The organism is Cedecea sp. NFIX57 (genome assembly GCF_900177785.1).
In the GTDB taxonomy this organism is placed as follows: Bacteria; Pseudomonadota; Gammaproteobacteria; order Enterobacterales; family Enterobacteriaceae; genus Cedecea; species Cedecea neteri_C.
This window is the reverse complement of sequence record NZ_FXAS01000001.1, coordinates 228,695-286,365: the sequence shown is the minus strand read 5'-3', so window position 1 is coordinate 286,365 and position 57,671 is coordinate 228,695. Positions and strand designations below refer to the sequence as shown.

50 protein-coding genes and 1 riboswitch (2 of these 51 running past the window's edge) are annotated in these 57,671 nt (G+C 55.9%); of the genes, 23 read left to right on the top strand and 27 right to left on the bottom strand.

Going from position 1 to position 57,671, the window contains the following annotated elements; all coding sequences use genetic code 11:
* The 3 genes from gsiA to B9Y90_RS01320 all read right to left on the bottom strand — a co-directional run.
* Nucleotides 1-1,087, bottom strand: partial view of a glutathione ABC transporter ATP-binding protein GsiA gene (gene gsiA, locus B9Y90_RS01330; RefSeq protein WP_085539974.1) — the 5' portion only. Its footprint begins 788 nt before the window's first position; 1,087 of the gene's 1,875 nt are visible here — the first part of the coding sequence; the start codon lies at nt 1,085-1,087; the stop codon falls past the left edge of the window.
* The gene (iaaA, locus tag B9Y90_RS01325) at nt 1,087-2,040 is read right to left on the bottom strand and encodes a beta-aspartyl-peptidase (protein WP_085539973.1); all 954 of its coding nucleotides are present in this window, start codon (nt 2,038-2,040) and stop codon (nt 1,087-1,089) included. The genes gsiA and iaaA overlap by 1 nt, the downstream gene beginning before the upstream one ends.
* Before the next feature lie 214 nt (nt 2,041-2,254).
* A complete protein-coding gene (locus tag B9Y90_RS01320; protein WP_441302643.1) occupies nt 2,255-4,198 on the bottom strand; it encodes an autotransporter outer membrane beta-barrel domain-containing protein in 1,944 nt (647 codons plus the stop codon).
* A 243-nt stretch (nt 4,199-4,441) separates the two neighbouring features.
* Here B9Y90_RS01320 and moeA point away from each other — a divergent pair, with 243 nt between their 5' ends.
* Nucleotides 4,442-5,674: a molybdopterin molybdotransferase MoeA gene (gene moeA / locus B9Y90_RS01315; protein ID WP_085539971.1), complete on the top strand. Its 1,233-nt coding sequence runs from the start codon at nt 4,442-4,444 to the stop codon at nt 5,672-5,674.
* A gap of 1 nt (nt 5,675) precedes the next feature.
* Entirely contained in the window at nt 5,676-6,422 is a 747-nt protein-coding gene (gene moeB / locus B9Y90_RS01310; RefSeq protein ID WP_085539970.1) for a molybdopterin-synthase adenylyltransferase MoeB, read from the top strand.
* 35 nt (nt 6,423-6,457) lie between these two features.
* Here moeB and B9Y90_RS01305 read toward each other — a convergent pair whose 3' ends face one another.
* Nucleotides 6,458-7,504, bottom strand: a complete 1,047-nt coding sequence (locus B9Y90_RS01305) for a magnesium transporter (protein ID WP_085539969.1) — start codon at nt 7,502-7,504, stop codon at nt 6,458-6,460.
* Between the two features lie 72 nt (nt 7,505-7,576).
* Nucleotides 7,577-7,749, bottom strand: a riboswitch (M-box (ykoK) riboswitch).
* 91 nt (nt 7,750-7,840) lie between these two features.
* Complete coding sequence (locus B9Y90_RS01300; protein ID WP_254902580.1) at nt 7,841-8,911, bottom strand: LacI family DNA-binding transcriptional regulator; 1,071 nt, start codon at nt 8,909-8,911, stop codon at nt 7,841-7,843.
* Between the two features lie 299 nt (nt 8,912-9,210).
* On the opposite strand from B9Y90_RS01300, the gene B9Y90_RS01295 reads away from it, so the two are divergent.
* Both B9Y90_RS01295 and B9Y90_RS01290 read left to right on the top strand, forming a co-directional pair.
* Nucleotides 9,211-10,512, top strand: coding sequence for an MFS transporter (locus tag B9Y90_RS01295; RefSeq protein ID WP_085539967.1), 1,302 nt, complete (start codon nt 9,211-9,213; stop codon nt 10,510-10,512).
* A 14-nt stretch (nt 10,513-10,526) separates the two neighbouring features.
* Complete coding sequence (locus tag B9Y90_RS01290; protein ID WP_085539966.1) at nt 10,527-12,890, top strand: glycoside hydrolase family 31 protein; 2,364 nt, start codon at nt 10,527-10,529, stop codon at nt 12,888-12,890.
* Nucleotides 12,891-13,051: 161 nt separating this feature from the next.
* On the opposite strand, the gene B9Y90_RS01285 is transcribed toward B9Y90_RS01290, so the two are convergent.
* Entirely contained in the window at nt 13,052-14,647 is a 1,596-nt protein-coding gene (locus tag B9Y90_RS01285) for an ABC-F family ATPase (RefSeq protein ID WP_008455235.1), read from the bottom strand.
* Nucleotides 14,648-14,885: 238 nt separating this feature from the next.
* On the opposite strand from B9Y90_RS01285, the gene ldtB reads away from it, so the two are divergent.
* From ldtB to sanA, 5 genes are all read left to right on the top strand, one after another.
* On the top strand, nt 14,886-15,800 hold the full coding sequence (ldtB, locus tag B9Y90_RS01280) for a L,D-transpeptidase (protein WP_039295378.1): 915 nt from the start codon (nt 14,886-14,888) through the stop codon (nt 15,798-15,800).
* Nucleotides 15,801-15,971: 171 nt separating this feature from the next.
* Nucleotides 15,972-16,373 (top strand): CidA/LrgA family protein, encoded by a 402-nt coding sequence (locus tag B9Y90_RS01275; RefSeq protein WP_039295384.1) that lies wholly within the window; start codon nt 15,972-15,974, stop codon nt 16,371-16,373.
* Nucleotides 16,370-17,065, top strand: coding sequence for a CidB/LrgB family autolysis modulator (locus tag B9Y90_RS01270; RefSeq protein WP_085539965.1), 696 nt, complete (start codon nt 16,370-16,372; stop codon nt 17,063-17,065). The genes B9Y90_RS01275 and B9Y90_RS01270 overlap by 4 nt, the downstream gene beginning before the upstream one ends.
* Before the next feature lie 128 nt (nt 17,066-17,193).
* A complete protein-coding gene (gene cdd / locus B9Y90_RS01265; RefSeq protein WP_039295388.1) occupies nt 17,194-18,081 on the top strand; it encodes a cytidine deaminase in 888 nt (295 codons plus the stop codon).
* A gap of 131 nt (nt 18,082-18,212) precedes the next feature.
* Nucleotides 18,213-18,932, top strand: a complete 720-nt coding sequence (gene sanA / locus B9Y90_RS01260) for an outer membrane permeability protein SanA (protein ID WP_039295390.1) — start codon at nt 18,213-18,215, stop codon at nt 18,930-18,932.
* 69 nt (nt 18,933-19,001) lie between these two features.
* On the opposite strand, the gene mglC is transcribed toward sanA, so the two are convergent.
* The 6 genes from mglC to folE all read right to left on the bottom strand — a co-directional run bounded on the left by mglC (nt 19,002) and on the right by folE (nt 26,053).
* A complete protein-coding gene (gene mglC, locus B9Y90_RS01255; protein WP_039295392.1) occupies nt 19,002-20,012 on the bottom strand; it encodes a galactose/methyl galactoside ABC transporter permease MglC in 1,011 nt (336 codons plus the stop codon).
* A gap of 20 nt (nt 20,013-20,032) precedes the next feature.
* Nucleotides 20,033-21,553, bottom strand: a complete 1,521-nt coding sequence (gene mglA, locus B9Y90_RS01250) for a galactose/methyl galactoside ABC transporter ATP-binding protein MglA (protein WP_039295397.1) — start codon at nt 21,551-21,553, stop codon at nt 20,033-20,035.
* 201 nt (nt 21,554-21,754) lie between these two features.
* Nucleotides 21,755-22,750: a galactose/glucose ABC transporter substrate-binding protein MglB gene (gene mglB / locus B9Y90_RS01245; RefSeq protein ID WP_039295399.1), complete on the bottom strand. Its 996-nt coding sequence runs from the start codon at nt 22,748-22,750 to the stop codon at nt 21,755-21,757.
* Between the two features lie 283 nt (nt 22,751-23,033).
* Complete coding sequence (galS, locus tag B9Y90_RS01240) at nt 23,034-24,089, bottom strand: HTH-type transcriptional regulator GalS (RefSeq protein ID WP_085539964.1); 1,056 nt, start codon at nt 24,087-24,089, stop codon at nt 23,034-23,036.
* A gap of 122 nt (nt 24,090-24,211) precedes the next feature.
* Nucleotides 24,212-25,369, bottom strand: coding sequence for a DUF418 domain-containing protein YeiB (gene yeiB / locus B9Y90_RS01235; protein WP_085539963.1), 1,158 nt, complete (start codon nt 25,367-25,369; stop codon nt 24,212-24,214).
* Nucleotides 25,370-25,387: 18 nt separating this feature from the next.
* Nucleotides 25,388-26,053 (bottom strand): GTP cyclohydrolase I FolE, encoded by a 666-nt coding sequence (folE, locus tag B9Y90_RS01230; RefSeq protein WP_085539962.1) that lies wholly within the window; start codon nt 26,051-26,053, stop codon nt 25,388-25,390.
* A 237-nt stretch (nt 26,054-26,290) separates the two neighbouring features.
* Between folE and fghA the strand changes: the two genes are divergently transcribed.
* Nucleotides 26,291-27,127: an S-formylglutathione hydrolase gene (fghA, locus tag B9Y90_RS01225; RefSeq protein ID WP_085539961.1), complete on the top strand. Its 837-nt coding sequence runs from the start codon at nt 26,291-26,293 to the stop codon at nt 27,125-27,127.
* A gap of 663 nt (nt 27,128-27,790) precedes the next feature.
* Here the strand turns inward: fghA and cirA are convergent.
* The 10 genes from cirA to yieE form a co-directional block, all read right to left on the bottom strand.
* Nucleotides 27,791-29,761 carry a catecholate siderophore receptor CirA gene (gene cirA / locus B9Y90_RS01220; protein ID WP_085539960.1) on the bottom strand — a complete coding sequence of 657 codons (1,971 nt, stop codon included), beginning with the start codon at nt 29,759-29,761 and terminating at the stop codon, nt 27,791-27,793.
* Between the two features lie 126 nt (nt 29,762-29,887).
* Nucleotides 29,888-30,676: an ABC transporter ATP-binding protein gene (locus B9Y90_RS01215; protein WP_139827323.1), complete on the bottom strand. Its 789-nt coding sequence runs from the start codon at nt 30,674-30,676 to the stop codon at nt 29,888-29,890.
* Nucleotides 30,673-31,749 (bottom strand): FecCD family ABC transporter permease, encoded by a 1,077-nt coding sequence (locus B9Y90_RS01210; protein ID WP_008459946.1) that lies wholly within the window; start codon nt 31,747-31,749, stop codon nt 30,673-30,675. The genes B9Y90_RS01215 and B9Y90_RS01210 overlap by 4 nt, the downstream gene beginning before the upstream one ends.
* Before the next feature lie 15 nt (nt 31,750-31,764).
* The gene (locus B9Y90_RS01205; RefSeq protein ID WP_034809653.1) at nt 31,765-32,880 is read right to left on the bottom strand and encodes an ABC transporter substrate-binding protein; all 1,116 of its coding nucleotides are present in this window, start codon (nt 32,878-32,880) and stop codon (nt 31,765-31,767) included.
* Nucleotides 32,881-33,060: 180 nt separating this feature from the next.
* Entirely contained in the window at nt 33,061-34,530 is a 1,470-nt protein-coding gene (locus tag B9Y90_RS01200; RefSeq protein WP_008459942.1) for an amino acid permease, read from the bottom strand.
* 189 nt (nt 34,531-34,719) lie between these two features.
* Nucleotides 34,720-35,457: an amino acid ABC transporter ATP-binding protein gene (locus B9Y90_RS01195; protein ID WP_039295413.1), complete on the bottom strand. Its 738-nt coding sequence runs from the start codon at nt 35,455-35,457 to the stop codon at nt 34,720-34,722.
* Nucleotides 35,438-36,094: an amino acid ABC transporter permease gene (locus B9Y90_RS01190; protein WP_085539958.1), complete on the bottom strand. Its 657-nt coding sequence runs from the start codon at nt 36,092-36,094 to the stop codon at nt 35,438-35,440. The genes B9Y90_RS01195 and B9Y90_RS01190 overlap by 20 nt, the downstream gene beginning before the upstream one ends.
* Nucleotides 36,091-36,759, bottom strand: a complete 669-nt coding sequence (locus B9Y90_RS01185) for an amino acid ABC transporter permease (protein ID WP_008459934.1) — start codon at nt 36,757-36,759, stop codon at nt 36,091-36,093. The genes B9Y90_RS01190 and B9Y90_RS01185 overlap by 4 nt, the downstream gene beginning before the upstream one ends.
* Before the next feature lie 10 nt (nt 36,760-36,769).
* On the bottom strand, nt 36,770-37,555 hold the full coding sequence (locus B9Y90_RS01180) for a transporter substrate-binding domain-containing protein (RefSeq protein WP_176227831.1): 786 nt from the start codon (nt 37,553-37,555) through the stop codon (nt 36,770-36,772).
* A 184-nt stretch (nt 37,556-37,739) separates the two neighbouring features.
* On the bottom strand, nt 37,740-38,606 hold the full coding sequence (yieE, locus tag B9Y90_RS01175; protein WP_039295423.1) for a DNA-binding transcriptional regulator YeiE: 867 nt from the start codon (nt 38,604-38,606) through the stop codon (nt 37,740-37,742).
* Between the two features lie 125 nt (nt 38,607-38,731).
* Between yieE and B9Y90_RS01170 the strand changes: the two genes are divergently transcribed.
* On the top strand, nt 38,732-39,781 hold the full coding sequence (locus tag B9Y90_RS01170; protein WP_039295425.1) for a YeiH family protein: 1,050 nt from the start codon (nt 38,732-38,734) through the stop codon (nt 39,779-39,781).
* A gap of 86 nt (nt 39,782-39,867) precedes the next feature.
* Complete coding sequence (nfo, locus tag B9Y90_RS01165; protein WP_085539956.1) at nt 39,868-40,725, top strand: deoxyribonuclease IV; 858 nt, start codon at nt 39,868-39,870, stop codon at nt 40,723-40,725.
* Between the two features lie 48 nt (nt 40,726-40,773).
* On the opposite strand, the gene fruA is transcribed toward nfo, so the two are convergent.
* The 4 genes from fruA to B9Y90_RS01140 form a co-directional block, all read right to left on the bottom strand.
* Nucleotides 40,774-42,462: a PTS fructose transporter subunit IIBC gene (gene fruA, locus B9Y90_RS01160; RefSeq protein ID WP_085539955.1), complete on the bottom strand. Its 1,689-nt coding sequence runs from the start codon at nt 42,460-42,462 to the stop codon at nt 40,774-40,776.
* Between the two features lie 16 nt (nt 42,463-42,478).
* On the bottom strand, nt 42,479-43,417 hold the full coding sequence (fruK, locus tag B9Y90_RS01155; protein WP_008459923.1) for a 1-phosphofructokinase: 939 nt from the start codon (nt 43,415-43,417) through the stop codon (nt 42,479-42,481).
* Nucleotides 43,417-44,547, bottom strand: coding sequence for a fused PTS fructose transporter subunit IIA/HPr protein (gene fruB / locus B9Y90_RS01150; protein WP_085539954.1), 1,131 nt, complete (start codon nt 44,545-44,547; stop codon nt 43,417-43,419). Before fruB ends, fruK begins: the two co-directional genes overlap by 1 nt.
* Nucleotides 44,548-44,898: 351 nt before the next feature.
* Nucleotides 44,899-45,507: an SDR family oxidoreductase gene (locus B9Y90_RS01140; protein WP_085539952.1), complete on the bottom strand. Its 609-nt coding sequence runs from the start codon at nt 45,505-45,507 to the stop codon at nt 44,899-44,901.
* A 72-nt stretch (nt 45,508-45,579) separates the two neighbouring features.
* Between B9Y90_RS01140 and setB the strand changes: the two genes are divergently transcribed.
* A complete protein-coding gene (gene setB, locus B9Y90_RS01135; protein WP_085539951.1) occupies nt 45,580-46,764 on the top strand; it encodes a sugar efflux transporter SetB in 1,185 nt (394 codons plus the stop codon).
* On the opposite strand, the gene B9Y90_RS01130 is transcribed toward setB, so the two are convergent.
* The gene (locus tag B9Y90_RS01130; RefSeq protein WP_085539950.1) at nt 46,761-47,015 is read right to left on the bottom strand and encodes a YkgJ family cysteine cluster protein; all 255 of its coding nucleotides are present in this window, start codon (nt 47,013-47,015) and stop codon (nt 46,761-46,763) included. The two genes, setB and B9Y90_RS01130, sit on opposite strands and share 4 nt — an antisense overlap.
* Before the next feature lie 133 nt (nt 47,016-47,148).
* Between B9Y90_RS01130 and B9Y90_RS01125 the strand changes: the two genes are divergently transcribed.
* From B9Y90_RS01125 to B9Y90_RS01080, 10 genes are all read left to right on the top strand, one after another.
* Nucleotides 47,149-47,589: a DUF2946 domain-containing protein gene (locus B9Y90_RS01125; protein ID WP_039295443.1), complete on the top strand. Its 441-nt coding sequence runs from the start codon at nt 47,149-47,151 to the stop codon at nt 47,587-47,589.
* Between the two features lie 106 nt (nt 47,590-47,695).
* Nucleotides 47,696-49,765: a TonB-dependent receptor domain-containing protein gene (locus tag B9Y90_RS01120; RefSeq protein ID WP_085539949.1), complete on the top strand. Its 2,070-nt coding sequence runs from the start codon at nt 47,696-47,698 to the stop codon at nt 49,763-49,765.
* A gap of 60 nt (nt 49,766-49,825) precedes the next feature.
* On the top strand, nt 49,826-50,086 hold the full coding sequence (locus B9Y90_RS01115; RefSeq protein WP_008459914.1) for a DUF2534 family protein: 261 nt from the start codon (nt 49,826-49,828) through the stop codon (nt 50,084-50,086).
* A gap of 164 nt (nt 50,087-50,250) precedes the next feature.
* Nucleotides 50,251-50,823: an elongation factor P-like protein YeiP gene (yeiP, locus tag B9Y90_RS01110; RefSeq protein WP_008459912.1), complete on the top strand. Its 573-nt coding sequence runs from the start codon at nt 50,251-50,253 to the stop codon at nt 50,821-50,823.
* A 191-nt stretch (nt 50,824-51,014) separates the two neighbouring features.
* Nucleotides 51,015-52,481: a mannitol dehydrogenase family protein gene (locus B9Y90_RS01105; protein WP_085539948.1), complete on the top strand. Its 1,467-nt coding sequence runs from the start codon at nt 51,015-51,017 to the stop codon at nt 52,479-52,481.
* Between the two features lie 150 nt (nt 52,482-52,631).
* Entirely contained in the window at nt 52,632-53,609 is a 978-nt protein-coding gene (locus B9Y90_RS01100; RefSeq protein WP_085539947.1) for a CobW family GTP-binding protein, read from the top strand.
* Between the two features lie 45 nt (nt 53,610-53,654).
* Nucleotides 53,655-54,359 carry a phosphatase PAP2 family protein gene (locus B9Y90_RS01095; protein WP_085539946.1) on the top strand — a complete coding sequence of 235 codons (705 nt, stop codon included), beginning with the start codon at nt 53,655-53,657 and terminating at the stop codon, nt 54,357-54,359.
* Between the two features lie 420 nt (nt 54,360-54,779).
* Complete coding sequence (mepS, locus tag B9Y90_RS01090) at nt 54,780-55,346, top strand: bifunctional murein DD-endopeptidase/murein LD-carboxypeptidase (protein ID WP_085539945.1); 567 nt, start codon at nt 54,780-54,782, stop codon at nt 55,344-55,346.
* Nucleotides 55,347-55,597: 251 nt separating this feature from the next.
* Nucleotides 55,598-57,178 (top strand): cyclic di-GMP phosphodiesterase, encoded by a 1,581-nt coding sequence (locus B9Y90_RS01085; RefSeq protein WP_085539944.1) that lies wholly within the window; start codon nt 55,598-55,600, stop codon nt 57,176-57,178.
* A 108-nt stretch (nt 57,179-57,286) separates the two neighbouring features.
* A protein-coding gene (locus B9Y90_RS01080) for an extracellular solute-binding protein (RefSeq protein WP_085539943.1) crosses the window boundary here: on the top strand, nt 57,287-57,671 show its 5' end (the start). 1,439 nt of this gene lie beyond the right edge of the window; only the first 385 of its 1,824 coding nucleotides appear in the window; the start codon lies at nt 57,287-57,289; its stop codon lies off the right edge, out of view.

The window sequence follows — 57,671 nt, the reverse complement described above, 5'->3', positions numbered from 1 at the left end:
CACAGCCGGACTCGCCCACCAGCGCCAGCGTTTCGCCGGGCAGTAAATCAAAACTCACCTTTTCAACGGCATGTACCTGCCGCGTCACCCGGTTGAAAATTCCGCTACGCAGCGGGAACCGGGTCACCAGATCGCGAACTTCCAGCACCGGCTTCGCGCCGGGGGGAATGGTGTCCTGCTCGATTTCGGGCTCTTGCTGATTCGGTTGGCCTTGGACTATCAGCGGGAATTTGCGCGGTAAATCGCTGCCGTTCATGGTGCCCAGGCGCGGAACGGCGGCCAGCAAAGCCTGAGTGTAGGCATGCTGCGGGTTCTGGAATATTTGCTCCACGGTGCCGGTTTCGACCGCTTCTCCCCGGTACATCACCAACACCCGGTCGGCGATGTCGGCCACCACGCCCATATCGTGAGTAATGAAAATGACGCCCATCTGCATTTCATCCTGCAGAACGCGAATAAGCTGCAGGATTTGTGCCTGAATAGTCACATCGAGGGCGGTCGTTGGCTCATCGGCGATCAATACCGCCGGGCGACAGGAAAGCGCCATGGCAATCATCACTCGCTGGCGCATACCGCCGGAGAGTTGGTGCGGATAGCGGTTCAGGATGGCCTGTGCTTCAGGAATTCGCACGCGCTCCAGCATACGCTTCGCTTCCGCCAGCGCCGCCCTGCTATCCAGCTTTTGGTGTAAACGAATGGATTCCGCGATTTGTTCGCCCACGGTGAACACCGGATTAAGCGAGGTCATCGGCTCCTGAAAAATCATTGCCACATCCGCCCCACGCACGCGACGCATCTGGGCGTTACTCAGATCGGGCAGGTTCAGCACCTCTTTATTACGCCGACGAAGTAGCAGCTTATCGCAGCTAACCTGCCCGCCGCCCTGCTCCAGCAGGCGCATCAGGGCCATCGCCGTGACCGACTTCCCGGAACCCGACTCGCCCACGATAGCCAGCGTTTCACCCCGGTTAAGGGTCAACGACAGGTGACGCACCGCGTCGGTGACCTGCTGCTGTTGGCGAAAGCGAATATTGAGATCGCTAACGGCAAGCACCTGCTCGTCCGGTAGCTCATGACTGTGCGGCATTAACTCTCCTGGTCACGATAGATTCCTACGTTCGGGGCATCGCCGACAAAGCCAAAGCCACGGTACATTCCTTCGCTGTTAAACGGCAGCGCGACGTTCCCCTGATTGTCGATGGCAATCATGCCGCCGCTGCCACCGAGCGCGGGCAGTTTCTCCATCACCACGCGGTCAACGGCCTGCTGCAGGCTTAGCCCGGCATACTCCATCAGGGCCGCAATATCGTAGGCCGCCAGCGTGCGGATAAAAACTTCGCCCGTGCCGGTGCAGGACACGGCCACATTGGCGTTATTGGCATAGCAGCCCGCGCCGACTAAGGGCGAATCCCCTACCCGGCCCGGCAGTTTATTGGTCATACCGCCGGTGGACGTTGCCGCCGCCAGATTCCCCAGTTTATCCAGCGCCACGGCGCCTACCGTGCCAAATTTTTTATCGGCATCAATCGGCTCAGCTCCGTCATGATCCAGCAGCGTCTGTTGGCTTTCACGGGCGCGCAGCAGTTGCTGATAGCGTTCTTCGGTCGAAAAAAGCGTGGTTTCTACCGGCTCAAGCCCATGCTGCACGGCAAAACGCTCCGCCCCTTCGCCAATCATCAGCACGTGCGGGCTGTTTTCCAGCACTAATCTTGCCGCCAGGATCGGGTTGCGAATATGGCTCACACCCGCCACCGCCCCGGCATTCAGGCTGTTGCCGTCCATCACGCAGGCGTCCAGCTCGTGTGTACCTGCGCTTGTGAACACCGATCCTATCCCGGCGTTAAACAGCGGGCACTCCTCCAGCAGGCGCACCGCCTCGGTCACCGCGTCCAGCGCGCTGCCGCCGCGTTCAAGGATCTGCTGTCCGGCTTCAACAATGCCCGAGAGCGCGCTAATAAACTGCAGCTCTTTTTCCGGCGTCAGATGGGCGCGGGTCAGGGCTCCGGCCCCGCCATGAATAGCGATAACGGCTTTGGTCATTCGGCATTGCCTGTAGAAAGTGGTATCCGGCAGCGTTTTTTCTATAAATATCAGAATCGTTGCCAAACATTGATACGATTTTTGAATATAGAAAGACGTAAAAGTGTTGTAAAGAAAATTGACTTTATTCAGTGAATCCCGGGCCGCCCCGGAAGAGAGAGAAAATGGCGACTTATGAAACTAAAGTCGCCATTTTTAGGGTAATAACAAAATCTTAGAACTTCGCGCTGATCCCCACGTTGTAGCTCGTCTGGTTCCCGTCGCTTAAGCCTGCCGTTTGTGCCACCGCCGCGAATGCGGACACGGTATTCGAAAGCGGCATATCTGCCCCGATGGCGATATCGGCCCAGTTTTTATCCAGCTGTTCGCCGCTGCGGCTGAAGGTCAGCGCCGTGGATTTTAGGCCGCCGCTCGCCCGGTAACTGTCATCACCAAACTGATGGCGATAGCTTGCCTGCACCCAGGGATTAATCACGCCCAGCTTCGTGTCCACACGCCAGCCCGCGCTGCCGATTTGCGAATGGCCGTTCTGGTCGCCGAAGCGCATAGCGGTGCTACTGCTGCCGTTTTCGCTGTAGCCGTTCACGTGGCTGTAATCCCAGGCGTACTGCAGCACCGGGCCCGTGGTCAGCCAGGTCGTGACGGGGATATCGTAGCCAGCCGTCAATCTCGCGCCATACAGCCTGCCGTCGGTGTCGCCTTTTTCCGTGCGGGTAAGCTGCCCCAGCGTGATATCGCGCTGAATATTGGTGAAGTCGGCAGAGAGATAATGCACATCTCCGTTCAGCCAGGCCTGGCCCGCGCGAAGCTGGCCAAAAAGCGCAGCCTGAAAACCTCGAGTGTCATAGCGGTAGCTGTCATCCGGGCGCTGATTATCCAGCGAACCGGCGATCAACCCACCCAGCACTACGTTTTCGTTCAGCTGATAGTCGAGACCCACGGTCAGGTTATTGGTGTTTCCTTTGCCGTCACCCGTTTCACTACTGCCGCTGTACCGCTGATACGCACCGCTGTAGCCGCCAAACACGCCCAGTGAACCCGCAGCGTTGTCGCCCTGCCGCAGCTGCTGATAGCGGCTATCAAGAGTTGCCCGGCTACCGCGCACCATCGCCTGCGTGCCCTGATTCAGGCGAGTGACCTGCACGGGCGCGACGATAATCGACTCAATGTACTGGGCTATGATGCTGTGAACCTGCGGGCTCGGGTGGAAATGATCGGCAAACAGATAATCCTGAGCGGCGTTAAATCCAGGCGTGGAGCTGGTGCAATCGGTCGCCGCCACGCCCGGCGGACAGGCCATCCCGGCGGTGTTTGTCAGGCCGAAAGCCTGAGGATTGGCCAGAATTTCCTGGAAGACGCCGTTGATATCCGCCCGGGCGATATTTCCTCCGTGCTGCAGCAAGGCCTGATCTTCGGCGCTGTTGTAGAACGTGGTGAGTAAAGTAGCTTGCTGCACGGCCTGATCGTAGGCGGCTATCAACTGGGCAGCCACGCCCTGTTGCACGAGTGGATTAGTGCTGACGACGGAAGCCGCCGCCTGCAGCGCCTGATGAATCGCCTGCTGACGGCTCGCCAGATCAGGCGTTTGTGCCGCATCCAGAGAAGCATAGGCGGCCTGAATAGCAGGCGTAGCTGCCGCGCCCAGCCCGGCGCTGAGTACCAGTTCCATTAGCGTTGGCGTCGCGCCGATATTCGGGACGTTCGGCACCACCACCAGCCCGGCACCCGCATCAAGCAAAGCCCCCACCTGCGCGGCGGCGTTGGCGGCGCTGTTGGCGGCTATTCCCTGTGCCAGCGCGGGCTGAGTGGCCGCGGCGGCAAGATCGTTGCCACCGATCCAGTGAATGTATAAGCCGTTGCCGTCCGCCCGCCCACCGGTCTGGTTAAGGTAGCGCTGAACCTGGCTTTGCGTATTATCGGCCGGGTTAAGCGCTGGCACTGCGGTGCCCCCACCTGCGGCATAGTTGCTCCCACCTTCGCGGGAAGGCGTCAGCGTCAGGCCATAATGTGTGGCCAGCTGTTCGTCGTAGAGCTTGTTCTGGCTACTGTTCCAGGTCCAGCGTCCGTTGTTGCCGGTATCGCTGAGGCTGTCGCCAAAAACGGTGAGGGAATCAAAGGCAAATGCGGAGGAGGTGAAGCCCACAGCGGCGGCCAGCATACTGAATTTGAATGCTTTTTGTTTGCTTATCATCAGTTCTTCCTTGCAAGGTTTTTTATTAGCCACAATGACTATAGCCAATGGCGATTGACGCGCAGGCCGAGCGTAAAGAAGAAACGTGACAACGTGATGTAACGCATGTCCGACCACTGGTGAAAGGTTTTTGCTGATCCCAGACATGCCGTCAGGCGGCGTTTTCTGCCATACTAAGCCCTTATTTTGCCCCTGCCCCAGGAGTCATGAATGGAATTTACCGCCGGGCTGATCCCGCTTGAAACCGCACTTGAACAGATGCTGTCCCGTATTCATCCGTTGTCCGAAACAGAAACCCTGCCGCTGCTGCAGGCGGCGGGCCGTATTACCGCGGCCCCTGTTACCTCCCCGCTTGATGTCCCGGGTTTCGACAACTCAGCGATGGACGGATATGCGGTACGGCTGGCGGATCTTAAAGCCGGAGGCGCACTGCCTGTCGCAGGTAAAGCGTTTGCCGGGCAGCCGTTCAACGGCGAATGGCCTGTGGGCACCTGCGTGCGCATCATGACCGGTGCGCCGATCCCTGCCGGAGCCGAAGCCGTAGTAATGCAGGAAGAGACGGAAGTGACCGAAAGCGGCGTGCGTTTTAACGCTCCCGTGAAGAACGGCCAGAATATTCGCCGTCGCGGCGAGGATATCCATCAGGGTGCCAGCGTACTCGCCACAGGCGTGAAATTAACCGCCGCTGAACTGCCGCTGATAGCCTCTCTGGGCATCCCGGAAGTGAAGGTCTATCGCAAAGTGCGTGCGGCAGTCTTCTCCACCGGGGACGAGCTCCAGCTTCCGGGTCAGCCGCTGGCCGAAGGCCAAATCTACGATACCAACCGCCTGGCGGTGCATATCATGCTGGAGCAGTTGGGCTGTGAAGTGATCGACCTCGGCATCGTGCGCGATGACCAGGCCGCCCTTCGCGCGGTGTTTAACGAAGCGGACAACCGGGCGGATGTGGTCATCAGCAGCGGCGGTGTTTCCGTTGGCGAAGCCGATTACACCAAACAAATCCTCGAAGAGTTGGGCGAAGTGGGCTTCTGGAAACTGGCGATTAAACCCGGTAAGCCGTTTGCCTTTGGACGCCTGAAAAACAGCTGGTTCTGCGGCCTGCCGGGCAACCCGGTTTCCGCCGCCCTGACGTTCTACCAGTTAGTGCAGCCGCTGCTGGCGAAGCTAAGTGGGCAAATCGCCGGTCCTCTGCCGCCGCGCATGCGCGTCCGTACCGTCGGCAAGCTGAAGAAATCCCCGGGCCGCCTCGACTTCCAGCGCGGCATTCTGCGCCGCAATGAGCAAGGCGATCTTGAGGTATTAAGTACCGGGCATCAGGGATCGCATATTTTCAGTTCCTTCAGCCAGGCCAACTGTTTTGTGGTGCTGGAGCGAGAGCGTGGCAACGTCGAGGCCGGGGAATGGGTTGAGGTCGAACCGTTTAATCCGCTGTTCGGAGGCTGAAATGGTCGAGCTTAGCGATGAAGAAATGCTGCGCTACAACCGCCAGATTGTGCTGCGCGGCTTTGACTTTGACGGCCAGGAAAAGCTTAAGGCTTCGCGAGTGCTCATCGTCGGGCTGGGCGGGCTGGGCTGCGCGGCGGCACAGTATCTGGCGGCCGCGGGCGTGGGCCAGCTCACGCTGCTCGATTTTGACACCGTATCGCTCTCAAACCTCCAGCGGCAAACGCTGCACAGCGATGCTACGATTGGTAAACCGAAGGTGGATTCCGCGCGGGATTCACTGGCGGCGATTAATCCGCATATCCAACTCGATACCGTCAATGCGCTGCTCGAATACCCTCAGCTTTCCGGCTTGATTGCCCGCCACGATGTCGTGCTGGACTGTACCGATAACGTGACCATTCGCAACCAGCTCAACCGCGGCTGCCATCAGCATAAGATCCCGCTGGTGTCCGGGGCGGCTATTCGCATGGAAGGCCAGGTCAGCGTCTTCACGTATCAGGAAAACGAGCCTTGCTACCGCTGCCTGAGCCGCCTGTTTGGCGAAAGTACGCTGAGCTGCGTGGAGGCGGGCGTTATGGCGCCGCTGGTGGGGATTATCGGCTCGTTAGAGGCCATGGAAGCCATCAAGCTGCTGGCAAACTACGGCACCCCAGCGCGTGGGAAAATCGTGCTTTACGATGCAATGACCTGTCAGTTCAGGGAGATGAAGCTGGCGCGGAACCCGCAGTGCGAAGTGTGCGGGTAGAAACGAAAACGGGGATAGCATTATCCCCGTTATTTTTAGACCGCCAGATCGGTGAGCATCACTTTGGCGATTTCGAAGTAAATCAGCAGTCCGGTTCCGTCGATTAAGGTCGTGATAAACGGCGCGGACACCACGGCCGGATCGATATTCACTTTCCGCAGCAGCATTGGAATAATCGAAGAGACAATCGCGCTCCAGACGGTGATGGCGATGAGCGTCAGGCTGACCACCATCATCACTTCCATACCCACGCCCAGCATCCAGGCCCGAATAAACCCGGCGGTGCCAATCGTTAAGGCAATGAGCACCGAGGCCGAGATCTCCTTGCGCAAAATAGCGCCCAAATCCTTGAGCCCCACTTCGCCGAGCGCCATCGCCCTGACCCGCGTCGAGGTAATTTGTGTGCCGGTGTTCCCGCCGGTGCCAATCAGCAACGGGATAAAGAACGCCAGCGCAATCGCCGCTTCAAGCTGATCTTCAAACGATTTAATCACCGAGCTGGTGTAAGCCTCGGCCACAAACAGCAGCAGCAGCCAGACCGATCTTTTGCGCCACAGCGTAAAGACGCTGCTTTGCAGATAAGGCGTTTCCAGCGGTGACGATGCGCCCTGCAGCTGGCTGTCGAGCGTGTTTTCGTCCTCAAGCAACTGAGCGATTTCCTGCGGGCCCAACACGCCTTTCAGCTTGCCGTAGCTCAATACAGGGATGTAGTTAGCGCCCGCCTTTTTAATGTCAACGCAGGCTTCATGCCGCGTTTTTTCCGGCGTTAATGAGAACGCCACGGGCCGCATCAGGTCACTGAGTAGCGCCTCTTTGTCCGCCTGCAGCAGCGATTTTACCGGCACGAGGCCAAACAGATGTGCATCGTCGTCCACCACAAATATCTGCGACGGGATCTGCTCATTTTTAATGCCCGAACAGAACAACGCCTGCGCATCCTGCACCGAAGTGCCCGGCGATAAAGCGATGTAATCCTGGCTCAGGTAAGCCAGTACGGTATTTTGTGCGTCTGAGGATGGCAGTTTGACGGACACGGCCAGTGAAGCGCGGGTGTGCGCTGAGGTATTAGTTGAAAAGGTCATGATTTTTCCCCGGTTACTGTTTTAAAAATAAACAGTCCTCATCCTGGGGCGAAGCAAGATATGAGAGTGCTGACGCTATCTCCATGTCTCGGTTTTAGCACTGTACAACGTATCCCCAAAAGCGGGGGAAGTTACCTGGGGTTATACCTTCGCTCGATATAACCTGTCCTAATCTTGGGCGTCTCTCGACGTCGTCAGATCAGCAACCTATGTTTGTACAGGAGCCTCGCCTAACGAGATACTGCAAGTCTTCCGCGGCCTATAGTAGGGATTTAAACTCAGGGCGCAAGGCAAAGAGCTTGCGCTGTTTAGGGTTTATTTATGCTTTTATTCTGCTCAATCGTAGAGTTTATCGCTGGCCATCGCCGGTCCGCCTTTCCCCGCTCCCACTCGCCGCACTGACGCCTGCACCTTCAGCGTGCCGCCCAACAGGATATTCACCACCGGCGCTTCCGGGCGCATCAGGCGCTGCTGCAGCAGTTGAACCGCCTCCTCACCCAGCTCGTCCCTGGGCACATGAACGGAGGTGAGAGGCACGTCATGAATTTCGGCCAGGTTGAAGCCGTCGATGCTCATCACCGACATATCCTGCGGCACGCGCAGCCCGGCTTTTTGCAGAGCGCTGACGGCACCTGCCGCCATAAAGTCGCCGCCGACTAACAGCGCGCTCGGCCAGGCAGGTCGCGGCGTGGCGGCCAGATAGTCACTGATTAGGGCTTCGCTCTCTTTGGCCCCGAAGCTTTGGGCGACTAACAAATGCCGGGTCTCATCAAACGACAGATTCCGGCTGTCCCACGCATCCCGAATCCCGGCCAGGCGCTGTTCCATGGTGTAGCGACGCAGGCACATTAACGTCAGCACGCCTTTGTGTCCCATGTCGAACAGATAGTTCGCGGCAAAGCGGCCGATCATAAGGTGATCCGGCGCCACGCCAGAAAGACGCATTTTGCGATCCTGGCAGTTGATCAGCACGCAGGGTTTGCCCAGATCCGCCGCCAGATCGTGGATACGCGTATCATCGATTCCCAGCAAAATAGCAGCTTCGGTTTCCGGCTCATTCATCTTGCTGAGAAACAGTCCGGTATCGCTGTCATTCTCTTCCAGCGCGCAGAAGCGCAGTCTGGCGTCGTGGGGCAGCAGCGCCTTGCCGATACCCTGCATCACCCGGTAGTAGAAGACGTCCAGCCGCTCATCAAACGCCCGACGGGGCGCAAAAACCACCAGGCTGTTGACCAGCAATCTGCCCACCGCAATCCCTTGTAATACGCCCTTCTCTTTGGCGCAGGCCAGTACCCGCTGGCGGGCCAACTCGCTGGTATTACCCTTGCCCGCCAGCACCCGGGAAACGGTGCTTATCGACAGCCCCGTTTGCGCGGCAATTTCGGTGATTTTTAGCGTTTTACTCATTTTGTGATCGACGCCCATTTGTGAAATGAAAAAATTTTCATGCCCATAGATACGCCATAGTGCCGGGAAAATAGCGTCATTTCTTCGCGCCGGATCGAGATAGTGAAAATGTTTGCAAAAATTGCGCTATTGGTTGGCTGATAACTCAATTACGCTCCGTTTTGTTGACAAATAAAGTTATCACCCAAAAAACAAAACAAATTAAATACATATAAATCAATAAATTAAATTACATCCATCGCCAAAAATAGTGGCATACCAATTCTACTTATTAATTACCCTACAAGGTGGAGTGAACTATGAGTCATGGCATCGACCAACCGATAACCGCCGTTAAGGCAGGACGCGTTTTCCGGCACTTGCGCTGGTGGGTTCTGGTTCTGTTCTTACTTGGCGTTACCGTGAACTACATTACGCGTAATGCGCTGGGGATCCTGGCGCCTGAACTGAAAACCTCCCTCGGCATCACCACCGAACAATACTCCTGGATAGTCGGCGCGTTTCAATTGGCCTATACCCTGTTTCAGCCCATCTGCGGCTGGCTGATAGACGTGATTGGCCTGAAGATTGGGTTCCTGATCTGCGCCAGCATCTGGGCGGTGATGTGTATGCTGCATGCCGGAGCCGGGAGTTGGTTACAGCTGGCTATTTTGCGCTTCATGATGGGCGGCGCGGAGGCCGCAGCCACGCCCGCCAACGCCAAAACGCTGGGTGAATGGTTCCCGAAAAAAGAACGCCCGATTGCCGCAGGCTGGGCCGGGGTGGGCTTTTCCATCGGCGCGATGCTGGCTCCGCCGATTATCTACTTCGCCCACAGCTTTTTTGGCTGGCAGGGTGCGTTTATGTTCAGCGGCGCGCTGGCGCTGGGGTGGGTCGTACTGTGGTGGCTGTTTTACCACAACCCGGAGCAGCACCCGAACCTGAGCAAGGAAGAGCTGGCGTTTATCAAACAGGACAACGAGCCGCCCGCCGTGAAACTGCCGTTTTTCACCGCCCTGAAAACCGTCTCTAAAAACAAACGCTTTTACGGCATCGCGATTCCGGCCTTTATGGCAGAACCCGCCTGGGCAGTACTGAGCTTCTGGGTCCCGCTTTACCTGGCCAACGAACGCGGCATGGATCTCAAACAAATTGCCATGTTCGCCTGGCTCCCGTTCCTGGCCGCCGATATCGGTAGCATTGCCAGCGGCTATCTGACCAAAGTTTACGTCCGTATTTTTGGCTGTTCGCGCACCAATTCCGTGGTGGCGAGTTCAGTGACCGGCGCGTTCCTGATGCTTTCTCTGGCGCTGGTCGCCGTCACTAAAGATCCCTGGATTGCCATCCTGCTTATCTCCATCGGCGGCTTCGGGCACCAGATTATCTCCTGCATGCTCAGCGCGCTGGTGGTGGACTCGTTCGATAAAGGCCAGATGGCCACCGTCAACGGCATGCGCGGTTCGGCAGCCTGGATTGCCAGCTTTATCTTCTCTCTGATTATTGGCGTCACCGCCGACAAGATTGGCTTCAACCCGCTGTTTATCGCCATGGGCTTTTTTGATCTGATCGGTGCGGTGTTCCTGGTGGCGTTTATCACCGAACGCCGCGCAAAACGCACCTGAATGGATGGTCTCTCATGAAAACACTTAAGAACTGGACGCTCGCAAAACAAGGTGACAGTCAGGTTATCCTGACCCTCGACGGCAAGCATTCGCTGCACCTGTATGTGCTGGAAGATAAGCTGTTTCGCGTGCTGATTAAGCGTCAACAAGGCCTGGCGCTGGACCGCACCTGGAGCATCGCCCCGCAGCAGGACGTGCCGTGGGAGGGGCGCGACCGCGAAAACCTCGCCGGGTTTACCCTGCCCGGCTTCACGCTGGAACAACAAGCCGATTGCCTGATTATCAGTAGCGAAAGCCTGCGCGTGACCGTGCATCAGCCGCTTTATCTGGAATGGGAATACAAATCCGCCCAGGACGAATGGCTGCCTCTCGCCTGCGATCGCCCCACCAGCGCTTACCAGCTTAACGCCCACGGTGATGGCGTGGCCCACTATCAGCGGCGCTTTGCCGGCGAGCGCTTTTATGGCTTGGGTGAAAAAGCCGGGCCGCTAAACCGCACCGGCAGACGCTATGAGATGCGTAACCTGGACGCAATGGGCTATAACGCGGTGTCGACCGACCCGCTTTACAAGCATATCCCCTTCACCATTACCCGCCGGGACGACGTCAGCTTCGGCCTGTTCTATGACAACCTGAGCAGCTGCTGGCTGGATCTGGGCAACGAGATAGACAACTATCATCAGGCCTATCGCCGCTGGCAGGCAGAAGCCGGCGATCTGGACTATTACCTGTTTCTCGGCCCGCGCGTGCTGGATGTCACCAAAGCCTTCGTCCGCCTGACCGGGAAAACCTTCTTCGGGCCAAAATGGAGCCTCGGCTACAGCGGCTCAACGATGCATTACACCGACGCGCCAGACGCCCAAAATCAGCTGATGAATTTTATCCGCCTGAGCCAGCAGCACGCGATTCCGTGTGACTCTTTCCAGCTGTCGTCGGGCTACACCTCGATCAATAACAAGCGCTATGTGTTTAACTGGAACTATGAAAAAGTGCCGCAGCCGAAGGTGATGAGCCAGGCGTTTATGGCGGCCGGGATCCGCCTTGCGGCCAACATCAAACCCTGTCTGCTGCAGGATCATCCGCGCTATGAGGAGGTTGCCAAAGGCGGGCTGTTTATCAAAGATTCGGAATTCGACGCGCCGGAACGCTCCAGCTTCTGGGACGATGAAGGCTCTCATCTGGACTTTACCAACCCGGCCACGGTGAAATGGTGGCAGGCCGGCGTCACCACGCAACTGCTGGAAATGGGCATTGGTTCCACCTGGAACGACAACAATGAATACGAAGTGTGGGACGGGGAAGCGCGCTGTCATGGCTTTGGCCAACCGATAGCCATCAAACATATTCGCCCGGTCATGCCGCTGCTGATGATGCGCGCTTCGATGGAGGCTCAGCAGAAATTTTCCCCGGAAAAACGCCCGTATCTGATTTCCCGTTCCGGCTGCGCCGGGATGCAGCGCTACGTTCAGACGTGGAGCGGTGACAACCGCACCAGTTGGGATACGCTGCGTTACAACACGCGGATGGGCGTAGGCATGAGCCTGTCCGGCCTGTTTAACGTCGGGCATGACGTCGGCGGTTTTTCGGGTGATAAACCCGATGCCGAGCTTTTCGTACGCTGGGTTCAGAACGGCGCGATGCACCCGCGCTTTACCATCCATTCATGGAATGATGACCACACCGTGAACGAACCCTGGATGTATCCGGCGGTCACTCCGGCCATCCGCAGCGCTATTGAGCTGCGCTATCGCCTGCTGCCTTATTTCTACACGCTGCTGTGGCAGGCACATGCAGATGATGAACCCATGCTGCGGTCGACCTTCCTCGACCATGAGCACGATGAAAAAACGTTCGATGAGTGCGATGAGTTCCTGCTGGGTCGGGATGTGCTGGTGGCTAGCGTGGTGGAGCCGGGGCAGCGCGAACGTACTTTATGGCTGCCAGCCAATGAGCATGGCTGGTACGACTATTATTCCGGCCAGTGGTTTAGCGGCGGCCAGACCATCACCCTGCCCGCCCCGCTAGAGCGTTTGCCGCTGCTGGTACGTGCCGGTGCCGCTCTTCCTCACAGCGAGCGTATCAGCTACGTTTCCCCGCAGGACGATACCGTTCGTGAGCTAAAAATTTACCCGTTGCAGGGCGTTGGCGTTTCCCACGGCATGCTGTTTGAGGATGACGGAGAATCCTGGGGCTATAAAGAAGGCAATGCGCTCTGGCTTAGCTGGGAAATAACCTGCTCAACCAACGAGATTAACGTGGTCTTTAGCCGTAAGGGGAATTATATGCCCGCGTGGCGCGAGATAAAGCTGTCTTTGCCCGAGGGAGAAAAGCGTCGATTACTGGTGAACGGCGTGGAATGTGGGGTGTGGGGGCTGTAGCTTCCCCTCACCCCGGCCCTCTCCCCAGAGGGGCGAGGGGGAAAACAACAGGTAGATTCCTCGATCTGTCCCCAAAGGGGCGAGGAGGAAAAACTGCAGGAGGCAAATACCTCAATCTGTTCCCTCTCCCTTTAAGGGAGAGGGTTAGGGTGAGGGTAAAATTACCCGTCGATCCCTTTGCTGCGCAGGTAATCTTCGTAGCCGCCGGTGAAATCAATCACGCGCTCTGGGGTAATTTCCAGTACGCGGGTTGCCAGCGAGCTAACAAACTCACGGTCGTGGGAAACGAAGATCAGCGTCCCCTGGTACATCTCCAGCGCCATGTTCAGCGACTCGATGGATTCCATATCCAGGTGGTTGGTCGGTTCGTCCATGATCAGGATGTTGGGTTTTTCCATCATCAGCTTGCCGAACAGCATACGGCCCTTCTCGCCCCCGGAGAGGACTTTAGCCGGCTTTTTGATGTCGTCCTGGCTGAACAGCAGGCGACCCAGGATGCTGCGCACCGCCTGTTCGTCGTCGCCTTCCTGTTTCCACTGGCTCATCCAGTCAAAGACGGTCAGATCGTTTTCGAACTCGTATTCGTGATCCTGGGCGTAGTAGCCAATCTGAGCATTCTCAGACCACTTCACGCTGCCGTTTTCCGGGGTCAGCTCGCCGACCAGGGTTTTCAACATCGTAGATTTACCCACGCCGTTGGCACCCAGAATGGCAATTTTCTCGCCTACTTCCAGCAGCAGGTTGAAGTTTTTAAACAGCGGGCCGTTCTCAAACCCTTTGGTCACGGCTTCAACTTCAAGGGCGTTACGGAACAGTTTCTTGTCCTGCTCGAAGCGAATGAACGGGTTCTGACGGCTGGAGGCCTTCACTTCGTCCAGCTTGATTTTATCAATCTGACGGGCACGAGAGGTGGCCTGACGAGATTTGGAGGCGTTGGCGCTGAAGCGGCTAACGAAGGATTGCAGGTCAGCAATCTGCGCTTTCTTCTTCGCGTTGTCCGCCAGCAGGCGTTCACGAGCCTGAGTTGCCGCCGTCATGTACTCGTCGTAGTTACCCGGATAAACGCGCAGCTCACCGTAGTCCAGATCGGCCATATGGGTGCAGACCATGTTCAGGAAGTGACGGTCGTGCGAGATGATGATCATGGTGCTGTCGCGTTCGTTTAGCGTCTGCTCCAGCCAGCGAATGGTGTCGATGTCCAGGTTGTTCGTTGGTTCGTCAAGCAGCAGGATGTCCGGGTTAGAGAACAGCGCCTGCGCCAGCAGCACACGCAGTTTCCAGCCTGGAGCGACTTCGCTCATCGGGCCGTAGTGCTGCTCCAGAGGAATGCCCACGCCAAGCAGCAATTCACCGGCACGCGCTTCTGCGGTGTAGCCGTCCATCTCGCCGTATTTCACTTCGAGGTCGGCAACTTTGTAACCGTCTTCTTCGCTCATCTCCGGCAGAGCATAAATGCGGTCGCGTTCCTGCTTCACTTCCCACAGCTCGCCGTGGCCCATGATAACGGTGTCGAGTACGGTGAATTTTTCGAAGGCGAACTGATCCTGACGCAGCTTACCGATGCGCTCGTTTGGGTCGAGAGAAACGTTGCCAAGCGTAGGCTCTAAGTCCCCGCCGAGGATTTTCATGAACGTGGATTTGCCGCTTCCGTTCGCGCCAATCAGGCCGTAACGGTTGCCGCCGCCAAATTTAACGGAAATATTTTCGAACAGCGGTTTGCTGCCAAACTGCATGGTAACGTTGCTGGATACAAGCACTGGTATGTCCTGGAGAAATAAGTTGTCGAGATTTTGGAATGTGATTTCGGCCACATTATGCCATAACTATGATAAAGGGTCGCCCCGCATCTTCACCGTACAATAGTTAATCAGTGTGAAAAAATTGTGATTTCATCCACATCTGATTTCCCAGATGAATGTAATGCACATATAATGCGCGGCTGAATCGTCCATGAACACTCACTAGCTGGCCCGTCTGGCATAACACTCGCACAACATGACTATGAAATTACGCTCGCTTTTACTGGCTTTTGTGGCTGTCGCGTCTTTCTCTGCTTCCGCCGTGACTTATCCGTTACCGACTAACGGCAGCCGCCTGGTTGGTGAAAACCAGGTTATCACTATTCCTGAAGGCAGCACCGCGCCGCTGGAAGAGTATGCCGCACAGTACCAGATGGGTCTGTCTAACATGCTGGAAGCTAACCCAGGGATTGACCCGTACCTGCCAAAAGCCGGTACCATCCTGAACATCCCTCAGCAGCTGATCCTGCCGGACACCGTGCATGAAGGGATTGTGATCAACAGCGCCGAAATGCGCCTCTACTATTACCCGAAAGGCACCAACACCGTGATCGTGCTGCCAATCGGTATCGGCCAGTTGGGGAAAGATACCCCGATCAACTGGACCACCAAGGTAGAGCGTAAGAAAAATGGCCCAACCTGGACCCCTACCGCGAAGATGCATGCGGAATACGCCGCAGCCGGTACGCCGCTGCCAGCCGTTGTTCCCGCTGGCCCGGATAACCCAATGGGCCTGTACGCGCTGTACATCGGTAACCTGTATGCGATTCACGGCACCAACGCCAACTTCGGTATCGGCCTGCGCGTAAGCCACGGCTGCGTGCGTCTGCGTAACGAAGACATCAAGTTCCTGTTCGACAACGTGCCGGTTGGCACCCGCGTTCAGTTCATTGATGAGCCGGTAAAAGCCACCACCGAGCCGGACGGCAGCCGTTACATCGAAGTTCACAACCCGCTTTCAACCACCGAAGCGCAGTTCAACTCCGATGAAATCGTGCCGATTAAACTGACCAGCAGCGTTCAGAAAGTCACTGCTCAGTCCGACGTTGACACCACCGTTGTTGACCAGGCAATTCAGAACCGTTCCGGGATGCCGGTTCGTCTGAACTAAGCTCAAGTTGATTAAAAAATAGCGGCCTCCGGGCCGCTTTTTTATTGCCTGAAATCCGCCCGACAACCTTCACACAGGGAATGTTTGTTATGCTGATAATTCATGATGTGATGGATAGCACAATTTTGCGTTTAATTGTATGATGAATGCGTTTCTTAAAGGGTAACCTCCATGCGTAACTCGTTCACGATAATCTGGCAGTATCTTCGCGCTTTTGTCTTAATTTACCTGTGCTTATATGCCGGTATTTTTGTCGCCTCTTTACTGCCTATCGTCATTCCAGGCAGCATTATCGGCATGCTGATTTTGTTTGTGCTGCTGTCGCTGCAGATCCTGCCGGCGAAGTGGGTAAAACCCAGCTGCCACTTGCTGATTCGCTATATGGCCCTGCTGTTCGTGCCTATTGGCGTGGGCGTGATGCAGTATTACGACGTGCTGAAAGCGCAGTTTGGCCCGGTGGTGGTGTCGTGTTTGATCAGTACGCTGGTGGTGCTGGTTATCGTGAGCTGGAGTTCACATCTGGTACACGGCGAAAGAAAAGTCATTGGTGAAGGCGAGGCAGAGAAAAAATGATGCACTTTATATGGTGGTCTTTACCGTTAACGCTGGTGGTGTTTTTCGCCGCCCGCAAGCTGGCCGCCCGGCTGAAATCCCCGCTGCTGAACCCGTTGCTGGTTTGCATGGTGGTGATCATTCCTTTTCTGCTGGTGACCGGCATTCCTTACGACCACTATTTTAAAGGCAGCGAAGTGCTCAACGACCTGCTGCAGCCCGCCGTTGTAGCCCTGGCCTTCCCGCTTTATGAGCAAATTCACCAGATCCGCGCCCGCTGGAAATCCATCATCACCATCTGCTTTATTGGCAGTATGGTGGCGATGTCCACCGGCACCTCTATTGCGTTATTGATGGGGGCGTCCCCGGAAATTGCCGCCTCGGTTCTGCCGAAATCTGTTACCACGCCAATTGCGATGGCGGTGGGCGGTGGCATTGGTGGTATCCCGGCCATTAGCGCAGTCTGCGTTATCTTCGTCGGTATTCTCGGCGCAGTGTTTGGCCACACGCTGCTGAATATGATGCGTATCAGCACCAAGGCGTCACGCGGCCTGGCAATGGGCACAGCTTCACACGCGCTGGGTACGGCGCGCTGCGCGGAGCTGGACTTCCAGGAAGGGGCTTTTAGCTCGCTAGCGCTGGTGATTTGCGGGGTCATGACCTCACTCATCGCCCCGTTTTTATTCCCGGTGCTGCTGAAGCTCTTCGGCTAAAACTTGCGAGAGATCGCGCATTTTCGGATTTGTTTTCATAAGTTGCATAAACAATTAGAACTAGATCACATATTTGGCCTGTACAGATCCGTAAACTACGTTTCCGTTACCTTTGATGAGGCTTTAACATGCGTTCACGTTTTGATGCCGCCGTTGTGCAACTTCCTTCCGCACTGCAAACCGCTTTGCAACCCCTGCTTGCCGACGACCACTTCCCGGCTATGTTTACCGCGGCCGAAGTTGAAGCGCTCAAACATCAAACCGGGCTGGGTGATGAAGACCTGGCTTTCGCTCTGCTGCCGTTGGCTGCAGCCTGCGCCCGCGCAGACCTCTCTCATTTTAACGTCGGCGCCGTTGCTCGCGGCGTAAGCGGTAACCTCTATTTTGGCGGCAACATGGAGTTTCTGGGTGCCACCATGCAGCAAACCGTGCACGCCGAACAAAGCGCCATTACCCACGCGTGGATGCGCGGCGAAAAAGGCCTGGTCGATATCACCGTCAACTACACCCCCTGCGGCCACTGCCGTCAGTTTATGAACGAGCTGAACAGCGGCACTGCGCTGCGCATTCATCTGCCTGGTCGCCAGCCTTCAACCCTGGGTGAATATCTGCCAGATGCCTTTGGCCCACGCGACCTGGACATCAAAACGCTGCTGCTGGATGAAGAAAACCACGGTTTCGCACTAAAAGGTGATGCCCTGGCGCAGGCGGCAATTGCTGCCGCGAATCGCAGCCATGCGCCTTACAGCCAGGCCCCGGCGGGTGTTGCACTGGAAATGATCGACGGCAAGATCTTCACCGGCTGCTATGCGGAAAACGCCGCGTTCAACCCTTCCCTTCCGCCGCTGCAGGCCGCGCTAAACCTGCTTTCTCTGAATGGCTACGACTACCCGCAAATTAAGCGCGCTGTGCTGGCAGAAAAATTCGATGCGCCGCTGCTGCAGTGGGATGCCACCTCCGCCACGCTGAAAGCGCTGGGCTGTGAAGCCATTGAGCGCATTAATATTGCTCAATAATTCTCCGTTGCGGGTGTACCCACACTCGCATTGTTGAAATTTGCCCCAACTGAACCCGCGTTTCTTGCTCTTGAGGGCCGGGTAAAGTAGCCTTGGATGAAATTTCACCCCGCGAATGAGTCTGCAAGTTCATGTTGAAGCGCGTGTTTTACAGCCTGCTTATTGTTATCGGCTTAACGCTGGCGGCTGCGCTTGGGCTTGACCGCTGGATCAGCTGGAAAACCGCACCCTACGTTTACGATGAACTGCAGGATCTGCCCTATCGCCAGGTAGGTGTGGTGCTCGGCACCGCCAAGTATTACCGAACCGGCGTTATCAATCAGTATTACCTGTATCGTATTCAGGGCGCGCTGAACGCCTATAACAGCGGCAAGGTAAATTACCTGCTGCTAAGCGGTGATAACGCGCAGCAAAGCTACAACGAGCCGATGACCATGCGCAAAGACCTGATCGCCGGCGGCGTTGATCCTGCAGACATCGTGCTGGACTACGCAGGCTTCCGCACGCTAGACTCGATTGTTCGCACCCGTAAAGTCTTTGATACCAACGATTTCATCATTATCACTCAGCGCTTCCACTGCGAGCGTGCGCTGTTTATCGCCCTGCATATGGGGATTCAGGCGCAGTGCTACGCGGTGCCTTCCCCGAAAAATATGCTTACTGTGCGCACCCGCGAATTTGCCGCTCGCCTGGGGGCATTAGCGGATCTCTATCTCTTCAAGCGTGAGCCACGTTTCCTCGGCCCGTTAGTCCCGATCCCATCGCAGCAGGAAGTGCCGGAAGACGCGCAGGCCTATCCGGCCGTTACGCCGGAGCAGCTGCTGGAAATCCAGAAAAAAGAGAAGAAGTGATATCGGCGTTATTGCTGAGCAAAAAAAGCCCGCACATTCACTGGCGGGCTTTTTTGCAAACTGCAGTAATTATTTCTTACGCGCGTACTTCAGGGAGTCCAGCGCCACGGCGAAGATGATGATGCCGCCCTTAATAATGTACTGCCAGTAAGGGTTCACGCCGATATAGGTCAGGCCGTAGTTGATCACCGTGAAGATGATCACCCCAGTCACCACGCCCAGCACCGTCCCTACCCCGCCGCTGAACGACACGCCGCCCACCACGCAGGCCGCAATCGCATCCAGCTCATACATAAAGCCTAGGTTGTTGGTGGCCGAGCCGATACGGCCCGCTTCCAGCATCCCGCCAAAGGCATAGAACACGCCGGACAGGGCATAAATCATGATCAGGTTCAGGGCCACGTTAACGCCGGAGACTTTCGCTGCTTCCGGGTTGCCACCGATAGCGAAGATGTTTTTCCCGAAGCGGGTTTTGTTCCACAGCACCCACACGAACAGCACCGCAAACAGGGCGTAGAACGTAATGTACGACAGGCGGAAACTGCCCAGCGCGATAAAGCCCTGCGTAAAGGTAGAGAAGTGGGAGTCAAACCCGGAAATCGGTGACGCACCTACGAAGTCGTAATACAGGGAGTTAATCCCGTACACAATGATCATCGTGCCCAGGGTAGTGATAAACGGCGTCACGTTCAGGTAAGCGATAATAATCCCGTTCACCAGACCAATCACCGCGCCTACGGCGCAGACAATCAGCAGCACCAGCGGGATCGGCATGGTATGCATGTCCGGGAACACCTTGTTGACGTTATCCATCGACTGCAGCAGCGTTGCCGCGACAACCGCCGCCAGGCCCACCTGGCGCCCTGCGGAAAGGTCGGTCCCCTGGGTGACAATCAGCCCGGCCACCCCCAGCGCGATGATAATACGCACCGAGGACTGGGTCAGGATGTTACTCAGGTTAAGCAAACTCAAGAAAGTCGGATCCTGGAAAATAATGATCGCCAGCAGCACCAGCAGCACCACGTAGATGCCGCCCTCTTTTAGATAAGTTAGAAAACTCTTTTTATTTAACGCACTCATTTTTAATAGCCCCTAAATCATCACAGGTGCACAGACGCAAGACGTAAGATTTCGTTCTGCGTTGTTGTTTTGGTGTCTACAATTCCGGCCACGAGCCCGTTGCTCATCACCAGAATACGGTCTGTAATCCCTAACAATTCCGGCATCTCGGACGAAATGATAATGATCCCTTTCCCTTTTTTAGCCAGTTCGGCAATCAGCTGGTAAATTTCAAACTTGGCGCCAACGTCAATGCCGCGCGTCGGTTCATCCAGCATCAGAATTTCAGGCTGAGTCAGCAGCCAGCGCCCGATGATCACCTTTTGCTGATTACCGCCGGACAGCGAGCCGATGGAGGTCCGGTGCCCCGGCGTTTTCACGCGCATGGAGTCGATAACCCACTGGGTATCGCTTTTCATACGGGAGTTATCCAGCAGACCGACCTTGTTTTTGTAGTTACGAATATTGGAAATGAGTGAGTTAAAGCCGATATCCAGGTAGGCGTAGATCCCGGTAGAGCGGCGCTCTTCGGTGACCAGTGCAAAACCGTGATTAATCGCTTCGTTCGCACTGCTGTTGTTGATCTTTTTGCCGTGTAGCTTAATGGTGCCGCCAGATTTTTCGCGGATACCAAATAGCGTTTCAACTATATCGGTACGCTTCGCGCCGACGAGGCCCGCAATACCGAGGATTTCACCTTTATGTAAATCAAAGGAGATATCGCGAATCGACGGCTGGCGTAGCGAGGTCAGGTTGCGTACTTCGAGGATAACTTCACCCGGCACGTTGGATTTGTCCGGGAAGCGCTGGTTCAGGGAGCGGCCCACCATCATGGCGATGATTTTGTCCATATCCAGCCCTTCCAGCGGCTGGGTGGCAATCCACTGCCCGTCGCGCAAAATAGTAATTTCATCGCACAACTGGAATATCTCTTCCATTTTATGGGAGATATAAACAATCCCGCAGCCGCGATCTTTTAATTTGCGAATAATTTTAAAAAGATGATTAACTTCTTTTTCCGTCAGCGAAGATGTTGGCTCATCCATAATAACGATTTTGGCGTTATAAGAGAAAGCCTTGGCAATTTCAATCATTTGCATTTGAGAAACGGACAACGTACCGACGCGGGCTCGCGGGTCGATATCAATATCCAGCTCGTCAAATATCTCTTTGGTGTCGCGGTACATTTTATCCTGATCGACAAACACGCCTTTGGTCGGGTAACGCCCGAGCCACATGTTGTCCATCACGGTGCGCTGCAGGACGAGGTTAAGTTCCTGATGCACCATAGAAATACCGTTTTCCAGCGCCTCTTTGGTGCTGCTGAAATTGACCTCTTTTCCCTGGAAAAGGATACTGCCGGAATCTTTGCTGTAGATCCCAAAAAGGCATTTCAATAATGTCGATTTGCCCGCACCGTTTTCACCCATCAGGGCGTGAATAGAGTGTGGCCGTACTTTTAAATTAACATTATCCAGTGCCTTAACGCCGGGGAAGGATTTATTAATGCCGGTCATTTCCAGCAAAAATTCCGTCGGCGTAGCTGAGTTATTGTCGACCATAATTATACCTGTGTCGCTGAGTAACCTGCCTAAAGCCGGGCGCAGGTGTCTGCGCCCGTGTACAACTAAAAACGTAGTACCCTAAATAATTCGAGTTGCAGGCAGGCAACAAGCTCGAGAATCCCCAGGCGCTTACATCAAGTAAGCAACTGGGGTGAGCGAGTGCAGTTAACGCCCCTGCGGCTCGAAGTATGACGGGTATTATTTGCCGATAAACTGTGCGAGGTTGTCTTTATCCACGCCTACGTAAGGTACGCGTACGATTTTGTTCTCAATCTTCCAGTTGGTGCCTTCGGCTGCAGGCTTACCGTCGGCCAGGTTTTTCGCCAGGTCAAAGGTCGCTTTTGCCTGGTTGTTGGCATCGTTCAGCACGGTCCCGGCCATCGCACCGGATTTCACCAGCGCCAGGGCTTCCGGCAGCGCATCTACGCCAAACACTGGAATAGAGGTTTTGTTGTGGGCTTTCAGCGCTTCTACTGCACCCATTGCCATCGCATCGTTGTTGGCGATAACCACTTCAATTTTGTTAGCGTTCGGGCCGGAGAGCCACGCGTCCATTTTGTCTTTAGCCTGAGCGGTGTCCCACATCGCGGTATCCAGCTGCAGTTGCTGAGTTTTCAGGCCTTTGTCGTTCAGCTCTTTGATAACGTAGGTGGTACGCGCTTCGGCATCCGGGTGGCCCGGTTCGCCTTTCAGCAGCACGAACTGGACCTGGCCGTCTTTGTTCAGATCCCAGGCCGGGTTAGCCGCCCAGTGTTTAGCAATCAGGTCACCCTGAATGATGCCGGACTCTTTGGAGTCGGTGCCGACGTAGTAAGCTTTATCGTAGCTATCCAGCGCTTTGCGGGAAGGTTCTTTGTTGAAGAACACAACCGGCACGTTTTGCGCGCGCGCTTTTTCGATAACTGTGCCCGCAGCAGCCGGGTCAACCAGGTTGATGGCCAGCGCCTTCACGCCTTTAGCCAGCAGAACGTCGATCTGGTCGTTCTGTTTGGACTGGTCGTTCTGGGAGTCGTTCATCAGCAGCTGTACGTCAGGTGACGCTTTCGCATCTTTTTCAATGGCCTTACGAACCACTGACATGAAGTTGTCGTCGTATTTATAAATAGTCACACCAATACGGTCAGCGGCGTTCGCTGCGGCACCAAATAACATGCAGGACATCACGGCGGACAGAGTCAAAACCTTCTTATTCATGGTATCTCCGGTTTTTATTTTGCAGGGTAGTTCGCATTCGAAACCAGGCAGGACAGTAATGTTATGAAAAAGTTACTGAATGCCGAAGTTATCCTAAAAAATGTGCACTTCCGTGTTCGGTAACAATCCAATACTGCGTTTTTATGAGCGCTAATGGCCTTATCACAATGCTAAAAGTGAGAAGTCACCGTTACATAGTGTTTCAGCTGATAAAACGCTGACATAATAGTCAGCGCAATGTTAATTAACTGTGAATTTACTCACAGATTGAAACCGGTTACAGCTAACGCTTTGACAGCGGAGTGATCGACACCACATTTTGCTTCATCGCCACCGAATGACGACGAACTAAAGTCGGCATAAAACAGTGCGTTACATCACGATCCAGCTGACCTGCCGCCCCCTGTAACGCCAGTTCGGTCGCTAAGCGCGCCATAGAAACCACCGGATAGCGCACGGTTGTTAGCTGCGGGTCGGTGTAACGGGCAATAGGAATATCGTCAAAGCCAATAATCGAGACATGCTGCGGCACGGCAATGCCGTTGTCTTTCAGCGCTGTTAGCGCCCCGGCGGCCATGCTGTCGTTATAGGAGAAAACGGCGGTAAGCTGCTGGTTGCGCCCAAGCAGCTCAACCATCGCCGCCTCCCCACCCTGCATGTCCGGCGAGCCCATACCGACCCAGCCCTCCGGCGGCGAAATGCCCTGCTCTTCCAGCGCCTGCAGCCAGCCCTGATGCCGCTGGTCGTTATCTTCAATCTGATGGCTGGAAGCCAGATAGCCGATACGCGAATGGCCCTGGTTCAGCAGCATCCGGGTGGCCATCACCGCCCCGCTGACGTTATCCAGGCAGACGCAACGGTGACCATAGCCGGGCACCAGGCGGTTGATCAGCACCATGCCGGGGACCTGCTCCAGAAAAGTAGCCAGCTCCTCATCGCTCAGCGCTTTAGCATGCACGATTAACGCGCTGCATCGCTGGCGGATCAGCACCTCAATGGCATGACGCTCTTTGTCTTCCTGGTGGTAGCTGTTGCCGATCAGCAAATATTTATTGTGCTGCTGGGCAACCACATCCACCGCTTTCACCAACGCCCCGAAGAAGGGGTCGGAAACATCCATTACCACCACGCCAATGGTGTCGCTAACCTGAGTGGCCAGCGCCTGCGCGTTGGCGTTTGGACGGTAGCCCAGCTCAGCAACCGCCTGCATGACATTTTCGCGCGTTTCCGGGCTGACCAGCGCGCTGTTATTTAATACTCGGGATACTGTCGCTACTGAAACCCCGGCGATACGGGCAACGTCACGAATGGTAATCGGCGTTGGGGGAGTCGGTCTCATAGGTGCACCCTGTTTTAGGCAAGGTGGCTATTTTGCGGTGAGTGAGGGGCGGTGTGGCGTGAAGTCGATCACAGTGATGAAAGCGGTTACATACAATTCGTTAACCTTTGTGACGAATATCATTATCTCTGTGCTTTGCGTAACGCATCTCCTGAAGCACGGGCGGTTAACTGTCGCCAAAGCCATTCTACCGGCCCCTGACGGAAATAACGCAGCCATAACACCGACAGAAGAATGTTCACCGCCCACACGGCAGGGACAAAGGACAGCAGCGCGAGACGGTCGAATTTCATATACAAACCAAAGCGATAGAACAACGTTGTGCAGAGAATGGTTTGCAGCATGTAATTGGTCAGCGCCATGCGCCCGACGCAGGCAATCCAGCCCACCAGCCGGAAACGGGACAATTGCGGCCAAAAGCCCCAGGCCAGCGCGGCGTAACCAATAGCCTGAAACGGCGCGCTCAGCTCACGTGGAGCCTGTAACAGCAACGCACACCAGCGGAAATCCCACTTCAGGTGCCACTGGGCCGCAATCGCCGGCAGATTAATCGCCATGCCGATGGCGATCAAAATGGCACCGGTTCTCCGGTAATGCTTCAGGCTAAACTCCCCTCTCAGCCAGCCGCTGCGCATCAGAGCCGCGCCAATCAGCATCATGCCTGCCAGCTGCCAGCCGTATTGCGCGCCCAGCGCCACCAGGTTCGAAGAGAGTAAATCGGCGCGGTTGCTGATAGCTTCCACGCCGCCACCGAGCTTCCACCACTGCTCATATTGCAGGTTGGCCGCATCAGGCACCCAGGAGCGGTTAACGCCATCACCTGAGATGACGCCCAGCAGCAACAGCACGCCAATGCCGATGAGGTACAGCACGACGCCGGTATTAAACAGCTGCTTTTGCCCCGTGGCGTCACGAATCAGCCGCCAGCACACCAGCCCGGTCAGGCCATAAGCCAGCAGAATGTCGCCGTCCCACAGCAACAGCGCATGCATAAAACCCAGCAGTACCAGCAGCGTCAGCCGTGACTGGATCCAGCGCGAGCCTCGAGCCAGCAACATTTGCAGGCCCGCCCCAAACAGCAGCGCAAAAAGCGTGAGGAATTTAACTTCGGCAAACAGGTCCATTACCGCCCAGGTCCAGGCGTCGCGAGAGGTTATCTCACCGTACCAGGCCGGGTTGAGATAAGCCGCCTTCGGCAGGCCAAAAGCGACAATATTGAGCAGCAGAATGCCCAGAATGGCGGTACCGCGGACGAAGTCCAGGGTGACATTTCTCTCCACAGATACCTGCCTGGGGAATTAATTGTGGCGTACTGCGCGCAGGAACTCCTGACGCGTATTCTGGCTGGACTTAAACAGGCCGCCGAGCGAGGTGGTGGTGGTCGCACTGGTGGCGTCTTTTACCCCACGCGCTTTCACGCAGTAATGTACGGCATCAATGGACACCGCCACGTTATTGGTGCCCAGCAGCGTTTGCAGCGCAATCAGGATCTGCTGGGTCAGACGTTCCTGAACCTGCGGACGCTGAGCAAAGAACTGCACGATGCGGTTAATTTTGGACAAACCGATGACGGTATCTTTCGGGATATACGCCACGGTGGCTTTCCCGTCGATGGTCACGAAGTGATGCTCGCAGGTGCTGGTCAGGGTGATATCGCGCACGGTGACCATTTCATCCACCTTCATTTTGTTTTCAATGACGGTGATTTTCGGGAAATTGGCGTAGTCCAGGCCGGAGAAAATCTCATCGACATACATTTTGGCGATGCGATGCGGGGTTTCCATCAGGCTGTCGTCACTCAAATCGAGATTAAGCAGCTGCATGATTTCCGTCATATGGGCGGCAATCTGGCTTTTACGGGTTTCATTATCCAGTTCACGTAACGGCGGACGCAGCGGCGTTTCCAGACCGCGCGCAACCAGCGCCTCATGAACCAGGGAGGCTTCTTTTGAGAGTGATGACATGCTGTTTTCTCCTGCAGGTGTGGCTGACCTCTGCCCTTCATGGGGCAAAGTGTCCGCTTATTGTGCGGCAGCACGTGCTTAGAATCCAGTAGTGCCGGGCATAATTATTGAAATCGAAAATACCGTTCATTGCCTGAGCGGGCGGAACAATACCGTTGCGGCCATAATGCGGGATGGCTAGACTCAGGTGAAGTGAAAGTTGTTCATAAGTCTTGAAAATAGATAAGGATCCTCTGGATGGAATTACTGGAAGAACACCGATGTTTCGAAGGCTGGCAGCAGCGCTGGCGCCACCCGTCCACCGTGCTTAACTGCCCAATGACGTTCAGTATTTTTCTCCCACCTCCGGCAAGCGCCTCCCCGCCGCCGGTAGTTTACTGGCTTTCCGGGCTAACCTGTAACGACGAAAACTTCACGACCAAAGCAGGCGCGCAGCGCGTGGCGGCCGAGCTTGGCATTGTGCTGGTGATGCCGGACACCAGCCCGCGCGGTGAAGAAGTCCCTAACGACCCGGGCTACGACCTGGGCCAGGGGGCGGGCTTTTACCTCAACGCGACACAGCAGCCGTGGGCCACGCACTTCCGCATGTACGATTACCTGCGTGACGAACTGCCGCAGCTGATTGCAGAGAACTTTAGCGTCAGCGAAAAAGCGTCGCTCTTCGGTCACTCCATGGGCGGACACGGCGCACTGATCATGGCGCTGAAAAACCCTGGCCGCTTCCGCTCGGTATCGGCTTTTGCACCGATTGTTAATCCAACCCGCGTACCGTGGGGGCAAAAAGCCTTTAAAGCCTACCTCGGCGAAAATGAGTCTTTGTGGCAAGAGTGGGACAGCTGCTGCCTGCTGGGTAAAGCGCTGCCGTCGGCACAGCTGCCCATGCTTATCGATCAGGGGGATGACGATCAGTTCCTCGCCGACCAGCTAAGGCCGGAAGAGTTTGAAAAAGTCGCGCAGGAAAAAGGCTGGCCGCTGACGCTGCGCATTCAGCCGGGCTGCGACCACAGCTACTACTTCATCGCGACGTTTGTTGAGGATCATTTGCGTTTTCACGCGGAGCATTTGCGGGGTTAGGGGGTTGCCCCCCTGCTCTTAAAATGAGAAATCTGCTACTCCGCTGTTTTCCGTTCACCCAAAAATCTGTTTCCCCTGCACGTTCCCAGCACGGTGAACGTGTCCGGGGGATAACGCCATCCCCCGAACAGCCCCGGCGCCCGGCGAGCTCATCGCCGCTGAAGCGGTAAACCCACCGGCTATCACCCAAACATTCGGGGTCGTTCGCGATTCGTTCCCGACGATCGCTCTCTTTCGCTGTTCCCGACAGCTCAACCCCGCCTGTTTGGGTCATAGCCGGGGGCGATGAGAGCCGGGAACAAGGGCATGGCTGTAGGACTTGCAGCAACGTTAACGTTCCGTGTGGCTGTGGATTTAAAGCGAGGCACGGTTCCGGCTTAAATCGCCTCCGTTTTCTCTCCGACTGGCCAGGGTCCGGCCGTCGGGAACGACCGGAGGCTGAGAGCGTCGGGAACGCATCTCAGCCGACCCAGGACTGGGAGATAAAATGGAGGTCTGCCGCTTCAGCGGTCGATTTATTTGGCCGGGAGTCCGGGTTCTTAGGGGAGTGACGGTGACTCCCCTAAGACGTTCACCGGTGCGGGGGCAACATATGAAGCTGGACTTGAGGTGAACGGAACTTTAGCCGATCCTTTTTAAAGGATAGAAAAAGCACCCAACAACTTAAAAACTATAATCCAGCGCCATAAAGTAGCGGCGACCGTCTTCGTTATAGCTGTAGATATCACGATTCAGATCTTTGTCGCCCAGGTTCAGAATCCCTGCCCGCACCTTTACGTTCTTCGTCGCTTTCCAGGCCCCGCCGGTGTTCCACACAATGTAGCCGCCCGGTGTTTTATCCGTCGCGGATACCGCACGCTGCTTGCCGGTGTAGTTCGCCGACACATAGAACGACCAGTCCTCCAGCGGCGCCCAGTCAACGGTGCCGTTCGCGGTGTGGAACGACTGCTGCTGCAGCGGTTTATTGCCGCCGTTGCTCAGGTCTCGTCCGTCGTTATAGGTGTAGTTCAGCGACAGCTTCCACTGGTCGTTAAACGGTATTTTTAGCTCTGTTTCTACGCCGCGAATACGCGCCTTGTTCACGTTGTAATAGCGGAAGATCGGGTTACCGCTCTTATCAAAACCCACAAAGTTTGAGTAAGACGGCGCCACGCTGCGGTTCGCAGTGCGCTGGATATCAATCATATCCTCAACATTGTTCTGGAAAGCGGTCACGCTGCCGCTCACGCCGTCCAGAATGCCTTCGTCCCCGGCGTAATACAGCCCCAGCTCAAAGCTTTCGCTGGTTTCCGGCTTCAGGTCAGGGCTGCCGACAATCTGGCAGGCGCCACGGCAGGATTTGCTGGTCCAGTCCGGGCTAAGTTGCAGCAGAGATGGCGCTTTGAAGGCCGTGGCCCAGCCGCCTTTGACGGTGACAGTATCGGTCGCGTTGTAGACGAGATAAGCACGCGGGCTCCAGTGGTCGCCGTAAGTTTCATGGTCATCCATACGGATGCCGGTGGTCAGCGCCAGCGGCTCGAAGATACGCCATTCGTCTTCAATAAACAGCGCGTACTGGCTGGCCGAGGTTTTTGAGCTATTACCGCCGGTAATATTCACCGGGTCGCTCAGCTTGTCGTGCCGCCACTCCCCGCCGAAGGTCAGGAACTGGTTGATGTCGCTGAGCGGCAGCACCAGCTTGCCATCAAGGCTGTTGTTGCGGGAGGTAATAGCCGCACTGTTGCCCGGATTCAGGTTATCAATTTTGTCGCCGTAAAAACGCAGTTCGGTATTGCCGAAGCCCCAGCGCCCGTTGTGGCCGAGGGAGTAATCCTGACGTTCGATGCGGTTCTTATCCAGCGAGTCAGATTCCCTGTCCTGGCGGTCAAAGCCGTAGCCCACGGTGACATCCTGGTTATCAGCCGGTGTCCAGGCAAACTCGGTACTGGCGTTGCGGGAAGTGAAGCCTTCAATCTGCGGCGTCAGGCCGCTGGCGTTAGTCGTTGACGCCTGCTGGCCGTCCTTCTGGCGCTTACCCAGGCTGCCGTAAACTTTTACACCCAGCACGTCGTCGATCAGCGGGCCGCTGGTGAAGAAGTTGCCGTTATAGGTATCGCCGCGATCACGGTGTTCCTGCACGGTGGAGTCTACGGTGAAGGTACCGTGCCAGGCTTTGCCGACTTTGCGGGTGATGATGTTCACCACGCCGCCGAGGGCATCGGAACCATACAGGGAGGACATCGGTCCGCGCACCACTTCGATGCGCTCGATGGCATCCGCCGGGATCCAGTTCAGATCGAAGTCGTTATGGCGGAATACCGCATTGCGGGAGTTAACGCGTTTGCCGTCTACCAGAATCAGGGTGTAGCTGCTGTCCAGGCCGCGCAGGCTGACGCCCCGGCGGTTATCCCCTTCGTTGGTCAGCTGGACGCCAGGCACGTTCTGCAGCACATCCTTCAGATTGTTAACCGGTTTTTTTTGCAGTTCGTCCCGGGTGATCACGCTGATACTGGCGGGCGCATCTTTGAGATTTTGTTCGGTGGCAGACGCGGTGACAACGAGGGTTTCTTCGCGATCGTCGGCGATGACGGGAAAAGCCAGACCGAGTACAGACGCACAAAGTCCTCCCCGGACAATGGGATTCAACCTTAACATTTCTTTCTCTCCATGAGGTGAATTACAAACGAAACAACCGTTTAGCGCTCACATTGCACTATGCGCCAGCGGCTACATTGGCCACCGGCTGCATACTGTGTTCCTTAGTATTCCTGAAATGCGTTGTTATACGGTGGGCGTTTCCACCAGGCCGTCGATAAGCACCTGGGCAACACCCTGTGAGCAGCGTTCAATGCGCCCCTTCACGCCGTAAACCTGGGCCAGGCTGCGCGGAGTAATCACTTCCTCCGGTTCGCCGCTGGCAACCAGTTTGCCATCGCGCAGCATGAGGACATGCTCGCTATGGCGTAAAGCAATATTGATATCGTGCACCACCACAACGGTGACGATATTACGCTCGCGGGTTTCGCGGGCGACCAGATCCATAACGTGGAACTGGTAATTCAAATCCAGCGCGCTCAGCGGTTCATCAAGCAGCAGCAGGGACGGACGACGAATCAAAGACTGCGCCAGGCCCACCAGCTGTTTTTGCCCGCCGGAAAGCTGGTCGAGATAGCTCAGCGCCAGGTGCGAGATCCCCAACTGTTTCAGCAGTTCCATGACCTGCGCTTCGCTTTCGGCGCTGTGGCGGCCACCGGACGCGCGCTGCGCCACGATAATGGACTCCAGCACGTGGAGATGGACACCCTGCGGCAGCGACTGCGGCAGATAAACCACTTTTTCGGCGCGTTTGGCAAACGGCAAAACCATCAGGTCTTCACCGTCAAGATACAGCTGCCCTTCCGCGCGATTCAGCCCCGCCAGCGAACGCAGCAAAGTGGATTTCCCGCAGCCGTTCGGCCCCAGCAGCACGGTGATTTTGCCGCGCGGCAGCGTTGGCACGCTGAGGTCTTCGATGATTTTACGCTTCGGGTAGCCGGCGTTGAATGCATCAATCTTTAAGCCCTGCATCACACGTTCCCCTTATGGCGCAGAATAATACTCAGGAAGAACGGCACGCCCACCAGCGAGGTGACAATCCCTACCGGAATAATGACGCCAGGGATGATGTTTTTAGAGGCAACCGATGCCAGCGACAGCACCAGAGCGCCGACCAGCACGCTGCCCGGCAGGTAGAAACGATGATCCTCGCCAAACAGCATACGGGCGATGTGCGGTGCCACCAGGCCGATAAAACCGATGGGGCCGACAAACGCCACGGACAGCGCGGATAAAATACTGATGCGCAGTAAAGTACCTAAACGCAGGCGCTTTACGTCGATGCCAAAACTGACGGCGCGATCTTCGCCTAAGCGCAGCGCGGTCAGCTTCCAGGAACTCAGCATGGAAATCGGCATGATGATGGCGAAGGCCAGCAGCAGCACGCCGAGCTTGTCCCAGGAGGCACGAGCCAGGCTGCCCATCGTCCAGAACACCAGCCCCTGAAGCGTGTCTTCGCTGGCGATGAACTGCAGCATCGACACCAGGGCGTTAAAGGTGAACACCAGCGCGATACCAAACAGCACCACGCCGGAACTCGCCACGCGGGTCCAGCGGGTAATGGCATCCAGCATCAGCGCGGCAAACAGCGCAAAGACGAAAGCGTTAGCGGAGATAAACCACTGATCGGGCACCCCAGGAATACCGATGCCGAGAATGATTGCCAGCGCGGCACCAAAGGCCGCGGCGGAGGAAACGCCGAGGGTAAACGGGCTGGCCAGCGGGTTATTGAGGATGGTTTGCATCTCCGCCCCCGCCAGGCCCAGCGCCATGCCGACCAACAGCGCCATCAGCGCATAAGGCAGACGAATGTCCCACACGATCACCCGCGTACCGGCGTTAGCGCTGGCCGGGTCAATCAGGGTCTGCCACAGCGTATCCAGCGGCAGCCCGGAAGGGCCAAGGGTAAAGTCCAGCAGCAGCGAGGCGAAAATCGCAATAACCAACGCCCCCATCAGCAAATAGCGGTGACGTAGCACCTGCTGGTATCGCCCCATAATGGTGGCAGGCTGCGCCTCGTTTGGCATTGGATCGGTGGTGGCACTCATTAAGTCTTACCTTTGTTACTTCTTAAGATCGGTCCAGTACGTTCCCGTTGGCTCGACCGCCAGGAACTGTTTATAAAGTTGCTGCATTGTCTGTTCCGGGTTCACCTCAGCAAACTGCTGCGGATGGAACCAGGTCGCCATCGCCTGAATCGCGAGGATGTTGTACGGCGAATTGTAGAAATTATGCCATACGCCATAGGCGCGCCCTTCTTTGACCGCCGTTAACTGGTCAATGCCTTTACGCTCCAGCACGCTCTTCAGGCTGGCCTGTGCTTCGGCTTGAGTAGCCTGAGCGCCAAGCACTACACCCGGCGAGGTTGAGCCAGGTGCTTTACCGCCGCTGGCGATATAAACCTGCGGGTCAGCGGCAAGCACTTTTTCCAGATTCACGGTGCCCAGCGCGCCCGGCAGCAAGTTTTTGGCAATGTTCGTGCCGCCCGCCAGGTCGATGAAGTCGCCCATGTTACCTTTACCCGCGGAGCCGCAGCACTCTTCCATTGCCGCCGCACGCAGTTCGATAAACACGGATGGCTTGTCTTTCTCCGCCATCTTGCCGGTGACGTCAGTAATTTTTTTCAGGTTTGCTTCATAAAAGGCGATGTAATCATCGGCCTGTTTCTCGCGATGCAACACTTTGCCCAGCACGCGCATGCTCGGCAAGGTATTTTTCAGCGGCGAGGTACGAAAATCGACGAAGACCACCGGGACGCCCGCTTTTTCAAGCTGAGAGACCAGCTCGCTGTGGCGGCCAGGGCCGTGACCAGACAGGCCAAAAATCGCCACGTCCGGGTGTAAAGTCAGCACTTTTTCCGGGCTGACGCTGTCGGCGGTGGTACTGCCAATCAGCGGAATGTCATCAATTTTCGGGAATTTCGCTTTATATTCCGCGTAAGTCTGCGTATCTAACTTACGGAAATCGCCCTGCCAGCCGACGATACGGTCAATCGGCTTTTGCCCTTCCAGCAGCGCCAGGGCATAAAACAGACGACCTTCCCCCAGCAAAATACGGTCAACTTTCTGCGGGATGGTCACTTCACGCCCAACAATATCGGTCACCGTCGCGGCCAGTGCAGCAGGTAAACCGGCGGCGGTTAATGCCAGAGCCAGACAAATATTCTTGAATTTAATCATACGCTTCACGTTAACACTCCTTCGTTCCTTAAAGAATGTCGTTAACGATAAAGCAAATGATAATGGTTATCAATTTAATTGTTCTCTACTATAACCTGGAGGAATTATTGCTGGCGAGAGCGAAATAAAAAAGGGCGTGATGATCACGCCCTCTAAAGAGTAACTTATTGTTGCTAAGGCTTATTTCTCGCGAAATTTCGGGAATTCCATTTCGCTGTAACGCACAAAGCGGCTGCCCTTCGTTATCTTGTAGCCAAACCAGATAGCCAGGAACAGCGGGATACCGATATAGGTCGCCGCTACGCCGCCCCAATCGATGGTGTCCGACAGGAACGCTTCGTAGTTCTGGCCCAGCGTGATAATCAGGCAAAGCACGAACGCGAAAATCGGCCCAATAGGGAAGAAGCCCGAGCGGTACGGCAGGTCGTTAATGTCGTTGCCCTGCAGCACGTAGCCGCGACGGAAGCGGTAGTGGCTGATGGCAATCCCGAGCCAGGCGATAAAGCCGGTCATCCCCGAAGTGTTCAGCAGCCAGAGGTAAACGGTCTGATTGCCAAACATAGAGGTCAGGAAGCACAGCGCGGCAATAACGGTGGTCGCATACAGCGCGTTACGCGGCACGCCGCCTTTGGACAGCTTCGAGAAAATACGCGGCGCTTTGCCGTCGCAGGCCAGGGTATAAAGCATGCGCGTGGAAGCGTACATCCCTGAGTTACCCGCCGACAGCACCGCCGTCAGAATAACGGCGTTCATCACCGCCGCCGCAGACAGCAGGCCCGCGTGCTGGAACACCAGGGTGAACGGGCTGACACTAATGTCTTTCACATCGTTACGCAGCAGGCTTGGATCGGTATAAGGAATGATCAGGCTGACAATCAGAATTGCAAACACATAGAACAGCAGGATACGCCAGAACACCTGGCGCACCGCGCGAGGAATGTTTTTCTCCGGATCGGCAGACTCCCCGGCGGCAATCCCGATAAGCTCGGTGCCCTGGAAAGAGAAGCCGACGATCATCGCCACGCCGATCATTGCGGCAAAGCCCCCGGCAAACGGCGCGTCGCCGGTTGTCCAGTTGCTCCAGCCTACCGGCTGCGCCCCTTTGAAAATACCCACGATCATCATCACACCCACAATGATGAAGATGATGACGGTGGTCACTTTTATCAGCGAGAACCAGTATTCCGCTTCGCCAAAGCCCTTCACGGAGATCCAGTTCAGCAGGAACATAATGCCCAGGAACAGCGCGCTCCAGATCCAGCCAGGGGTGTCCGGGAACCAGTAATTCATCACCAGCTGTGCAGCCACGAGGTCAACGGCGATGGTCACCGCCCAGTTGTACCAGTAGTTCCAGCCGAGCGCGAAGCCGAAGCCGTCTTCAACGTATTTCTGGCCGTAGGTCGCGAAAGAACCGGACACCGGCATAAATGCCGCCAGCTCGCCGAGGCTGGTCATCAGGAAGTACACCATCAGGCCAATCAGCATATAAGAGAGCAGCGCCCCGCCCGGTCCTGCCTGTGAAATTGTTGCCCCAGAGGCAACGAAAAGCCCCGTGCCGATGGAACCGCCGATGGCGATCATCGTCAGGTGGCGCGCCTTTAATTCGCGGCGTAAGCCAGGCGCTTCTGTCGTTTTATCTTGTGAAACCATAGGAAATTGTTGCCTATCCAAAAAATGAGGCAAGATTGTAACAAAACGTCTTTGTTCAGATAGCAGAAATCCCGGGTTATAAGAGAGCTTCATGATCGCCCGGCGATTATTAGCAAGTCACTTATCAGGCCGATAAGTTGAGGGGAATTAAAAAACCGCCGGGGCACTTAGCTAACCGGCGGTCAAAGATCAACCGAGTCCGCGCACGGACGAAATAAATTGCTGCAGTTCCTGAGTCCGGGGGTTGGCGAAGAACGACTTGCTTTCCCCCTGCTCCCACACTTTCCCCTGGTGCATAAACACCACGCGGTCGCCGACTTCCCGGGCAAAGTTCATTTCGTGGGTGACCAGAATCAGCGTCATGCCCTCTGCCGCCAGCTGTTCCAGCACTTTCAGCACTTCGCCCACCAGTTCAGGGTCAAGCGCCGAGGTGATTTCATCGCACAGCAAGACTTTTGGGTTCATTGCCAGCGCGCGGGCAATGGCCACGCGCTGCTGCTGGCCGCCGGACAGGTTAGCCGGATAATAATCCACCCGCTCACCCAGGCCGACTTTGTTGAGCATCTCCAGCCCCAGCTCGCGGCATTCGGCGGCACTTTTATTCAGCACCCGGCGCGGCGCCAGCATCACGTTTTCCAGCGCGGTCATGTGCGGGAACAGGTTAAAGTTCTGAAACACCATCCCGACGGAACGGCTGATTTCACGCGCCTGAGATTCCCTGTCTGTAATGGTCATCCCGCCCAGCTTGATGCTGCCGTCCTGGTAACCTTCCAGCCCGTTCATGCAGCGCAGCAGCGTACTTTTGCCGGAGCCGCTGCGGCCGATGATCGACACCACTTCCCCCATATCGATATCCAGGCTGACACCCTTCAGGACATGATTGTCGCCGTAATATTTCTGTACATCATTAATGGTGATGAGCGGCATTAAATTTTTTCTCCAGGTAGCGGCTGTAGCGCGACAGCGGATAGCAAAGTAAGAAATAGCCGAGCGCCACCAGGGCAAAAACTTTAAACGGCTCAAACGTCACGTTGTTCAGCATGGTGCCGGCTTTGGTTAGCTCGACAAAACCAATGATCGAGGCCAGGGCAGTGCCTTTAATGACCTGCACCGAAAACCCAACCGTGGGTGCCACGGCGATACGCATCGCCTGCGGGGCAATCACCCGGCACAGCGTCTGCCCGAAGCTCAAACCGAGGCAGCGGCAGGCCTCCCACTGGCCTTTGGGCAAAGCACGAATACTGCCGTACCAGATATCCAGCAGAAATGCGCTGGTAAACAGCGTCAGGGCAAGCGTGGCCGCCGTCCAGGGGCTGACATCAATCCCGAACAGCGCAATCCCGAAGAAAGCCAGGAACAATTGCATCAGCAGCGGTGTGCCCTGAAACAGCGCGACATAAGCGCTGATGAAGCGTTTGGGCCACGTCCAGCGGCCCATGCGCAGCAGTAATAAAGGCAGCGTCACCAGCGTGCCGCAGAAAAAAGCAATCAGCGACAGCAGCACCGTCCAGCGGGCCGCCAGCAGCAGGTTGCGCACGATATCCCAGTCGGTAAACGTCATCATCCGACATCACTCCCCAACCATTTCCGCCCTGCCGCCAGCAGCAGTTGACGCATAATTAACGACAGCACCAGGTACATTAAGGTCGTCACCAGATAGACCTCGAAGCTGAGGAAGGTACGCGACTGAATGAGGCTGGCCGCAAAGGTCAAGTCTTCGCAGGACACCTGCGACACCACGGAAGAGCCCAGCATCACGATGATGCACTGGCTGACCAGCGACGGATAAATACGCTTCAGCGACGGCGGCAGCACCACGCGTAAAAAGGTCTGGCTGCGGCTTAATCCCAGCACACGAGCCGCTTCCCACTGCCCTTTCGGCGTCACCTGAATGCCCGCGCGAATAATCTCGGTGCTGTAAGCCCCGAGGTTGATCAGCATCGCGATAAGCGCCGCTTCCCCGGCGTTGAGCTTTAACCCCAGCGCCGGAAGCCCAAAGACAATAAAGAACAGTTGCACAACGAACGGCGTATTGCGGATCAGCTCCACGTAGCCGCCCCACGCCAGGCTTAACAGCCCCGGTTTTCCGCTGCGAATGGCCGCCCCGGTAATGCCGATGGCTACGCCACCGACCGTCGCCATAAAAGTGAGCCCCAGCGTCACCCACAGGCCGGACAATAACTCCGGCCAGTAAGGCAGCAGACCGGCAAAATCAAGTTGCGTGGTCATGCCCGGCACCTCAAGCGCCGAGGTTGGCAGGCAGCGGTGCCTGCATCCATTTCTGCGACAGGGTGTTCAGGGTATTGTCCTTCAGCGCCTCACCAATCAGCTCGTCCACCTTCGCTTTCAGCGCGGGTTCGTTCTTTTTCAGCCCGATGTAGCAAGGGGAGTCCTTGAGCATAAATTTGCTGACCGGCGCTTTGGTTGGGCTCTGGCGGGCAATCGCCGCCACAACCAGGTTGCCGGTGGCGATGTACTGCACCTGGCCTGAAAGATAAGCGGAAATGGTGGTGTTATTGTCTTCGTAGCGCTTCACGTCGGCGTCTTTCGGCGCGAGGTCGGTTAATACCATGTCTTCTACTGCGCCACGGGTCACGCCAATGGTTTTCCCGCTGAGCGCTTTAGCATCGGTCACCGCGCCATCTTTCGGCCCGAAAACACCGAGGAAGAACGGGGCGTAAGCGCGGCTAAAATCGATGACTTTCTCGCGTTCAGCGTTCTTGCCGAGGCTGGAAATGACCAGGTCAACTTTGTCCGTCTGCAGATACGGTACGCGGTTCGCGCTGGTGACCGGCACCAGCTGCAGCTTGACTTTCAGACCTTTCGCCAGGTAGGCCGCCATATCAATGTCGTAGCCCTGCGGTTTCAGGTCAGCGTTTACCGAACCAAACGGCGGGAAATCCTGCGGCACCGCCACGCGCAGCACGCCACGTTTTTCGATATCCTGCAGCTGATCGGCCATTACCGCTCCAGCCTGAGCCAGCAGTACCGTTGCGCCAACTAAAGAGAACAACCATTTTTTCATCGTCATGTGCAGCCTCGTCGCCTGATTGAAACAAAAGATTCTTTGAATTCAATTCTGCAACTAATGTGCCAACGCAGCTGAATCGTGAGGATTGCTGCTACATCGCGGTGAAAAAGAGGTTAACGGGAGGGTGGTTGCCTCGCAGCCACACCCCAATCAGGTGCAGCTGCAAGATTTTGGTGCATTATGCTTCGCAGTAGCGCAGAAAACGCAGCAGCGCGTTAGAGATATGCTTTTGCCGATGGTGGATCCGGTACAGCGTCCGCACCAGACGAGGGAGAGGAATGGCCACTTCAACCAATGAACCGCTTTCCAGCTGCTCGGCAATCACCCGGCGAGACAGGCAGCTGATACCCAGCCCGTGACGCACCGCATGTTTGATCGCCTCGGAATTGCCCAGTTCCATGCCCAACTGAAACTCTGGCAGATGTGAAAGCAGTAAATAGTCGACGATTTCGCGGGTGCCTGAGCCGCGCTCGCGCAGGATCCACGGCTGTTTTGCCAGACTTTCCAGCGTTACCGGCTGGTGCACCAGCGGGTTGCCCGGCGAAGCAAAGACCACCAGCTCGTCGTCGAGCCACGGCTCGGTCACCAGCTCTGCCATATGACAAGGCCCTTCAATCAGGCCAATATCCACGCGGAAATCCGCCACCGCGTTGATCACGTCCTGGCTGTTGCCGACGCTAAGCTCCAGCGGCAACTTCGGAAAGTCGCGGCGATAGCGGGCAATCATCTCCGGCAGAATATAGTTGCCAATGGTGCTGCTGGCATACACGCGGATTGCGCCGTTATCTTCCCGGAACAGCTGTTCTATTTCACCGGCCTGCTCCAGCAGCCCAACAACTCGCGGGTAGAGCAGCCTGCCGTGTTCATTTACCACGAGGCGCTTCCCCACGCGGTCAAAGAGCTGAACCCCAAGCTGACCTTCGAGGTCGGCAAGCGCGGCGCTGACCGCCGACTGAGAGAGGGACAGCATCTGGGAAGCTTGCGTGGTCGAACCGCTTTTAAGCACTTCAGCAAAGACTTCCAGCTGCCGCAGCGTGATATGCATAAGAGTGATTTCCTGTGGTGGCAGCCCGTCGCTTACCACTTATAAAGATTAATTATAAATATATAATCAATTTTATTTTTATGCCAGCCAGGCGTAGCCTTTTCGCTAAGACAGAGGAGAAGGTTATGACAGCACTCACCGTACAAGCTCACCGCCACACGCTGTGGCACTTTTTACCGGGACTGGCGCTTTCCGCCGCCATTACCGGCCTGGCGTTATGGCTTGGCAATATACCGGCTGTAGCCGGTGTCGGCCTTAGCGCCCTGACGCTCGCCATCCTTTGCGGCATGATAATCGGCAACACCGTGTATCCCAAAATCTGGCAGCAATGCGACGGCGGCGTGCTGTTCGCCAAGCAGCACCTTCTGCGCCTCGGCATTATTCTGTATGGCTTCCGCCTGACGTTTTCGCAGATTGCCGACGTTGGCGTTAGCGGTCTGGTGATTGACGTGCTGACGCTGTGCAGCACCTTCGCCCTCGCCTGCTGGCTCGGCCAAAAAGTGTTTGGCCTGGATAAGCAAACCAGTTGGCTGATTGGCGCGGGCAGCAGTATTTGCGGCGCAGCGGCGGTGCTTGCCACCGAACCAGTGGTGAAAGCCGAAGCCAGTAAAGTCACCGTGGCCGTCGCCACTGTGGTTATCTTCGGGACGTTGGCTATCTTTATCTACCCGATGATTTACCCGTTCGTCAGCCACTGGTTTACGCCTGAAACTTTCGGGATCTACACCGGGTCAACAATGCATGAAGTTGCCCAGGTCGTTGCCGCAGGCCACGCCATTAGCCCGGAAACGGAAAATGCGGCGGTTATTGCCAAAATGCTGCGCGTGATGATGCTGGCCCCGTTCCTGATTTTCCTGGCTGCCCGCGTTAAATCTCTGGCACCGGCTGGCTCGGCGCAGACAGGTAAAATCACCATCCCGTGGTTTGCAATACTGTTTATCGTGGTGGCGATCTTCAACTCCTTCCACTTCCTGCCGCAGGCGCTGGTGAATGTGCTGGTCACGCTGGATACCTTCCTGCTGGCCGTGGCGATGGCGGCGCTGGGCCTGACGACCCACGTTAGCGCCCTGAAAAAGGCCGGAGTTCGCCCGCTGCTGATGGCGCTGGTGCTGTTCATCTGGCTGATTGTCGGTGGCGCGGCCATTAACCTGGCGGTGCACCACCTGTTAGCATAATTCAATACGGAAAAAAGCCTCCTGACCCGCTATCATGACGGATTACCGATAGCGGGTTTTGCCCGTCAAGAAACAGGAGAAGACAGATGAAGTTTATTGGAGCGCACGTTAGCGCCTCGGGCGGCCTGGAAAACGCCGCCATCCGCGCCCACGAACTGGAAGCCACCGCTTTTGCCCTGTTCACCAAGAATCAACGCCAGTGGCGCGCCGCGCCGCTAACCAGCGAAGTCATCGACAACTTTAAGAACGCCTGCGAAAAATACCATTATGGCCCGGGCCAAATCCTTCCGCACGACAGCTACCTGATAAACCTCGGCCACCCGGTTGAAGATGCGCTGGAAAAATCCCGCGAGGCGTTTATCGACGAAATGGTGCGCTGCCAGCAGCTGGGGCTGACGCTGCTGAATTTCCATCCGGGCAGCCACCTGAAACAGATTCCGGAAGAGGAATGCCTGAAGCGCATTGCGGAGTCGATTAACATCGCGCTGGAGAAGTCTGAAGGCGTGACCGCCGTGATTGAAAACACCGCCGGTCAGGGCAGCAACCTTGGTTTCCGCTTCGAGCATCTCGCGGCGATTATTGACGGCGTGGAAGATAAATCCCGCGTTGGCGTCTGCATCGATACCTGCCACGCCTTTGCCGCCGGGTACGATCTGCGCACCGAAGCTGACTGCGAAAAAACCTTTAGCGAGTTTGAGCGTATCGTCGGGTTCAAATACCTGCGCGGGATGCACCTCAACGATGCAAAAAGTGAGTTTGGCAGCCGCGTTGACCGCCACAACAGCCTCGGCCTTGGGAATATTGGCCATACACCGTTCAGCTGGATCATGCGTGACGCCCGTTTCGACGGCATTCCGTTAATTCTGGAAACCACCAACCCGGATATCTGGGCCGAAGAGATTGCCTGGCTTAAGGCACAGCAGCACGAGGAAGCCACGGCTTAGAAAGAAAAACGCCCCGCATAAGCGAGGCGTTTTTGGTTGAGCGGGAGATTAAGCGACCTTCGCCGCCAGCTCCGTTTCAGGACGTTTGAGGAAAGCGTAGGACAGGCCCGCCACCAGCGTACCGGCGACAATCGCCAGCAGATAACCCAGTACCGGGGTAATCGCGCCAGGGATCAGCAGCACAAACAGGCCGCCGTGCGGGGCCATCAGCTTCGCGCCAACCGCCATGGACAGCGCCCCCGTTAACGCCCCGCCGATAATACAGCAAGGCAGGACGCGCATCGGGTCACGAGCGGCAAACGGAATCGCCCCTTCGGTAATGAAACACAGCCCGAGCACCAGCGCCGCTTTGCCCCCTTCCTGCTGCGCCTTATCAAACTTACGGCGAGCTACCAGCGTAGCCAGACCCAGCGCCAACGGTGGCACCATGCCTGCGGCCATAATCGCCGCCATTGGTGCGTAGGTCTGGGTACTGAGCAAGCCGACGCCAAAAGCGTAAGCCGCTTTGTTCACCGGGCCGCCCATATCGGTACACATCATGCCGCCCAGAATAGCGCCCAGCAGAACCGCGTTCGCGGTGCCCATGGTTTGCAGCCAGTGGGTCAGGCCCGCCAGGATTTTAGCCACCGGGGTGCCGATCAGGTAGATCATTGCCAGGCCAACAACCAGGCTTGAGAACAGCGGAATGATCAGGATCGGCTTCAGCGCTTCCATGCTTGGCGGCAGCTTCAGCTTCGAGCTGATCAGTTTCGCGATATAACCCGCCAGGAAACCGGCGATGATACCGCCAATGAACCCGGAGCCGGTACTCACGGCCAGCATGCCGCCGATAAGACCCGGCGTCAGGCCCGGGCGGTCAGCAATCGAGAAGGCAATGTACCCCGCCAGAACCGGCACCATCAGCGCAAACGCAGAGCCACCGCCAATTTGCATCAGCGCCGCGGCAAGCGTGCCAGGTTCCTTAAATGCGGTGATACCGAAGGCAAAGGAGAGCGCAATACACAGGCCGCCCGCCACCACCATCGGCAGCATGTAAGAGACGCCCGTCAGCAGGTGGCGATACGCCCCGGCGCTTTCTTTTTTGCCGGATTCCTGAGCTGCGCTAGCTTTACCTGCGGCTTCGTAAGGTTTGGCCTCGACCAGCGCTTTATCCAGCTCCTGAGCCGTTTTCTTCAGCGCCAGGCCTGTAGAGGTGCGATACATCGGCTTCCCGGCAAATTTAGCCAGATCCACTTCAATATCCGCCGCCACAATCACCAGATCTGCCTCGGCCACTTCTTCAGGGGTAATCGCGTTCCCTGCGCCAACGGAACCACGGGTTTCAACCTTCACCCACCAGCCGCGTTTTTTCGCTTCGGTTTCGATGGCTTCCGCCGCCATAAAGGTGTGCGCCACGCCGGTCGGGCAGGCAGTGACAGCGACGATACGCTTCGGCCCTTTTGCTGCAGCGGGAGCTGCTGCTAATGGGGCAGTGTACGTATGTGCCTTACCTTTCGCTTCGCTCAGGAACAGTTCCGGGTGCTGCACCGCGCGATCGATATCGCCCAGGAACACCTTTTTGCCGTTCAGCGAGGTATCAGCAGGAATAGCGTTGCCAACGACAATCGCCAGTTCGGCATCGTTTGGATTATCAATAATGTCGAGGTGCGCTTTTGGCGCTGCGGCACCGAGAAGCGTCTTCGCGAGATACGCGCGCGCCTGCCCAAGTCCCGGCTCAATAATTAACAGCGTTTTCATTGCCTGTCTCCTGCTGTCAGTGGAAAGGTTTCAGGTCGACACGAGCCATCATCGCGGCCAGCTGTGTACGATCGGTAATGCCAACGTTGCTCTGGCTGACGGCCAGGGCGGCAACGGCGGTAGCAAGGCGCAGCGTGTGTTCGCTGGACTCGCGCATCAGCAGGCCATAAATCAGGCCGCCGACCATGGAATCCCCTGCGCCAACGGTACTAACAACTTCACACGTTGGTGGTTTGGCAATCCATTCTCCGGAAGCGTTAACCCACAGCGCGCCTTCCGCGCCGAGAGAAATCACCACATGCGCAATCCCCTGCTCGCGGAGCGCATGCGCCGCCTCAATCACATCCTTCAGTTCAGGCAGCTTGCGACCGGCCCAAATTTCCAGCTCGCGACGGTTCGGTTTGACCAGCCACGGTGCCGCTTTCAAACCGGCAACCAGCGCTTCGCGGCTGCTGTCGAAAATGATGCACGGACACTGGCTGCGCAAACGGGTCATCCAGTCGGTGAACGCTTCCGGGGAAACGCCCGCAGGCAGGCTGCCGCTGACGCAAACCATGTCGAACTGGCCCAGCCAGCTCAGGGAGTCCGCCACAAAGCGTTCCCAGTCCGCGCCGGTCACTTCAAACCCGGAAAAGTTCAGGTCGGTGACTTCGCCGTCTTTTTCGGTCAGCTTAACGTTGATGCGGGTACGGCCCTGTACGACCTGGAAGCGGTTGGCGATTCCCAACTCGCTGAACAGCTGCTGGAAGCCGTCCTGGTTGTCTTTACCGAGGAATCCGCCCACGGTCACGTCGATGCCGAGATCTTTCAGCACCTTAGCTACGTTGATGCCCTTACCGGCCGCATGCAGACCGGTGGTGCGCACCAGGTTCACTTCTCCACGTTCTATTTCCGGGCAAAAGCCCACCAGGTCATAGGCCGGGTTCAGGGTGATCGTTGCTACACGTCTGGTCATTACGCGCCCTCCCCCAGTCCTTCAGAGATGGCTTCGCCAATCGCTTTCAGCGCCTGTTCAGCATCTTCACCCTGCGCGGTAAAGCGCAGGCGGTGGCCTTTTTTCACTCCCAGAGCAACAACTTTCATCAGGCTACGTCCATTTGCCGGTTTCCCGGTTCCATCAAGGTTTGTCACGGTAATTTCGCTATTGAATTGTTTTATGGTGTTGACCAGCGCCGTACCCGGACGGGCGTGCAGGCCGTGTTCATTACGCACGGTAAATTCGGCGCTCAGCGCTTCTTCTGCCGGGGCATCATCGCTGGTCAGCAGCGTCAGCAATGCCGGCGCATCTGCGGTTAAAAGCTTGTCGGCACGGTTGCCAATCAGCATGTCGCTCAGGCGGTTCAGCACCTGCAAGGGCTGCTCGTCGGCCACGGCCACGGTCATCAGGAGAGAAACCGGGTTTCCGTTCGCCTCAAAACTTGCCGCCGGACGGCTAACAGCAACGGCGCTCGCCAGGTTACCTGCCGCGCTGTCGTTCAGCCAGATACCCTGACCGAGATACAGCGGATTACCGGCAATCACGTTGCTGACGAAAACAGCATCAACCGCACCCGCCTGCTTCAGGCGGCCCGCGTTCAGCGCCTGCAGCGTCATCAGATCGCTGGCCTCGACGTTCAACGCCAGCAGGCTGTTGTCCAGCAGCAGCGCGGTGCTTTGCTTCTCGCCCATCAGCAACGCACGGAGCTCTTCCGCACTGGTTGCGGATTTCAGCTGTGCAGCAACTTCGTCGTCACTCAGCACATGCGTCAACTGACGCAGCAGGCCGAGGTGCTCGTCGGAACTAGCGGCAATACCAATCGCCACGTAAGCGATCTGGCCCTCGCCCCACTCCACGCCCTGCGGGAACTGGAAAACCTGAACGCCGGTTTTCAGCACCAGCTCACGCGTGTCGGTGGTGCCGTGCGGGATAGCAATCCCGTTACCTAAATAAGTGGTGGTTTGCTGCTCACGCGCCAGCATACCGTTGACGTAGCCTTCGCCGACGTTGCCTGCCTGCACAAGGGCGGCGGCAACCTGGCGGATAGCGTCTTCTTTGCTCCCGGCAGCTTCGCCCGGGTGAATATCCTGCACAGTTAACTGGAACATAGTTCGCCTCTCTCGCTGAATTGAAACGATTCAGCTTGCTTGAGAAAAAATGCGCCATCTCGAGCTGCGGGATGCAAAAAGATGACGCTGAAACGTTTCAAGGAGTGTTGCGCTAATGCTGCATTTCACGCAACATTTCTCGCATTTCTGTTTGCGAAATTTAGAGCTTCAGCACATTTTCAGTTTAGCAGACGGGAAGTTCAGCACACTGACAGCCATTTACAGACAGGTATCAGCAAACTTCAGCTTTGGCAGCACAGCAGCTAACGGGGTTTTACTCGACGACAAAAATTGACGGCTGAAACATAAAAAGAAAACACGTCGATAAATTTTGTATCGACGTGGAGGGGATCAGGCGAGCTGGCGGGTTGGCCGGAAGACGATTTCGTTTACGTCCATGTCATCGGGCTGTTCAAGGGCGAAGGCGATAGCACGGGCAAAGGAATCGGCCGGAATAGCCGTCGCCTGATAAAACCCCTGCATACCGCGAGCAACATCTTCTTCGGTGATGCTGTTCGGTAATTCCGAATCCACAGCCCCTGGAGAAAGAATTGTCGTGCGGATATTCCAGGGTTTTACCTCCTGTCTGAGACCTTCCGTCAACGCACGCACGGCGAATTTCGACGCGGAGTAGACCGTGCCATTCGGCATGATTTTATGTCCGGCCACCGACGCGACATTAACAAAATGCCCGGACATTTGGCGCTGCATATGCGGCAAGGCGGCGGCAATACCATAGAGCACCCCCTTGATATTCACGTCGATAGTGCGCTCCCAATCATCAACCTTCAGCCTTTCAAGCGCCGATATTGGCATTAACCCCGCGTTATTAACCATCACGTCAGTACGACCGAAGGCCTGAACAGCGCTGTCGACAAGCTGCTTCACGTCGCTGAGGACGGTCACGTCGGTCTCAACGGCGAGAGCCTGCCGCCCTCTACGGGTTAACTCATCAGACAGCTGCTGTAAATCTGTCTATTTAGGGGCAACGAGAGTAAACTCCGCGCATTCTTTTTCCTGCCGTCCAAAAGTATGCAAAACGCTCCCGTTACCGCCGCCCGTAAGCCTCTGGACTTCACCTCAACCGCGTTTTTGATTGTGGCTTTTTTGACCGGCATCGCCGGCGCGCTACAAACCCCAACGCTAAGCCTGTTTTTAACCGATGAAGTCCACGTTCGCCCTGCACTGGTCGGTTTTTTCTTCACAGGAAGCGCGGTGATTGGCATTCTGGTGAGCCAGTTTTTAGCCGGACGTTCCGACCGCAAAGGCGACCGGAAAACGCTGATTTTTGCCTGCTGCCTGCTCGGCGCGCTGGGCTGTGTCCTGTTCGCCTGGAACCGTAACTACTTTATTTTGCTGTTCGTTGGGGTGTTTCTGAGCAGCTTCGGCTCCACCGCCAACCCGCAGATGTTTGCGCTTGCCCGCGAGCATGCCGACAGTACCGGGCGAGAAGCGGTGATGTTCAGCTCTATTCTGCGCGCGCAGGTGTCTCTTGCCTGGGTGATTGGGCCGCCAATTGCCTACGCGCTGGCGATGGGATTCGGCTTCAAAGTGATGTACCTGAGCGCGGCGTTTGCCTTTGTGATTTGCGGCGCGATGGTGTGGCTCTTTTTGCCGTCTATGCGCAAAGAACCGGTGGCAAAAGCAGAAGCCCGGCTCGAGTCTCCGCGCCGCAACCGCCGCGACGCCCTGCTCCTGTTCGCCGCCTGTACCATGATGTGGGGCTGTAACAGCCTCTATATCATCAATATGCCGCTTTACATCATCAATGAGTTACACCTTCCGGAGAAGCTCGCCGGGGTCATGATGGGCACCGCGGCCGGGCTGGAAATCCCGACCATGCTGATTGCGGGCTACTACGCCAAACGCTTCGGTAAACGCTTCCTGATGCGCTTTGCCGTCGCTGCCGGGTTGCTGTTCTATGTCGGGATGGTGACGCTGACCAATGAATATATGCTGCTGGGGCTGCAGCTGTTAAACGCCATCTTTATCGGGATTCTGGCCGGGATAGGCATGATCTATTTTCAGGATCTTATGCCTGGCCAGGCGGGTGCCGCCACCACGCTGTATACCAACACCACGCGCGTGGGTTGGATCATTGCCGGTTCACTCGCCGGCGTGGTGGCCGAGATCTGGAACTATCACAGCGTCTTTTTCATCGCACTGGGGATGATAGCCGTCAGTATTTACTGCATGGCCCGCATCAAAGATATTTAAGGCGCCGTCGCGGCTTCAAGGTGGATCAGATAAGCCATTGCCTGATGGCGGGAGGTGCCGCACATCTCTCTTTCGGGCTGGAGGCCGCCGCAAACTTTAGGCCGCAAAGGCGAGCCAAACAGCTTGCAGCGCAGGCGTTCGTCCAGTTGAACGCAGGGCGTGTTGGCGGGCTTGCCCTCCGGCATACCGGGGATAGGCGTTGATATAGAAGGCGCGGTACAGCAAGCACCGCAGTCAGGACGACAATCCATTTACGTTTCCACCAGCATCAAAAGGTGCGTGACAATACCAGACCCAATGTCTGCGTCAATCTAACAATTCATTTAACATCATTCCTTCTTTCAGGATACACTTGCGCCACAACGACTACGGATCGGTAACGTTTTGTCACGGCGCAATCAATTCCACCTAACAGCCTGCTGGCTGGCGCTGCTTGCCGTTGCCATGCTGTTTATTGCACCGGTTATTTCCAAATCGCTGATGCACCATTCAGCCTGCGAACACAGCAGCATGATGATGACAATGGACATGTCTGACATGGACCATCACATGCCCATGCCCGAACCCTGCCCTCAGGCGTCAATGCCGCACAACATGCTGATGTCTGGCCCGGGTATGTCGCCGGGAGAAGAAATCGCCTGCGGCTATTGCCAACTGCTGATCCACCTGCCTTTTATTGAATTCTGCCTCACTGTTTTACTGCTGTTATTGTTGCTTTGCGTGCGCCGGACGCCGGTGATCGCGCTCTGCTGCGCCGTGGTTTCTCGCCCGTGGTCACCTCACCCGGCCCGCGCCCCACCCTCTGCTGCCTGCTACTTCGCTTAAAACACCAATAATTAACCGCGTAATGCTGAAGGCAGCGCTGAAGCGTTGTCTCGGGCTGTTCTTTTTATAAAGAACGGCAACGTTACGCCTGAAGGACAGTAAGGCAATGATGAAAACGCATTTAAAGCCGCTGGTATCTTTGATACTGCTGGCTATCACTTCTCCCGCAGTCGTCGCGGCGGGTTCACATGACACGATGAATATGCCGGACGATGCCGTGATGATCGTCACCTCTCCGGTATCATCGCCGCTGGAAGTTGTGACGTCCCCTAAAACGCCGCGTCAGCCTGTGCCAGCCAGCGACGGATCGGATTATCTGAAAACCATCCCCGGTTTCTCGCAAATCCGCAACGGCGGCACCAATGGCGACCCGGTATTTCGCGGCATGTTCGGTTCTCGCCTGCGTATCCTGACCAATAATGGTGAAATGCCTGGGGCCTGCCCGGCCAGAATGGATGCGCCAAGTTCGTACATTTCACCGGAGAGCTTTGATCTGCTGACGCTGATTAAAGGCCCGGAAAGCGTGCTTTGGGGGCCAGGTAACTCTGCGGGAACGGTGCGCTTCGACAGAGAACCGCCGCGCTTTGATAAAGCAGGCATCCAGGGCACCGCCAGCTTGCTTACTGCCTCTAATCAGCGCTGGGACAGCAACGCAGACGTCAGTCTGGGGAGCGAAGACGGCTATTTACGCCTGATCGGCAATAAGTCCCATTCCGGCGATTACGAAGACGGCAACGGCAACCGGGTGGCCTCGAAGTGGGATAAATGGAACGCCGACGTTGCGCTGGGCTGGACGCCCAACAAAGATACATTGCTGGAGCTAACGGCGGGTAAAGGCAACGGCGAAGCCCGCTACGCGGGTCGCAGCATGGACGGCTCCCAGTTCCGGCGCGACAGCCTGGGGGCGCGCTTCGAAATGTCGAACATCGGCGAGGTTTTCAACAAGTTCGAAAGCAGCGTCTACTACAACTACGCCAACCACATTATGGATAACTATACCCTGCGGTCCCCAGGGACGATGTCCAGCGGCATGTCCGGCGGGCATATGGCCTCCTCGATGGGCATGGATATGGGCAGTTCGATGGACATGGGTTCATCCATGAGCATGAATATGCCGATGGCGATGCAACTCGATCGTCGTACGGTTGGCGGGCGCATGATGGGCACGTGGCTGTGGTCTGACTACGAACTGCGCAGCGGCATCGACGGGCAGCAAAGCACCCACCGCAGCAAACAGGACGCAGGCTGGAAGCAGGATGCCCGTTTCCAGGACGCAGGTCTCTTTAGCGAACTGACCTGGAACGCCACCGACAACAACAAAGTTATCGGCGGCGCGCGCCTCGATCGGACTCGCGTCAATAATGATACGGACGTTGGCGCCAGCGTGCGCAGCAAAACGCTACCGGCAGGTTTTGTGCGCTACGAACAAACGCTGAGTGGTGTTCCCGTCATGCTGTACGCTGGCGTGGGCTACACTGAGCGCTTCCCGGATTACTGGGAACTGTTTTCCCCCACCTACGGGCCGGACGGCACTAAAAATGTCTTCGATAAGCTGAAAACAGAAAAAACGACGCAGTTGGATATTGGTGCCCAGTACAGCGGTGAACGCCTGAATAGTTGGGTTTCCGCGTACCTTGGCCGGGTGAATGATTTTATTCTCTTCCGCTATGACCCCAATAACGCCCGCGTCAGTCAGGCAGATAACGTTGACGCCACCATTATGGGGGGCGAAATGGGCATGAGCTACGCGCTGACCGAATCCTGGAAAGCAGACGCAAGCCTGGCGTATGCCTGGGGGCAAAACACCAGCGACCATCAGCCGCTGCCGCAAATAGCCCCGCTGGAAACCCGCTTCGGCCTGACGTGGGAGCGAGGGGACTGGAGCAGCACTGGCCTGCTGCGGCTGGTCAGCAGCCAGCATCGCGTGGCGCTGAATGAGGGTAACGTGGTCGGGAAAGATTTCGACAAAAGCAGCGGCTTTGCGATTTTTTCCGCCAACGCCGCTTACCGTCTCAGCAAAGCCATCAGGCTCAGCGCAGGCGTCGATAACCTGTTGAACAAAACCTACAGCGAACACCTGAACCTGGCGGGCAACAGCAGCTTTGGCTATTCGTCCAATACCCCGGTCAATGAACCAGGCCGGACGGTCTGGGGCAAAGTGAACGTCACGTTTTAATTACCTGGCCCCGATTGTCGGGGCCATTACGCTTAATCATTCCCCAGCCAGGAGGCTGATATGCTTGCAAAACTTCGTACCCCAGAAGGTAAAAAGTTCCTTATCGCGGTTGCCATCGTCTTTACTATTGTCGTGTCGCTTATTTCAAAGGTGACCTTTGAAGGCGTGGAAGAGCAGTACAACTGGCCAATGGAACAGTGGACGCTGGACATGTTTATCATGCAGGGCGCGTGGGTCACTATCTACACGATTATGTTCACTATTTTGTGTTCGCTGCCGTTTGCTTTCTATTTCTTAGCGCCTAAGGATGGCCGCGGCTAGGGCGTTTTCCGCGTCTGGCGTGTCGGCAAAGCAGGATGTTGCCGACACGCTTGCCTTAAACCCCTTACTTTTGTGCTTCTTTATCAAATCCGCTTGCCTGAAACGCGCCTCACGAGTACTTTGACGCAATATTTTCGCATCTCAATTTTTGACAGGAAACACCGATGGCAAGAGCTAACGAAATCAAAAAAGGCATGGTTCTCAATTACAACGGCAAACTGCTGATTGTTAAAGATATTGATATCCAGGCTCCCAGCGCACGCGGCGCAGCAACCCTGTATAAGATGCGTTTCTCCGATGTTCGCACCGGGCAAAAAGTGGAAGAACGCTTCAAAGGCGATGATATCGTTGACACCATCACCCTGACACGTCGCTTCGTTGACTTCTCCTACATCGACGGCAACGAATACGTATTCATGGATAAAGAGGATTACACTCCGTACATCTTCACCAAAGACCAGATCGAAGAAGAGCTGCAGTTCATTCCAGAAGGCGGTATGCCGGATATGCAGGTGCTGACCTGGGACGGCCAGCTGCTGGCGCTGGAGCTGCCGCAAACCGTGGATCTGGAAATCATCGAAACGGCTCCGGGCATCAAAGGCGCTTCCGCCAGCTCCCGTACCAAGCCAGCAACGCTGTCCACCGGCCTGGTGATTCAGGTGCCGGAATACATGGTTGCCGGGGAAAAAATCCGCATTCATATTGCAGAAAAACGCTCTATGGGCCGCGCCGACTGATGATAAATGACGCTCCTTCGGGAGCGTTTTTTTTAATCTCACGATCAAGGTTATTATACCAATTTCATCCATCCGCTCTATTATCAGACCTACATCACACAAAAGCGATTAACTAAACAGACCAATTTTATTTCCTGTCATACAGCTTTACACTGCATAGATTCCCACCTCCCTACACAGGATGCGACTCTATGGATACCCTTGCCACTGCTTCACTTCCGGATACCGTTCAACGGCCAAACTACGACCGCCGCGCGCTTAAAACGCGTATCGTGCATTTTGGGTTTGGTGCTTTCCACCGTGCACATCAGGCCCTGCTCACCGACCGAGTGCTCAACAAGCTGGGCGGCGACTGGGGGATCTGTGAGATCAGCCTGTTTAACGGCGATAAGCTGATGCAAGATCTTCGGCAACAGGATCATCTTTTCACGGTGCTGGAGAAAGGGGCGGCGGGAAACCAGGCGCGGGTTATCGGCGCCGTGAAAGAATGCCTGAATGCGAAGCTGGATGGTATGGCAGCCATCATAGAGAAGTTTTGTGAACCGCAGGTCGCCATTGTTTCCCTGACCGTGACCGAAAAAGGCTACTGCATCGATCCCGCCAGCGGAAAGCTGGATACCACCAATGAGCGGATTATTCACGATCTGGCGTCGCCCCAGGCTCCGCATTCCGTACCAGGAATACTTGTAGAGGCACTAAGCCGCCGCCGCGAGCGTGGATTAAACCCGTTTACGGTCTTATCCTGCGATAACATTCCTGATAACGGGCACCTGGTTCGCCAGGCCGTGCTGGGTATGGCCGCGAGTCGAAGCGCCGGGCTGGCAGAATGGATTGCCAAAGAAGTCACCTTCCCCAGCACCATGGTTGACCGCATTGTTCCGGCAGCCACTGAGGAATCGCTGCAGGAAATTGCGGAAATACTGGGCGTACAAGACCCCTGTGCCATTGCCGCCGAGCCGTTTATTCAGTGGGTCGTCGAAGATAATTTTGTAGCCGGTCGCCCGGAGTGGGAAGCCGTCGGGGTGGAAATGGTTGCCGATGTGGTGCCCTACGAGCAGATGAAGCTGCGGATGCTCAACGGCAGCCACTCGTTTCTGGCTTATCTCGGCTACCTTGCCGGTTACCCGCATATTAATGATTGCATGGCCGACGAACATTTTGCCCTTGCTGCAAAGCACCTGATGCTGCAGGAGCAGGCACTGACGCTGAATATTAAGGGCGTCGATTTGAACCAGTATGCCGCCAGCCTCCTCGAGCGGTTTGCAAATCCTGCCCTGAAGCATCGCACCTGGCAAATTGCCATGGACGGCAGCCAGAAGCTTCCCCAGCGCTGGCTGGAAAGCGTTCGCTGGCATCTGGCAAACGGCAGCCACTGGCCATGCCTGGCGCTCGGGATCGCCGGCTGGATGCGCTACGTTAGCGGCCTCGACGAACAGGGCCATGCGATTGACGTTCGCGATCCGCTTCAGGGCAAAATTCAGATGTTGGTGAGCGACAGCAGCGAAAACGAACGCGTCAGCGCCCTCCTCAGCCTGAGCGAAATTTTTGGTGATGACCTGCCCAAAAACGAAAAATTTGTCGAAAACGTTCAGCAAGCCTGGCAGCAACTCATTCGCCTGGGCGCGCGCGGCGCGGTCGAAAACTTGCGCTTAAGTTAACAATCAATGCGCTTAACGTGGTCTTACGGTGCGGTAAGCCGCGTTAAGGCTTCTCTTTTCTCCGGGTTGTCGTCAGGATAGTCAGCGTAAATGATGAATAATCACTGATAGATTGACGTGGTTTACAGGCAGTAAACCCCCGGAGTCACCGTGACAAAAACGAATTTAATTACCGGCTTCCTGGGCAGCGGTAAAACCACCACCATTTTACATTTGCTGGCCAACAAGCCCGTCGATGAAAAATGGGCGGTGCTGGTCAATGAATTTGGTGAAGTGGGCATTGATGGCGCCCTGCTGGCTGACAGCGGTGCGCTGCTGAAAGAGATCCCTGGCGGCTGTATGTGCTGCGTTAACGGCCTGCCGATGCAGGTCGGCCTTAATACCCTGCTGCGCCAGGGCAAGCCAGACCGCCTGCTAATTGAACCCACCGGCCTTGGTCACCCGAAACAAATCCTGGATATGCTTACCGCTGACGTATATCAGCCGTGGATTGACCTGCGGGCCACGCTTTGCCTGCTCGACCCACGCCAGCTTCTGGATGAAAAAGCCCTGAATAATGACAACTTCCGCGACCAGCTAGCCGCGGCGGACGTCGTTGTGGCGAATAAACAAGATCGCGCCACATCGGAAAGCCAGGCCGCTTTAGATAGCTGGTATCAAAATAATGGCGACGACCGCGAGCTGGTTCACGCGGAAAAAGGGGTCGTCAGTATTGCGCTGCTCGATAAACCAAGACTGAACCAACGTGAACTGCCGCCCAGCCCTGAGCACCAGCATGCCCAATCGGTCCCTCATGGCCTTGCCGCGCTGAGCCTGCCGGGGCATCAGCGCTGGCGTCGGAGCGTGAACAGCGGGCAGGGTTATTACGCCTGTGGTTGGATTTTCGATGAAGAAACCGTTTTCGACACCATTGGCCTGCTGGAGTGGGCACGTCTTGCCCCGGTTGAGCGAGTCAAAGGCGTGCTGCGTATTCCCGAAGGCCTGGTGCGTATCAACCGCCAGGGCAACGACCTGCATATTGAAACGCAATCCGCACCACCGCTGGATAGCCGCATCGAATTGATTCACCCGGCTCAGTCCGACTGGAATGCCCTGCAATCCAGCCTGTTGAGCTTACGTTTAAGTTAGCGCGTCTACCTTTGCGCCCCCGTAATGAGATTTAGAAGCTGTATCATGATTAATCGCCTTCCGCTTATCCTGCTCCTGAACGTCCTGGGCATCGCCCTGTTCTTCAGCTGGTACCTGCCAGAGAACCATGGATTTTGGTTCAACATCGACGCCTCGCTGTTCCATTTCTTTAATAATGAACTGGTCAAGAGCCATACCTTTTTAACGCTGATTGCCATCACCAATAACCGGGCCTTCGACGGCATTTCGCTGCTGGCAATGGGCGCGCTGTTTTCCTGGTTCTGGCTGCATGAAGATTGCGCGGGCCGCCGCCGCCTGGTGCTGATGGGCGTGGTGATGCTGCTCTGCGCCGTGGTCATCAACCAGCTCGGCCACCTTATCCCGGTGGTGCACGCCAGCCCAACGCTGTACTTTAAAGACATTTATCGCGTCAGCGAGCTGCTGCACTTCCCGACGAAAGACGCCTCAAGCGACAGCTTCCCCGGCGATCACGGCCTGATGCTGCTCATCTTCACCGGTTTTATGCTGCGTTATTTCGGCCCACGAGCGTTTCTTATTGCCGTCGCGATCTTCTTTGTCTTCTCTTCACCAAGAATAATGATAGGCGCGCACTGGTTTACCGATGTCTACGTCGGGTCACTCTCTATTGCTCTGGTTGGCCTGCCCTGGGTGCTATTAACCCCAATCAGCGACCGGTTAATTTCTATACTGAACCGTACTGTTCCGGGAAAATATAAAGCGTCCCGCTGACGGTTAATAAGTGATGAAGATAGTCAACGAGCAAAGGCCCATCCGGGCCTTTGCTTATTTTTTCAGCATCATGACAGTAAGATGAATATTTACTCATACAAAATCCGCTTCAATTTGAATGACCTGACGATAAAACCAGCAGAATCGCCGATCATTTGTTCGAAATAACCTTTCGCGACGAATCATCACAATTTCTTATAAAAATAAGAATAAAAACGCTCGCATAGCCTGGTTTTATCGGGTAGTCTCGGGAAAGTTTGCTCTGCGGCTGATCTATTTGTGCTGTGAATAAAAGTGTGCGATGTTCCACATTTTTGTGCATGAATAATTGTCTCGTGGCTTTTAGGTAATTAGTCTCGTCACGTTGGTATTTTTGTATAACGAATTATTCGTTAAGGACATCAAGGGAAAACAAACAAAATGGTCAAATCTCAGCCTATTTTGAGATACATCTTGCGGGCGATACCCGCGATTGCGGTGGCAGTTATGCTTTCCGCCTGTAGTTCGACTAACACAGCAAATATGCATTCTGAGACGCATGCAGTCGGTGAAAAAGATGGTTTTTTACTGCAAGCCTCTCAGGATGAATTCGAAGAGATGGTTCGTAATGTTGACGTGAAGTCACGCATTATGGAGCAATACGCGAGCTGGAAAGGTGTACGCTACCGTCTTGGCGGCAGCAGCAGAGCGGGCATTGATTGTTCTGCATTCGTGCAGCGCACGTTCCAGGAACAGTTTGGTTTAAACCTGCCGCGTTCAACGTCTGAGCAGCAGGAGTCCGGTAAATCTGTTTCGCGTAATAAGTTACGCACCGGTGATTTAGTGCTGTTCCGTGCAGGCTCAACCGGCCGTCACGTAGGCATCTACATTGGGAATAACCAATTTGTACATGCTTCCACCAGCAGCGGCGTTGTGATTTCCAGCATGGACGAGCCCTACTGGAAGAAGCGTTACAACGAAGCGCGTCGGGTGCTAAGCCGCAGCTAACGCCGCAGTAAGATATGTTTTGTTGAGAGTTATTCCCTTGGCTACTCAGCAAAACCACCAACGTTTAAAACGCTGCCAACGCAGCGTTTTTTTATGCCTGTAATTCAGACGTTTACTCTTTTCGCTAAAAATTGAAAAGTGAAATAGTTACCTTGCGAAACAAGTTAAACAATTTCCTGGTTATGGGTTATAGTCAGAAAAAAGCACAAAACAAACGATGATTCGCTTGCCCCTGCGGGACTCATAATTCCATGTCTTATAGAAATATTTTTTCGCGCTACTTTAGCACCCCAAAGCAGATAGTCGCGTTTAGCCTGCTGATGGGATTATGTGCCGCATTATTTATCGGCGGGCTAACCAGCCTGGCACTCCATTCCAAGCGGGAGTCCGCTTATAATCTCCTCTCTCGCGACATCAGCAACTATCTCGATACCTTCTTTAAAGAACTTCACGCCACCGCCGAGGGTATCCAGCCTTTAACCATGAACGAGTGTGAAAGGGTCAGCGGTGAACTGACTTCTCGTGCGGCTTTTAATCCCAATGTACGAGCCTTTTTGCTGGTGCGTAACGGCATCGCCTACTGCTCTTCCGCCACCGGCAACATGGAAATGTCGATGGATGCGCTGGAGCCCGAACTGAACATCAATAAAACCGTCGACCTGGCGATCATGAACGGCACACCAATGATGCCGGGCAAGCCGGTGATTGCCGCCTGGTTTCTTAACCCACTGGCCTCGGGGCGCGGCGTTTTTACTACGCTAAACGTCAATCTTACGCCCTACCTGGTGTTCACCTCCCGCCAGCAGGACATCAGCTCCATGGCGCTGGTGGTAGGCAACAAGGCGCTCACGTCCTATTCACCCGACGTGATAAATACCGATGAGCTTCCCCCCTCGCCCACCAGAATTTCTGTGCTTAACGGCTACCCGATTAAACTCTACATTTATGGTACGCCGTGGCCGCTGGAGGACATTCAACTGGCCATTCTGGCCGGGTTATTATCCGGCCTGTTGAGCGCCGCGCTGTGTGGTTACTTTCTGTCGGTCAAAGTACGGGCGGGGAAAGAAATTCTTACCGGCATCAAGCGGGGGCAATTTTTTGTTGTTTACCAGCCCGTGGTCGACTCACAGGCTCTGCAGATGCGTGGTATAGAGGTGCTGATGCGCTGGGAGCACCCAACGGCGGGCATGATCCCCCCGGATGCGTTTATCGGCTTTGCCGAAGCTCAGCAGTTGATTGTGCCACTCACGCGCCATTTGTTTGAATTGATTGCCCGGGACGCACCTACGCTGCAAAAAGTTCTGCCCGCCGGAGCCAAGCTGGGCGTGAATCTCGCCCCAAGCCATCTTCACTCCCCGACGTTTAAGCAGGATATTCAGGCCTTCGCCGCTTCACTGCCGCCGCACCATTTCCAGTTAGTGTTTGAGATAACCGAGCGCGACATGCTGAAAGAAAAAGAGGCGATGGGCATTTTTGCCTGGCTACACGAGCAGGGGTTTGAAATCGCGGTGGATGACTTCGGTACCGGCCACAGCGCGCTGATTTATCTCGAGCGCTTTACGCTGGATTATCTGAAGATTGACCGCGGCTTCGTCAACTCCATCGGGATGGAAACGGTGACCGCGCCGGTGCTGGACGCCGTGCTGACGCTGGCTCAGCGCCTGAACATGAACACGGTAGCGGAAGGGGTAGAAACGCCGGAGCAGGCGAAATGGCTTATTGAACGCGGCTGTAACTTCCTGCAAGGCTATTACTTCAGCCGCCCCCTGACCCTAAGCCAGCTTGTCAGCTGGAACCCTTCCCACACGCTTTATGACGAATTGAAAGACTGACAGGCATTGCGCAATCTTCACCGGCTAACTTATGATTAACCATCATGGGCTTACCGGGCGCTGCCGCGTGACGCCTGCGCTTTCCCACCCACCGGGCAAGGAATGAAGATGACAAAAGCTGTACGTGCACTGATGCTGCTTTGCCTGAGCACCTTTTCCCTTACGCCACGCGCCGCAGAGATAAACGAAAGCTACTCTTTTGCCGTCCTGGGCGAACCTAAATACGCCGTCAACTTCACGCAGTTTGATTACGTCAATCCCGCAGCCCCCAAGGGCGGTAATATCACGCTCTCGGCGATTGGCACTTTTGATAACTTCAACCGTTTTGCCATGCGGGGTAACCCGGGCGTTCGCACCGACACGCTGTACGACCCGCTGTTCACCACTTCTGATGACGAACCCGGCAGCTATTATCCTTTGATTGCCGAGATGGCCCGCTACCCGTCCAACTTTGCGTGGACTGAAGTGTCCATTAACCCGCGAGCCCGCTTTC

Excerpts from the sequence above, each read along its gene's own strand:
- galS (WP_085539964.1), bottom strand. The coding sequence starts at position 24,089 with ATGAGACCGACTCCCCCAACGCCGATTACCATTCGTGACGTTGCCCGT.
- fruK (WP_008459923.1), bottom strand. The coding sequence starts at position 43,417 with ATGACCAGACGTGTAGCAACGATCACCCTGAACCCGGCCTATGACCTG.
- folE (WP_085539962.1), bottom strand. The coding sequence starts at position 26,053 with ATGTCATCACTCTCAAAAGAAGCCTCCCTGGTTCATGAGGCGCTGGTT.
- B9Y90_RS01295 (WP_085539967.1), top strand. The coding sequence starts at position 9,211 with ATGAGTCATGGCATCGACCAACCGATAACCGCCGTTAAGGCAGGACGC.
- mglC (WP_039295392.1), bottom strand. The coding sequence starts at position 20,012 with ATGAGTGCGTTAAATAAAAAGAGTTTTCTAACTTATCTAAAAGAGGGC.
- ldtB (WP_039295378.1), top strand. The coding sequence starts at position 14,886 with ATGACTATGAAATTACGCTCGCTTTTACTGGCTTTTGTGGCTGTCGCG.
- setB (WP_085539951.1), top strand. The coding sequence starts at position 45,580 with ATGCAAAACGCTCCCGTTACCGCCGCCCGTAAGCCTCTGGACTTCACC.
- fghA (WP_085539961.1), top strand. The coding sequence starts at position 26,291 with ATGGAATTACTGGAAGAACACCGATGTTTCGAAGGCTGGCAGCAGCGC.
- fruB (WP_085539954.1), bottom strand. The coding sequence starts at position 44,547 with ATGTTCCAGTTAACTGTGCAGGATATTCACCCGGGCGAAGCTGCCGGG.
- sanA (WP_039295390.1), top strand. The coding sequence starts at position 18,213 with ATGTTGAAGCGCGTGTTTTACAGCCTGCTTATTGTTATCGGCTTAACG.
- B9Y90_RS01130 (WP_085539950.1), bottom strand. The coding sequence starts at position 47,015 with ATGGATTGTCGTCCTGACTGCGGTGCTTGCTGTACCGCGCCTTCTATA.
- B9Y90_RS01210 (WP_008459946.1), bottom strand. The coding sequence starts at position 31,749 with ATGAGTGCCACCACCGATCCAATGCCAAACGAGGCGCAGCCTGCCACC.
- nfo (WP_085539956.1), top strand. The coding sequence starts at position 39,868 with ATGAAGTTTATTGGAGCGCACGTTAGCGCCTCGGGCGGCCTGGAAAAC.
- B9Y90_RS01105 (WP_085539948.1), top strand. The coding sequence starts at position 51,015 with ATGGATACCCTTGCCACTGCTTCACTTCCGGATACCGTTCAACGGCCA.
- B9Y90_RS01270 (WP_085539965.1), top strand. The coding sequence starts at position 16,370 with ATGATGCACTTTATATGGTGGTCTTTACCGTTAACGCTGGTGGTGTTT.
- B9Y90_RS01190 (WP_085539958.1), bottom strand. The coding sequence starts at position 36,094 with ATGATGACGTTTACCGACTGGGATATCGTGCGCAACCTGCTGCTGGCG.
- B9Y90_RS01185 (WP_008459934.1), bottom strand. The coding sequence starts at position 36,759 with ATGACCACGCAACTTGATTTTGCCGGTCTGCTGCCTTACTGGCCGGAG.
- moeA (WP_085539971.1), top strand. The coding sequence starts at position 4,442 with ATGGAATTTACCGCCGGGCTGATCCCGCTTGAAACCGCACTTGAACAG.
- B9Y90_RS01275 (WP_039295384.1), top strand. The coding sequence starts at position 15,972 with ATGCGTAACTCGTTCACGATAATCTGGCAGTATCTTCGCGCTTTTGTC.
- fruA (WP_085539955.1), bottom strand. The coding sequence starts at position 42,462 with ATGAAAACGCTGTTAATTATTGAGCCGGGACTTGGGCAGGCGCGCGCG.
- B9Y90_RS01305 (WP_085539969.1), bottom strand. The coding sequence starts at position 7,504 with ATGACCTTTTCAACTAATACCTCAGCGCACACCCGCGCTTCACTGGCC.
- B9Y90_RS01095 (WP_085539946.1), top strand. The coding sequence starts at position 53,655 with ATGATTAATCGCCTTCCGCTTATCCTGCTCCTGAACGTCCTGGGCATC.
- mglA (WP_039295397.1), bottom strand. The coding sequence starts at position 21,553 with ATGGTCGACAATAACTCAGCTACGCCGACGGAATTTTTGCTGGAAATG.
- B9Y90_RS01320 (WP_441302643.1), bottom strand. The coding sequence starts at position 4,198 with ATGCTGGCCGCCGCTGTGGGCTTCACCTCCTCCGCATTTGCCTTTGAT.
- B9Y90_RS01180 (WP_176227831.1), bottom strand. The coding sequence starts at position 37,555 with ATGAAAAAATGGTTGTTCTCTTTAGTTGGCGCAACGGTACTGCTGGCT.
- B9Y90_RS01115 (WP_008459914.1), top strand. The coding sequence starts at position 49,826 with ATGCTTGCAAAACTTCGTACCCCAGAAGGTAAAAAGTTCCTTATCGCG.
- mepS (WP_085539945.1), top strand. The coding sequence starts at position 54,780 with ATGGTCAAATCTCAGCCTATTTTGAGATACATCTTGCGGGCGATACCC.
- moeB (WP_085539970.1), top strand. The coding sequence starts at position 5,676 with ATGGTCGAGCTTAGCGATGAAGAAATGCTGCGCTACAACCGCCAGATT.
- iaaA (WP_085539973.1), bottom strand. The coding sequence starts at position 2,040 with ATGACCAAAGCCGTTATCGCTATTCATGGCGGGGCCGGAGCCCTGACC.
- cdd (WP_039295388.1), top strand. The coding sequence starts at position 17,194 with ATGCGTTCACGTTTTGATGCCGCCGTTGTGCAACTTCCTTCCGCACTG.
- yieE (WP_039295423.1), bottom strand. The coding sequence starts at position 38,606 with ATGCATATCACGCTGCGGCAGCTGGAAGTCTTTGCTGAAGTGCTTAAA.
- yeiP (WP_008459912.1), top strand. The coding sequence starts at position 50,251 with ATGGCAAGAGCTAACGAAATCAAAAAAGGCATGGTTCTCAATTACAAC.
- mglB (WP_039295399.1), bottom strand. The coding sequence starts at position 22,750 with ATGAATAAGAAGGTTTTGACTCTGTCCGCCGTGATGTCCTGCATGTTA.
- B9Y90_RS01200 (WP_008459942.1), bottom strand. The coding sequence starts at position 34,530 with ATGGTTTCACAAGATAAAACGACAGAAGCGCCTGGCTTACGCCGCGAA.
- B9Y90_RS01120 (WP_085539949.1), top strand. The coding sequence starts at position 47,696 with ATGATGAAAACGCATTTAAAGCCGCTGGTATCTTTGATACTGCTGGCT.
- B9Y90_RS01195 (WP_039295413.1), bottom strand. The coding sequence starts at position 35,457 with ATGCCGCTCATCACCATTAATGATGTACAGAAATATTACGGCGACAAT.
- B9Y90_RS01300 (WP_254902580.1), bottom strand. The coding sequence starts at position 8,911 with ATGAGTAAAACGCTAAAAATCACCGAAATTGCCGCGCAAACGGGGCTG.
- B9Y90_RS01205 (WP_034809653.1), bottom strand. The coding sequence starts at position 32,880 with ATGATTAAATTCAAGAATATTTGTCTGGCTCTGGCATTAACCGCCGCC.
- B9Y90_RS01290 (WP_085539966.1), top strand. The coding sequence starts at position 10,527 with ATGAAAACACTTAAGAACTGGACGCTCGCAAAACAAGGTGACAGTCAG.
- B9Y90_RS01170 (WP_039295425.1), top strand. The coding sequence starts at position 38,732 with ATGACAGCACTCACCGTACAAGCTCACCGCCACACGCTGTGGCACTTT.
- cirA (WP_085539960.1), bottom strand. The coding sequence starts at position 29,761 with ATGTTAAGGTTGAATCCCATTGTCCGGGGAGGACTTTGTGCGTCTGTA.
- B9Y90_RS01085 (WP_085539944.1), top strand. The coding sequence starts at position 55,598 with ATGTCTTATAGAAATATTTTTTCGCGCTACTTTAGCACCCCAAAGCAG.